Below are 42,135 nucleotides of genomic sequence, written 5' to 3'. Positions count from 1 at the left end.
ATCGTTCGCTCAATCCGCGCCGCTCGGTCGGAGCCTCGATCGTCGAGGGCCCGTGCAATTTCGGCATGGCCGCGGACGAGGCGCTGACCCGGGCGCGCGACCTGATGAAACTCGTCGGCCTGTCGCCCGATGCGCTCGACCGCTATCCGCACCAGTTTTCCGGCGGCCAGCGCCAGCGCATCTGCATCGCGCGCGCGCTCGCCATGGAGCCGGAGGTGCTGATCGCCGACGAAGCGGTGTCGGCGCTCGACGTTTCCGTGCAGGCGCAGGTGCTCGACCTGCTCGACGACGTCAGAAAGAAATTCGACCTCGCCGTGCTGTTCATCACCCACGACCTGCGCGTCGCCGCCCAGATCTGCGACCGCATCGCGGTCATGAAGAACGGCGTGGTGGTCGAGCACGGCAAGACCACCGACATCTTCGCCGCTCCGGCCCATCCCTATACCAAGTCGCTGTTCGAAGCCGCGCCCGGCCGGAATTTCGAGTTCGCCCGGGTCGCCCAGATCTACAACAAAGGGAAACACGTCAATGCCTGATATCACCGGCCTTTCTGCTTTCCCGATCACCCCGGCTGATCCCAGCGGCCGGGTGAATACAACCGACCTTCAGCGTCTGGTGTCTCGCCTCGTTGCCGCGGGCGTGGACTCGATCGGCCTGCTGGGCAGCACGGGAACCTACGCTTATCTCACGCGGGAAGAGCGCCGCCGGGCTCTGCAGGCGGCGCTCAGCGTCACCGGGTCGAAGACGCCGGTCGTGGTGGGTGTCGGCGCCTTGCGGACCGACGATGCCGTGAAGCTGGCTCAGGACGCCAAGGCTGCCGGCGCGGCGGCGGGGCTTCTGGCTCCCGTATCCTACACGCCGTTGAACGACGACGAGGTGTTCGAGCACTTCGCGACGGTGGCGCGCGAGAGTGGCCTTCCGCTCTGCATCTACGACAATCCCGGCACGACGCACTTCCGCTTCAGTCCGTCGCTCGTCGGCCGCCTGAGCCGGGTTGACGGCGTGATCGCCGTCAAGTCGCCGTCGACGGACGCTTCCGCGGCGCCAGCCAACCTCGCTGAAATGCGCGCCGCTTGTCAGGAGGGATTTTCGGTAGGCTATAGCGGCGACTGGAATTGCACGGAGGCGCTCATCGCCGGCGCTGACGCCTGGTACAGTGTGCTGGGCGGTATCATGCCGGACGTATGCCTGGCGATCGTCAGGGCCACGCAGGCTGGCAACGCGACCGAAGCCCGCCGGCTCAACGCGACGCTGGAGCCGATCTGGTCTCTCTTCAAAGAGTTCTCCAGCCTTCGCGTGGTCTACGCGATCGCGCAATTGCAGGGGCTCACACGCGCCGACCTGCCGCGCCCGATCCTGCCTCTTCCGGAAGCGGCCCAGAGCCGGGTCAGAGAAGTGGTTTCGACGGTCGCTCACACAGGCTGAGACATTCGCCGGCGTCGGAGGCAGGTCCTTCGCCGGCGAAGAGTGATCTCCCTTGTCTGCGAGGACGAACATCATGGGCGGCTTTAACACCTGGGCCGGTGTCATCACCGGAACACTGACCCCCTTTGTGCCCGGTGGCGGCATCGATTGGGCATCGCTGGAAGGCCATATGGAGCGCCTGCGCCATACCGGCATTTCGGCGCTCCTTGCCAATGCGATGATGGCGGAGGGCCCCCATCTGACCGTCGCCGAACGGTCGGAGGTGGTCCGTTTCATGGTTGCCAGGGCCCATGGTGCCCAGCCGATCATCGCCACCATTTTCGGCGTGAACACCGAGGACGCCGCCGAGCAGGCTCTGCAAGCCGCCAGAGCGGGGGCTCAGGCCCTCCTGGTGTTTCCTCACCCCGCCTTTGCCGGTACTCCGCTCGATCCCGCGATCCCCGCCGCCTACTTCCGCGCGATATGGCAGCGCTCGTCGCTCCCCATGATCGTTTTTCGTCTGCCAGGGGCGACGGCCCCCAGCCTCGACCTGGAGGCGCTGATGCGGCTCGCGGAGACGCCCGGTGTCGCGGCGGTCAAGGATACGGTTGCCGATCTCAGCTTCTACGACGGAGCCGGACGGCAGTTTCTGCGGCCCGATTCTCCGCTGAAGGTCCTTGTCGACAACGACGCTTCCATTCTCGACTTCCTGCGCAAAGGCGCCCACGGCGTCACGTCGATCTGCGCCACGGTCCAGCCGGAACCTTATGTGCGGCTGTTTGAACATGCCGGCGAGCCGGGAGCCGACGAGATCGAACGGAGCCTGAGGATTTTCTCCGACCGGGTCTTCGATGCGCCCCGACGCAATTTCCGCGCCCGCCTGAAGCACGCGCTCGTCCTCGACGGCGTGCTTGCCCATGACGGCGTTCGCGCGCCCCTGCCGCGCCTCACCGAGGCCGAAAAGGCTGCCGTCAGCGCCGCTCTCCGCGACAGCAGGGCCCAACTTGCACGGTCCAACGGCCTCCCGGAGGCAGCTCTGCCGGCCGCCTGGTGGCCCACGTCTGTTGGTCCGGCAACGACATAACCAGAAGGGACGAGGTCATGGTCAAGTTCGACACATCGCGACGCGCGCTCATCGCCGGAGCTGCCGCCACCGCCGGAAGTCTGTTCGCTCCGCGGGTCTCCATGGCCAATGGCGCGCAGGATACCCTTCGGATCGTCATGCAGTCTGATCTGCGCATCGTCGATCCCATCTGGGCGGCCGCCTATATCGTCCGCGACCATGGACACATGATCTACGAGACCCTGTTCGCGACCGACGCGAACGGCCAGGTCCACCCCCAGATGGTCGATACCTACGACGTAAGCGCGGATCAGCTGACCTATAGCTTCCAGCTTCGTGAAGGCCTCCTCTGGCACGATAACCAGCCGGTCACGACCGCCGACGTCATTCCCTCGATCAGGCGCTGGGCGGCGCGCGACGGTTTCGGCCAGATGGTCATGACCTTTGTGGAAAGCATGGAGTCGCGGGACGCGCGAACCTTCGTGATCAAGCTGAAGGAGCCTACCGCCCTCCTGATTCCGGCGCTCGGCAAGCCGTCGTCAAACGTGCCCTTCATCATGCCCAGGCGGGTTGCCATGACGGATCCGAATATCCAGATCTCGGAATTTGTCGGTTCCGGTCCCTTCATGTTCGTCCGTGAGGAATGGCGGCCGGGAGACAAGGCCGTCTATGTGAAATTTGACGGCTACAAGCCGCGATCCGAGGCTCCGTCAGGCCATGCCGGCGGCAAGATCGCCAGGGTTCGCCGAGTCGAATGGCGTGTCCTTGCGGACCAGCAGCAGGCCGTGAACGCGCTTCTCGCGGGCGAAGTCGACATCATCACCCAGCCGAGCCACGATCTTCTGCCGCTCCTGAAGGCGGACCCTTCGGCCAAGCTCGTCAACTGGAACAAGACGGGGTACCAGTATTTCTTCCGTTTCAACCATGCAGTGAAGCCCTTCGATAACCCGAAGGTGCGGCAGGCGGCATTATACGCTTTCAATCAGGAGGACTTCCTGAAGGCGGCTGTTGGCGATCCGGATTACTATCGCACTTGCAAAGCCATCTTCGTGTGCAACACGCCCCTCGCCACGCTGGCGGGCATGGAAGACAAGCTGGAATCCAACTTTGCGAAGTCGCGTCAGCTTCTGAAGGAGGCCGGCTATGATGGCGAACCGCTGGTTCTGCTGAGCTCCACCGATGTTCAGCAACTCGTGAATCTGGGGCCGGTCGCCAAGGCTTTGCTCGAGCGGGGCGGCTTCAAGGTCGATATGCAGACGATGGACTGGCAGACGCTCGTCGCACGGCGGGTCCGGAAGGATCCCGCGTCTCGCGGGGGTTGGAACGCCTACATGTCGTCGCTGGTGGCCGCGGATGTGGTCAACCCCATCGTCACCTCGTTCCTGAACGCCTCGGGCGATCAGGCGGCGGTCGGCTGGCCCAATGATCCCGAGATGGAGGCTCTGCGCGCCAGGTTTGCCCGCGCGACCACGATCGATCAGCAAAAGGCGATCGCCGAACAAATCCAGCGCCGGGCCTCGGAAAACCCGACGCATATCGTGCTTGGAGAACTTCTGCTGCCGGCGGCGGTTCGTTCGAACATCCATGGTTGGGTGCCGGCCGACACACCGGTGTTCTGGAACATCGAAAAGCGGGGCTAGGGCAATCTGGGACGGCCTCCCGCTCGGAACCCAAGGCCGCCCGCCGCCTCTGGCCGGTCCGCTCGCGGATATCGCGCGGGCGGGCCGGCGGTCGCCGCTCCTCTCCACATAAGGTTTGCCGGAAATGACAATGAACGGGGCCGAAAGCCTGGTACGGACGCTGGTCAACTGCGATGTGACGGTGTCGTTCGCCAACCCTGGCACCTCGGAAATGCATTTCGTCTCGGCGCTCGACCGGGTCGACGGCATGCGATGCGTGCCTTGCCTGTTTGAAGGCGTCGCGACGGGAGCGGCGGATGGCTATGGGCGCATGCTGGACCGTCCTGCATCAACGCTGCTGCATCTGGGGCCCGGCCTCGCGAACGGGATCGCCAATCTCCACAATGCACGACGGGCTCGCTCGCCGATCCTGAACATTGTCGGCGAGCACGCGACCTATCATCGCGGATACGATTCACCGCTGACGTCCGATATCGAGAGCCTGGCCCGGACATTCTCGAGCTGGGTGCGAACCTCCGAGAACTCGGCCAACATTGCGTCCGACGGCGCCGCCGCAGTCGTCGCGGCCCATCAGCCGCCAGGCGGTATCGCGACGCTCATCCTGCCCGCGGACACCGCTTGGCGCCCCGGCGGCCAGGTTGTCCCGGGATTTCAGAACCCTGCGCGCCGCTCTGTCGAGGCTGCTCGGGTGGACGATATCGCGCGAAGGCTCAGGAAGGCCGGCAACCCCGTTCTCTATGTCGGCGATCGATGCCTGCGCGGCAAGGGCGCCGCGCTGGCCAAGGTGATCGCCAGCAGCGTCGATGGACGCGTCCTGGCGCCTTATGCAAGTGCCCGGCTCGAGCGCGGCGGCGGCATTCCTTACATCGAGCGCATCCCCTATCCGGTGGAAGCCGCCGTCAAGGCCCTCGACGGTGTGGACCTCATCGTTCTCGTCGGGACCACACAGCCGGTTGCGTTCTTTGCGTATCCGGACAAACCGAGCCTGCCGCATCATCCCGAATGCGAACTGATTGAACTCGCTTCCGCCGCCGAGGATCAGCTGCGGGCGCTGGAGAGCCTCGCCGAGGCTTTGAACGCCAAACCGCCGTCAAACTTGGCGGAAGGCATGGAGCGCCCTTCGGTGCCGACGGGCGCTCTCAATCCTGCGTCTATCGGCACCATTCTTGGCGCCCATCTGCCCGAAGGTGCGATAGTCTGCGATGAATCGATCTCCACCGGCCGCAACTTTTTCGCCGCGACCCGGGGGGCTCCTCGGCACGATTGGCTACAAATGACAGGCGGTTCGATTGGCATCGGAATGCCGCTTGCGACGGGGGCCGCGGTTGCCTGCCCCGATCGGAAGGTCATTACGCTACAGGCCGACGGTAGCGGACTTTATACTTCGCAGGCCCTGTGGACACAGGCTCGCGAAAACCTGGATGTCCTGACACTCGTATGGGCGAACCGATCCTATGCGACGCTCCACAACGAGCTTGCGAATGTCGGTGCGGTGGCAGGCCCCAAAGCGCGTGACATGCTGACGCTGGACCGACCAGCCATCGACTGGACGAGCCTGGCCAAAGGCTATGGCGTCGAGTCGGTTCGCGCCTCGACCACCGAACAGCTTTCCGACCTGCTGGCTTCGGCTTTGAGGCGGAAGGGGCCTTTTCTCGTGGAGGTATTGTTCTAGGACACGACCTGAATTGGCGAAGAGCTGCTGGGAGCTCAGAACGGCAAAGACGGGGCTGACGCCACACGTCGATCCCGACTAGCGCTCGTGATCATCCCCATCGGGCGCTGCCGCGCCATCCCCGTCCTCGTCGTCATCCTCGCTTGCCGGAATCACGTAGCTGCCGCTCAGCCAGCGGTGCAGGTCGACTTCGGCGCAGCGCTTCGAGCAGAACGGCTTGAACCGGACGAGCGCCGGCTTGCCGCAGATCGGGCAGGCGCGCGGCGGGTCGACGGGCTGGTCGTTGTCGTTCACCGGGTTCACGCTCGCGTCCCTCAAGCCTGGTTGATCCAGCCGAACGTGACGGGATAGCCGGTGCCGGCGATCAGGCCGACGGCTTCCGTCAGCGGCAGGCCGACGACATTGGTATAGGAGCCGATCAGCGACACCACGAAGGCGCCGGCAATGCCCTGGATGGCATAGCCGCCGGCCTTGCCGCGCCACTCGCCGGAAGCGAGATAGGCGTCGATCTCCTCGCGGCCGAGCCGCTTGAAGCGCACGCGGGTCTCGACCAGCCGCGCGCGGATGCGTTCGTGCTGGTCGACCAGGCAAAGGCCGGTATAGACGCGGTGCGACCGGCCAGAGAGCAGGCGGATGCAGCCGGCGGCCTCGTCGACCGTTTCGGCCTTGGGCAGGATGCGCCGGCCGACACAGACCACCGTATCGGCGGACAGCAGCACGGCGCCTTTCCAGGCATCGTCGTCCCGGATGCGCCTGACCGCCTCCGAGGCCTTCTCGCGCGCCAGCCTGAGCGCCAGCTTGCGCGGGCTCTCGCGCGGGATCGGCGTCTCGTCGATTTCGGCGGGGATCAGGGTGTCGGGTTCGATGCCGGCCTGCTGCAGCAAGGCCAGCCTGCGCGGCGAGCCGGAGGCCAGGATCAGTTTCGGCCGGCCGGGGATGGAGGTCGCAGCCATGGGCACCTTTTCTGGCATCGGCCGATCGGATGAGCCCGACGCGTTGTCGCGCTGCGGCGACGGCGGCGCGATCATTACCTAAGCCCCGCGGGTTTGTGAACATGGAGATGGCCGGCCGCTGCCGGATCACCCGCCTTTCGTCCGGTTGGATTTCGCGGCGCAGCACGGCATAACCGGGGAAGCTGTGGGGAACCAGTCATGCCGAAGACCAATCCGGGCCGCTTTTTCGAAGATTTCCGTCTGGGCGACAAGCTGCGCCATGCCACGCCACGCACCGTGACGACGGGCGACGTCGCCCTCTACACCGCGCTTTATGGCTCCCGTTTCGCCGTCCAGTCATCAGACACTTTCGCGCGCGAGATCGGCTATCCCAGGAGCCCGCTCGACGATTTCCTGGTTTTCCACGTGGTGTTCGGCAAGACCGTGCCGGATGTCTCGCTGAACGCGGTGGCCAATCTTGGTTATGCCGGCTGCCGGTTCCTCAGCCCGGTCTATCCCGGCGACACCTTGTCGACCGTCTCCGAGGTCATCGGCCTGAAGGAGAATTCCAACCGCAAGACCGGCGTCGTCTATGTCCGCTCCATCGGCGTCAACCAGCATGGGGTCGAGGTGCTCGACTATGTCCGCTGGGTGATGGTGCGCAAGCGTGCCGAGGACGCCCCGTCGCCGCCCGAGCTGATCCCGGCGCTGCCAAAGGCGCTGGATCCGGACGCCATTGGCGATGCCTGCCCGATCATCGACCCGGAGGCCTATGACACCGGCCTCGCCGGCCAGCGCCATCGCTTCCGCGACTATGCCATCGGCGAAAAGATCGACCATGCCGACGGCATGACGGTCGAGGAAGCCGAGCACATGATGGCGACCCGGCTCTACCAGAACACCGCCAAGGTCCATTTCAACCAGTTCACCGAGGGCCAGGGCCGGTTCGGCCGCCGGTTGATCTATGGCGGCCACGTCATTTCGATCGCCCGCGCCCTGTCCTTCAACGGCCTGGCCAATGCCTTCCATGTCGCGGCGATCAATGGCGGGCGCCATGTCGCGCCGCTGTTCGCCGGCCATACCGTCTTCGCCTGGTCGGAGATCCTGGACGTGCAGGAGCTGCCCGGTCGCGACGATGTCGGGGCGCTGCGCATCCGCACCATCGCCACCAAGGACCAGCCCTGCGCCGCCTATCCGCTCCGGGCCGGCGAGGACTATGATCCCTCGGTGATCCTCGATCTCGACTATTGGGCGCTGATTCCGGTCTGAGCGGGTATTCCATCCGGTCCCGCGCGGGCCTCCTTGCAGGGCGCGCGGTTGACCTCGCCTCCCGTTCGGTCATGTTACGCGTGGCCTTCGCTGATCGGCACGGATAGATTCTTCAACATGGCCTTTGAACCTTTTCATTCCTCGCCGCGACTGATCATGCGAGCCCACCGGCTCGGGACCGATGATGCAGTCTGACAGCGACCAGGACCTCATAAGCCGGGTCGCCAAGGGCGATCGTCTCGCCTTCAGGGCCCTCTACGCCCGCCACCATGTCCGTGTGTTCCGGTTCATCCTCCGGTTCATCAAGGACGAGGGGCTTGCCGAGGACCTCATTGGCGAAGTGTTTCTCGACGTGTGGCGGCAGGCTGACAGGTTCGAGGGGCGTTCCAGCGTCTCGACCTGGATCCTCGGAATGGCGCGCTTCAAGGCTTTGTCGAGTTTGCGACGGCCGAAAGAGGCAGCCCTCGACGAGGAACAGGCCGGCGCCATCGCCGACGACGCGGATACGCCCGAAACGGTGGCTCAGAAAGTGGACAAGGCGCAGGCGATCCGTCGCTGCATCGAGGCCCTTTCCAACGAGCACCGGGAGATCGTCGATCTCGTCTACTACCAGGAGAAATCCATCTCCGAAGTGGCCGAGATCGTCGGGATACCGGAAAACACCGTCAAGACGCGCATGTTCTATGCGCGTAAAAGACTCCAGGAGCTGATGCAAAGCGCCGGAGTCGATCGAGGTTGGCCATGACGACGCGCGATCCTTCCGTGAATGCATCCGAACGGCGAGCCCTTTCCGAGCTGCTGCCCTGGTACGTTTCAGGCAAGCTCGAGGCCGCCGACAAGGCGCGCGTCGAGGCGGCTCTCGCGACCGATCCGTCGCTGCGCGACGAATTGGAGATCGTCCGGGAAGACCAGGACGCGACGCTGGCGCTGGTCGACCGGATGCCGATGCCGTCGCCCCGGGTGCTCGACGCGCTGATGAAGCGCGTCGAGGCGGAGCCCGCCAAGGCGGCCCATGTCGCCGCCCGCGCCAAAGCCGGCCTCGTCGACTGGCTCGGCGCCAAGCTTGCCCTGCTGTCGCCCCGCACGCTGGCCTATGCCGCGGGTGCCGCCGCCATTGCCCTGGTGGTCCAGGCCGGCGTGATCGGCTCGGGCCTGATCGACGGCGGTGCGATCTTCCAGACCGCGTCCTATTCCACCGGCGCGCAGGTTCGCACCGACGGCACCTTCGTCCTGATCGGCTTCACCGCCCAGGCGAGCGCCGCCGACATGACCGAGCTTCTCGAGCAGGTTCGTGCTAGCATTGTCGACGGCCCGCGTCCGGGTGGCTTCTACCGTGTCCGGGTCGGCGCGCGCGGCATGCCGCAAGCTGAGGTCGACCAGGTTCTGTCGACCCTCAAGGCGCGGACCAACGTGGTGCGCTTTGCCGGCCCGTCGACCTGATCGTCCGTGTGACAATCGGTCGCTCGCCGCCGCATCGCATCGGAAACATCTGCGCATTCAAACAGAAACATTCGCGGCCTACTGCCTCGGTCCGAATGTTGGTTGAGAGGACGCAGCCATGACGGTCCAAGGCTCCGATCGGACAAGAGCGACGCAGCGCGGCGGCAAGGCTCTCGCCGGGCTCGTCGCCCTGTTCCTGGGCACGACCAGCCTCGTCGTCGCCGACACGCGTCCGGCGGCGGCCCAGTTCGGCATCGGCCTCGGCGGTCTCAGCATTCCCGGCGTCGGCAATCTCAATCGCCGGCCGAGCATCGCCAGGCCTGGCCGGGTGCCCAATGTGAACATGCCCAACCGCATGCCGAACATGCGCGGCATGACGCAGGGCCAGCGGATGCCCGGAGGCATGGAGCGCTTCGGCCGCAATCCCGACATGGCGATCGGCCGGGACGGGCGCATTCCCGGCCAGGGCCGGATGACCGAATTTCCCGGCCGGGGCGGCCGGATGAGCGAGCTTCCCGGCCGTGGCGGCCGCGTCGGCGAGTTTCCAGGCCGCGGTGGCCGCGTCGGTGAAATCCCGGGTCGTGGCGGTCATGTCGGCGAGATTCCCGGCCGCGGCGGTCGCGTCACCGAAATCCCCGGACGGCCCGGCGGCCGTATCGATGTCCCCGGCCGCGTTCCCGGCCGCGGCCCGAACATCAGCGTCGGCGGCCGCACCGGCGGTCCCCTGCCGCCCGGCGGCGGTGGCGGCGGAGGTGGTGGCGGTCTGCCGCCGGGTGGTGGTGGTTTCGGCGGCGGTGGCGGCGCCGGTTTCGCGGCGGCCGCGGCCGCGGCGGTGATCGTGCCGGCGGCGGTCGCCTTGATCCAGGCCGCGCGCGCTGGCGACCGTGCGGTGGTGGACGACAGCCCGCCCGGCCTGCCGCCGCCGACCGAGCGGCGCTACATGGCCGGCGAGGTGCTGTTCGTCATGCGCCCGAATGCGCCCGAGGCCGATATCCAGCGTGTGGTCCGGCGCTTCAATCTGCGGCTGATCAGCGAGGAGCGTTCCGAACTCATCGGCACGTCGGTGCATCGCTACCGGGTGCCGAACGGCCAGGATGTACCGGCCGCCATCCGCGCCATGACGCGCGACGCTCGCGTCGCCTATGTCCAGCCGAACTACCTGTTCGAGCGGCCGAACTATGTCTACCGGCTGCAGAGTTCGACGACCACGGCTGCCGGCGGTGCCGCGCTGCAATATGTGGTGGATACGCTGCGCCTGCCGGAGGCCCATCTGCTGTCCAACGGGGCACACATCCCCATCGCGGTGATCGATTCCGGTATCGACGCCAATCATCCCGAGATCGTCGGCCGGATCACCAAGCGTTTCGACGCGGTCGGCGGGCCGTTCCAGGCCCATGAGCACGGCACCGGCATGGCCGGCGCGATCATTGCCCATGCCCAGCTGATCGGCGTGTCGCCGAGGGCCGATATCCTCGCCGCGCGCGCCTTCGCGCCGGGCCAGGCCGCAGGCGCCTCCGGCACCAGTTTCCATATTCTCAAGGCGATGGACTGGTCGATCCGCGAGGGCGCCCGCGTCATCAATATGAGCTTCGCCGGGCCACGCGACCCGATGATGACCCGCGCCATCCAGGTGGCGGCCGAACGGCGCATCGCGATGATCGCGGCCATGGGCAATGAGGGGCCGAATGCGCCGATCTCGTTCCCGGCCGCCGATCCCAACGTGATCGCCGTCACCGCGGTCGACCAGGGCGGCCGCATCTTCGACCAGGCGACACGCGGCGATCACGTGGCGGTCGCCGCCCCCGGCGTCGAGGTGCTGCTGCCGGCGCCGCAGGGCGGTTATCAGATTTCGTCGGGAACCTCGGTTGCCGCGGCCCATGTCAGCGGCATCGCCGCGCTGATCCTCGAGCGTTCGCCCAATCTCGATCCGGCGGCGCTGCGCCAGATCCTGCGCGAGACCGCGCGGCGCACCGCCACGCCGGATCCGCAACTGGGCGCCGGTCTTGCTGACCCGGTGCCGGCGATCAATGCCGCGCAGAACCCGCCGCAGCCCGAGGCCCCCGCGCCGATGGCGGTCGCGCCTGCCCCTGTGCCCGAAACGGCGGCCGCGGCTCCGCCGCAGGCGGCCGCGCCGCGCCAAGCCACGGTGGATCCGAAGCCCGGCAAGGAGTGAGCCGCGGGCCTCGGTCCGGTTCGCCCTTCGGGCCCGTGCGAAGAAATGTCGCGCGGGTTCGAACCTTTTCCGGTCCCGGCGCGACCCATGGCCATCAGGGCGAACGAGCCGCCCGGCAGCCTCCTGGAGACCCGCCATGACCCGCCTCAAGACCTTCGCTCTTGCCGCCGCCGCTGCCGCCGCCCTTTTGCTTGCGGCGGCCCCGAAGGCGGAGGCCCGCTACTTCCCCTGGGGGGCGGTTGCCGCCGGAGCGATCGTCGGCGGTGCTGCGCTGGCCATTGCCGGTTCGCAGGCCCGCGCCGCGCCGGCCTACGACTATGGCGACTGCTTCACGGTTCGCCGCTGGGTCGACACCCCCTATGGGCCGGCGCTGCGCCGGATTCGCGTCTGCGAATAAGCGCGACCGATTGCCATCCTCTGTCCTGACAGGCCTGGAACCCTGGTTTGCGCCGGGGTTTTCGGGCGTCAGGACACGTCCTGCCGCCAGGCGCCGGCGCCGACGATCCCGCGATATTCTTCCAGGAACAGTTCGGCCGGCCGCGACAGCGCCCGCCCGGGCATGCGCAGGATGCGCGAACGGAACGACAGGGGAGCACTGAGCGGCCGGACCGTCAGGTGCTCGCGCGAGCGGGCATTCAAGGCCGCCTCTTCGATCAGGCCGACGCCGACGCCGGCTTCGACCGCTTCGATCAGGGTCGGCGAGGCGGTGATCTCGACATCCACCTTGATGTCGGTGCCGGCCCGGGTGAAGGCGGCGCTGAGCCAGCGTCCGAACGTCGTATTGGGGCCGTAGGAGACGAATGTCTCGCCGGTGAAGTCGTCGCGGCCGATCGAGGCCAGAGCCGCGAAACGATGGCCGCGGGGCGCGATGCACAGCACCCGCTGCTCGCCGAGATCCTCGGTCTTCAGCTCGGGCGTGACGGCGATCGAATGAACGAGGCCGAAATCCGCGCGCCCCGAGGTGACCGCGTCGATGATCGGCTGATTGGCGACCACATCGAGCTTGATCCGGATGTCGGGATGCGCGGCGCGCAGGGCCTTGATGGCCGGAACGGCGAAGCGCGTCGCCTGCGTCGGGATGGCCGCGATCGCAATCGTCAGGCCGGTCTCGCCGCGCAACGAGGCGGCGAGCCGCTGGATCGAGTCATAGGTGCCGAACAGCCTTTCCACCTCCCATTGCAGGAGCTCGGCCTCGCGCGTCACCGTGACGCGGTTGCCGTCGCGCTGCAGCAGCGCCAGGCCGAGACTGCGCTCGACCTGCCGCAGCAGCTTGCTGACCGCCGGTTGCGAGACGTTCAGGAGCCGGGCCGCCTCGCTGACGCCTCGCGTCGAGACGACCGCGCGCAGGGCGTCGAGCTGCGCCAGGGTCAGCCGGTGATTGATCGGGGCGTCATCGGGCTCTGTCATAATCAAAGGATATCGCTATTGCATCAAATCGACAAAAGGTTATCGTGATGAAAATTCATGCATGCGAGCCAGGTGATGGACGACACGAGTTTTCTCCGCGATGCGATTGAATCGGCCCTGGATCGTACCGCGAACCGGCCGTTGCAGCGACGCCAGCTTCTCGGCCTGCTCGCCGCGATGGGCCTGGCGGGCGCCGCACCGGCGGCCGCGCAAACCCGCCGCCTGGTCGTCTGCAACTGGGGTGGCGATGCGCTTCGCCACCAGCCGACCGCCTGGGGCATTCCGTTCGAACGCCAGACGGGGATCAAGGTCGAATTCGATGGCGGCGGCCCGAGCTTCGGCAAGATCCGCACCATGGTCGAGAGCCGCAACGTCGTCTGGGACGTCTGCGACGCCAATCTGGCCGCGGCCCTCAATCTCGGCCGGCGGGGTTATCTCGAACCGATCGACTGGTCGCGTGTCGACAAGGCCAAGGTCCGGCCCGGCTTCTACAACGAATGGGGCGTGTCGCACTTCCTGTACAGCTTCGTGCTGACCTATGACCGGCGCCGCTACGGCGACAATCCGCCCAAGACCTGGGCCGATTTCTGGAACATCAAGGATTTCCCGGGCACGCGGACCTTGCCGGATCGCATCCTGGGCGCGCTCGAAGGCGCACTGATGGCCGACGGGGTCGCCGCCGACCGGGCCAGCATCTATCCGATCGACGAACGCCGGGCGCTCGAGAAGATCCGCGAGATCAAGGCCAATACGGTGTTCTGGAAATCGGGCGCCGAGAGCCAGCAGTTGATGCGCCAGGGCGAGGCGTCGATGGGCATGATCTGGCATACCCGCTCGGTCGTGCTGCGCCGCGAACGCAACAGCCGCATCGATTTCACCTGGAACCAGGGCCTGCTGATCCCGGCGGGCTGGCTGGTGCCCAAAGGCAATCCGGCCGGCAAGGCGGCGTTCGATTTCATCGCGGCGACCCAGTCGCCGGAATCGCAGGTCGAGCTGTTGCGCCTGATGGGCAACGGCCCGGCCAACCCGGCCGCCGCGGCTCTCGTCCCGGCCGATCTGAAACCCGACAATCCGACCGACGACGCCAACATGGCGGTGCAGATCCTCGCCGATGCCGACTGGCACGCCGAGAACCAGGATCGCGTCTACAACGACTATATCAAGGTCATCACCGGCTGATGGCGCACTCCGTCGATCTCGTCCTGCACGGCGGGCGCATCGCGACTTTCGACGATGCCCGTCCGTTCGCCCAGGCGATCGCCATGGGCGGCGGTCGCATCCTGGCCGTCGGCTCCGATGCCGAACTTGCTCCCTATGCCGCGCGGGCCCGGCAGGTTGCCGATCTCGCGGGCCGTTTCGCCCTGCCGGGCCTCGTCGACAGCCATTGCCACCCGGACGGTGAGGCGGCGAAGCGCGGCCGCTGGCAGAACCTCGCCGATCTCAGCGGCGATCTCGATACGCTGCTCGGCGAGGTCAGGCGCTTCGACCGGAGCGCTCCGCGCGGCCGCTGGTTCCTCGGCTATCGCTACGACGAAAGCGCGCTCGGCGGCAGCCATCCGAGCCGGGCCATGCTCGACGCGGCGGCGCCCGGCCGCCCGGTCTTCCTGCTCCGGCGCGACGCCCATGTCGGCGTGGCCGGCACGGCCGCCTTCGCCGCGGCCGGTATCGATCCGGTTTCCGGTCATGACGGCTCCGATCAGGTTGATACCGATGCCACGGGCCGGGCGACCGGCGTGGTGCGCGGCCGGACGACCCAGCATTTCGTCCGGATCGCCAACGCCGACCAGGGCGTGGACGATTTCCTCGCCGGCTTCCCGGCCGTCATGGCCGACATTGCCGCGAACGGCATCACCGGCGTCCACAATGCCTTGACCGCCGGCGACGCCATCACGGCCTATCGCCGGCTGCATGCCGAGGGCGCCCTGCCGCTGCGGGTCGCCATCATGGCCGATGGCCGCGACGAACAGCTCCTGGACCGTCTGCTGGCATCCGGCGAGCGCTTCGGTTCGGGCGACGACCACTTGCGTCTGCTCGGCGTCGAATTCGGCTTCGACGGCAGCACCGGCGGCCGGACGGCCGCCTATCACCAGCCCTATCGGCCGCTCGCCGGCGAGACCGGCGAGATCAGCGGCTTCGTCAATTACACCGCCGCCGACATCGCCGACCGGGCACGTGCCGTGCGCGCCGCCGGCCTGCAATTCTGCCTCACCGGCAATGGCGACCGCGGCATCGACCTGGCGCTCGACGCCATCGACGCGAGCGACGCGGCCGGTGCCGATGGGCCGCCCGCGCGGATCGAACATTGCTGCTGCATGCCGCCGGCGACCCAGGACCGCTTTGCCCGCAGCGGGACGATCGTCTCTTCGGCGGCGGCCTTCCTGCACGACCTCGGCGACAGCTATCTGCGCCAGCGGCCGGCAAGCGACGTCGCCTGGCTCTGGCCGCACCGTTCGATGATGGCGCGCGGCGCGCTGGTCTGCGCCCATAGCGATGCGCCGGTCTGCGGCCGCAATCCCTTCACCACCCTGGCGGCGCTGGTGACGCGCCGGACCGCCTCCGGCGCGATCATCGCCGCCGACCAGGCCCTTGGCCGGGTCGACGCGCTGCGCACCTACACCGTCAATCCCGCCATTGCCGCCGGGCTCGGCGATGTCCTCGGCACGCTCGCGCCGGGCCGGCTGGCCGATGTGACCGTCGTCGACACCGACCTCCTGTCCTGCCCGGACGAGGCCATCGGCACGGCGCGCGCCGAGATGACCATTGTCGCCGGCCGGATCGTGTTCGACCGCCAGGGCCGCGCGCGCGAAGCGGCTTCGGTGTCCCATGGGTGAAAACCGTTTCGCCACCTCATGGGCACTGGTCCTGCCGGCGCTGATCGCCATTGCCCTGTGCTTCGCCCTGCCGGTCGCGAATGTGCTGCGGCTGTCCTTCGTCGAACCCGTCCCGGGTTTCGGCAATTATGTCGAACTGGTCACCGAGCCGCTGTTCCGGTCGATCGCCGCCACCACCTTGCGCATGGCGGCGACCACGACACTGATCAGCATCCTGCTCGGCTATCTCGTTGCCTATGTCATTGCCCATTCGCCGCCGAAGCTCCGCAAATGGCTGCTCCTGGCGGTGCTGATGCCGTTCTGGCTGTCGGTGCTGGTCCGCGCCTTCGCCTGGGTCGTGCTGCTGCAGCGCGAGGGCATGGTCAATTCGGCCCTGATGGCGCTCGGACTGATCGACCGGCCGCTGGCGCTGCTGCGCAACGAGATCGGCGTGCTCATCGGCATGGTGCACTACATGGTGCCCTATGCGGTGCTGCCGATGCTTTCGACCATGCTCGGCATCGACGGCCGGCTCGGCCCGGCCGCGCGTGCCTGCGGCGCCGGACCGGTCCGCACCTTCCTGCGCGTTTTCCTGCCGCTGTCGGTGCCCGGCATCATCGGCGCGACCATCCTGGTCTTCATCCTCTCGCTCGGCTTCCTGGTGACGCCGGCCCTGCTCGGCGGCGGCAAGGTGGTGATGGTCGCGCAATATATCGAGTTCGGCATCAGCGAGACGCTGAACTGGGGCATCGCGACGGCGCTCGCCACCAGCCTTCTGGTCCTGGTGATCCTGTCGCTCGCCATCGTCTCGCGGCTGGTGCCGGCCGAAAAGCTGTTCGGTGTGAAATGACCGTTTCACCCTCCGTCTGGTTCCAGCTGAGCCGCATCCTCGCCATTGGCGTGCTGGCCTTCCTGGTGCTGCCGGCCCTGATCGTCGTGCCGGTGTCGCTGACCGACACCACCTGGCTGGCGCTGCCGCAGGAGCGCCTGTCCTTCGATCACTGGCGGACGCTGTTCAGTGAACCGGTCTGGCGCGACAGCATGCTGCGCAGCCTCGCCGTCGCCATCGCCTCGACGGCCTGTTCGGTGGTGATCGGAACACTTGCCGCCATCGGCTGCCGAAACCTGCTGCCCGGGATCGCCGGCCGCCTGCGGCTGCTGCTTCTGCTGCCGATGATCGTGCCGGGCGTGGTCGCCGGCCTTGCCTGGTACCGGGTGTTCATTCCGCTCGGGCTGATCGACACCTATGCCGGCGTCATCCTGGCCCATGGCGTCAGCGGCATCCCGCTGGTCTTCGTCACCGTCTCGTCGGCGCTGGCCGCTTTCGACGCCAGGCTCGAACAGGCGGCACGTTCGCTCGGCGCCGGCACCGGCATGGTGCTGCGCCGCGTCCTGTTCCCCGCCGCCTTGCCCGGCGTGCTGTCCGGCGCGGTCTTCGCCTTCATCGCGTCCTGGGACGAGGTGGTGGTGCTTCTCTTCATTACCCGCCGGAACGTCTATCTGCTGCCGCGCGCCATCTGGGACGGCATCAACGAGAACGTCGATCCGGCCATTGCTGCCGCGGCGACGCTGATGATCGTCGTGACCGTCGCCGGATTGCTGTTCGTCCAGCTGTTCGGCCGTGACGGCGAAAAGGGCTGAACCCATGTCTGACCGGGATGATCTCGATATTGTCGACCTCAGCAAGCGCTACGGTCCGGTGGTAGCCCTCGACAAGGTCGGCTTCAAGCTGGCCGCGGGCGAATTCCTGACGCTGCTCGGTCCGTCCGGCTCGGGCAAGACCACCACCTTGATGGCCATCGCCGGGTTCGTCCGGGCCGATTCCGGCGCCATTCGCATGGGCGGCGTCGATATTGCCGGGCAGCCGCCGGAGCGGCGCGGTTTCGGCGTCGTGTTTCAGGGCTACGCGCTGTTTCCGCATATGAGCGTCGCCGAGAATGTCGCCTTTCCCCTGGAGGCGCGCGGCATCGGGCGGGCCGAGCGCGACGAGAGGGTCAAGGCTGCGCTCGATCGCGTGCAGCTGCTGCCCTATGCCGATCGCAAGCCGCGCGCGCTTTCCGGCGGGCAGCAGCAGCGTGTCGCCCTTGCCCGCGCCCTCGTCTACAAGCCGAAGGTGCTTTTGCTCGACGAGCCGCTGAGCGCGCTCGACCGCAAGCTTCGCTCCGAGCTGCAATGGGAGCTGCGCCGGCTGCATCGCGACCTCGGCGTGTCGTTTCTCTATGTGACGCATGACCAGGAAGAGGCGCTGACCATGTCGGACAGCGTCGCGATCTTCGAGCGCGGGCGCATCGTCCAGCACGGCACGCCGGAAACGCTGTTCGAGAGCCCGGTGAGCCACTTCGTCGCCGACTTCTTCGGCCGCAGCAATTTCTTCCCCGGCATGGCGGGAGCGGTCGACGCCGGGACGGTCAAAGTGACCTGGGAGGGTGGCGAGGACGGGGTACGCGCCACCGCCGCCATCGCCTCCGGCCAGGCCGTCCACGTCGCGATCCGGCCGCACCATATCCGCCTGGCGGATCCTGGATCGGCGAAATTGTCCGGCAGCGTGATCGAGCGATCCTATGTCGGCAACCTGTTGCATTGCCTGGTGCGGACAGCGCGCGGGACGGTCGTCCTGGTCGAGCTTCCCGCCGTCAGCGGCTTCGGCGGCGCGCCCGACGTCGGCGCGCTGGTCGGCCTTGCCTTCGACGCCCAGGCCGCGGTCGCGGTCCCGCGTGACGACCGCGCCGGCAATGCCGGCGGCGCCAAGGCCCGCGACCTTCTGGCCCTCGCAGGACAACACCCATGAAAATCGTCGCCGCGGTCATCGCCCACGAAACCAATACGTTTTCGCCGTTGCCCACCGGGTTGAAACATTTCGGCCCGCAAGGCCCGCGCTTCGGCGACGAGGCCTATCGATGGGTCAAGGCCGGGCGCCGCTCGATGACCGGCATGCTCGCCGTCGCCGAACAGGCCGGCGCCGAGGTGGTCATGGCGGTGACCGGCAATGCGCAGCCCTCCCGGGCGGTCGATGCCGAAGCCTTCGAGGTCATGGCGGATGCGCTCTGCGACGCCGTCCGGCAAGGCTGCGACGCGGTGTTCCTGGAACTGCACGGCGCCATGGTCACCAGCCATCTCGGCGACGGCGAGGGAGAATTGCTGGCGCGTGTGCGGGCCATCGCGCCCGGCGTGCCGATCGCGGTCGCGCTGGACCTGCACGGCAATATCTCGGCCCGCACGATCGAGAATTGCACGACCCTGGTCGGCTACAAGACCTACCCGCATGTCGACATCGTCGAAACCGGCCGCCGGGCGGCCGAGACGCTGTTCGCGGCGATGCGCGGCGAGATCCGTCCGACGCTTGCCTATGCGCATTGCCGGATGATGCCGAACATGCTGCGCATGGCGACCGATGACGGCGCCATGGCCGAGCTGATGGCGATCGCCAGGCAGGCCGAGCAGGCCGGCGCGCTGGCGGTCAGCGTGTTCGGCGGATTTCCGCTGGCCGATTGCCCGGATACAGGCATGTCGGTGATCGCCATGACCGACGGCGACATGGCCCTGGCGCAGGCGATCTGCGAGCGGATCCGTGCGGTGGCCTGGGCGCGCCGGGATGATTTCCAGGTCACCTTCGAGCCGCTGCCGGCGACGATCGCCCGGGCCGCCGCGATCGCGCAAGGTCCGGTCCTGCTCGTCGACCATGCCGACAACTGCAATTCCGGCGGCACGCAGGACGGCATGGATGTCATTGCCGAGGCGCTCGCCCAGGGGCTCGACGGCATCGCCGCCGGCCCGATCGCCGATCCCGAGGCCGTGGCCGCGATGATCGCCGCCGGCGTCGGCGCCACCGTCGAGCTGGCCGTGGGCGGCAAGACCGATTTCTCGGCCATTGGCGGCTCCTCCGGACCCCTGCTGCTCAAGGGCATCGTGCGCATCGTCTCGGACGGCCAGTTCACGGTGCGCGGCCCGGTCTTCACCGGCTCGGTGATCAATCTCGGACGGACGGTGGTGCTCGATACCGGCCGGATGAAGCTCGTCGTCAGCGAGGGGCGCTGCGAGCCGCTCGACCTGGCCATGTTCCGTTTCGTCGGCATCGAACCGACCGCCGAGCGCTACCTGATCATCAAATCGAAGATTCAGTACCGGCCGACCTTCGGTGCGATCGCCAAGGCGGTGCTCGAATGCAACGGCAGCGGCTTTGCCAGCCTCGACTACGGCAAGTTCGATTTTCGACGGGTCACCCGTCCGATCCACCCGCTCGATGCCATGTGAACGGTGCGGCGGCAACCGAAGGAGCCAGGAATGAAGCGAAGGGACCTTCTTGTGGGCGCGGCCGCCGGCGGCGCCCTGTCGCTCATGTCGCGGCCGGCGCTGGTGCAGCCGGCCGCGGCCCGCACCCTGCGCTTCGTGCCGCAGGCCAACCTCGCCCACCCGGATCCCGTGTGGAGCACGGCGACCATGGCGACGATCAACGGCTTCATGATCTGGGACACGCTTTATGGCGTCGACAAGACCCTGACGCCGCGTCCGCAGATGTGCGCCGGCAGCGAACTGTCCAGCGACGAGCTGACCTGGACCTTCACCTTGCGCGACGGCTTGAAGTTCCACGACAACACGCCGGTGCGGGCCGCCGACTGCGTGATGTCGATCAAGCGCTGGGCCGAACGCAATCCGTTCGGGCAGTTGCTGTGGGCGCGGCTCGACGACATCAGCGCGCTGGACGACCGTCGTTTTCAATTGCGGCTGAAGCGTCCGTTCCCGCCGCTGCTCTATGCGCTCGCCGGTACCTCGGCCTGCTTCATGATGCCCGAGCGCATGGCGGCGACCCCCTCGAACCGGGCGATCACGGAATTCGTCGGCAGCGGCCCCTATCGGTTCCTGCCGGATCAATGGGTCTCGGGCGTGAAGGCGGAATATGCCCGCTTCGAGGGATATAATCCCCGCCAGGAAGCGCCCGATTGTTATGCCGGCGGCAAGGTTGCCCATTTCGACCGTGTGCTCTGGTCGATCCAGCCGGACCCGGCCACCGCCGCCGCGGCGCTCCGGACCGGCGAGGTCGATTGGGTCGAGCAGCCGCTGCTCGACCTGGTTCCGTCGCTGAAACGGGCGCGCGGCGTCAAGGTCGACAATTTCGATCCGATGGGCACGGTCTATATGCTGATCTTCAATCAGCTGCAGGCGCCCTTCAACAATGAGAAGCTGCGCCGGGCCCTGCTGCCGGCGGTCGACCAAGCCGATTTCGTCCAGGCCATCGTCGGTGACCAGAAGGAGCTCGGCCGCAGCGGCGTCGGCTATTTCCCGCTCGGCTCGCCTTCGGCGACGACGGCGGGAATGGAGGCCTTGACCGGTCCGCGCGATCTCGCGCGTGCCAGGCAGCTGGTCAGCGAGTCCGGTTATGCCGGCGAGCCGGTGGTCGTGATGGAGCCGAGCGATGTCGCGCCGTTGAGCGCGATTTCGCAGCTTGCGGCGGACCTGTTCAAGCGGGTCGGGCTCAACGTGCGCGCCGAGACCATGGATCTCGCCACGATGATCGCCCGGCGCAACAAGCAGGAGCCGGTGGGGCAGGGCGGCTGGAGCTGCTTTCCGGTCCAGTGGAGCGGCCTGCCGGTGGCCACGCCGCTCAGCAATCCCCTGTCGGCCAACGGCCGCGCCGGCTGGATCGGCTGGCCGACGTCGACGGATCGCGAGGCCCTGCGCGGGCGCTGGCTGGAGGCCCGTTCGGAGGCCGAGCGCCGGGAGATCAGCGACGCGATCCAGCGCGAAGCCTTCAGCTCCGTGCCCTTCATTCCCGCCTGTCAATATTATCAGCCGGCGGCCTATCGGGAGGATCTGACCGACTTCGTCCGGTCGCCGTTCTCGGTGTTCTGGGGCGTCCGGCGGGTCTAGAAAACGAACGAGCGGCGGGTCGCCCCGCCGCTCGCGATCCTGGGCCGGATGGATCGATGTTAGCGCCGGCCGCGCTCGCAGATCGCACCCCAATAGGGATGGTAATAGACGACGCAGCCTTCGGCGGTCGCGGCCGTCTGCCCGCTGGCGCCGCGCGAGCCACGGCCCGGCGGGATGACGACTTCGCTGGTCGTCGGGTTCGGCGCGACGAAGCCGGCATTGCCGTCGCCGCCACCGCCACCGCCACCTCCGCCGCCACGGGCTTCGGCGAGGCCTGAGAAGGACGCGGCGAGCCCGAGAGCGAGCGCAGCGGCGAGAGCAAGAGACGTCGAGCGTGATTTCAGCATATTGGCAACTCCTTGGGAGGGGCGGTCACCGCCGCGGGGTCGCGGACCGGTCCGATAGCCATGGGTCGCGGGGCGCGCGGGAATGGTTCAATGGCGGTCGCTGGACCTGGTCGCAGAGGCATCGCGGCGGCTTGCAGGTGGGACACGGAGAAAGGCGATCGCAAAAGGAAGAGGCGGCGAGTGTCCTCGCCGCCCCTGAAATGTCCGGCTTGGTCCGGTCAACGACGTCCGACGCGCTCGCAGCGATAGGCGACGCCATGGACATTGTAGTGGCAGGCCATTTCGGTCGCCGCCGGAGCGGCGGCCCCGCCGCGGCCGCGCTGAGGCTGGTTCGGCGCCGGCGTGGCGGTTTCGACGGCGAAGCCGGCATTGCCGTCGCCGCCGCCACCGCCACCGGCTCCGCCGCCCCCGCCATTCTGCGCCTGGGCAAGGCCGGACAGCGCGATACTGAAGCCGACGGCGAGGATGCCCACCAGCGCGCGTGACGAGACATGAGATTTCGACATGATGCGTTCCCTTCCTGGTTGAGGCGACGTCCGGCATGGATCGCCGGAGAGAGCCATGATCTTTCGTCGCCTTGGACCCGGGATGGGTTCATCGCCGCAAAGGATGAGGCGGCCGGGCATGCCGAGACGCCCTTCGCGGCCGTCGTGATGGCGAAAAGCAAAATCTTCGACGAGAGGTCGAACCTTTTTCCAGCCAGCGGCAACCCATGGATAACCGGGGCGGTTGAGCGCTCCGCAACCTCTCAAGGAGACCGATCCATGACCCGCTTCAAGATCCTCGCCCTCGCCGCCGTCGCCGCCGCCACCCTCTCGGTCGCCACCGCACCCAAGGCCGAGGCCCGCTACTTCCCCTGGGGCGCGGTCGCCGCCGGCGCCGTGGTCGGAGGCGCCGCTCTCGCCATCGCCGGATCCCGCGCCTATGCCGAGCCGGCCTACGGTTATGGCGACTGCTACACGGCCCGCCGCTGGGTCGACACGCCCTACGGCCCGGCTCTGCGCCGCGTCCGCGTCTGCGAGTGATCGCCTGCCCAGCTCCGGATAGACCTTGGACCCCGGCAGGCGCCGGGGTTCTCGGCGTCAGGGGGGCGGCATCTGGCACCGGCCGACAAAAAAGCCCCGGTCCGAGGACCGGGGCTTTTGCCGTCGGGCTGGTATCAGCCGTCACATGTGAATGGCGCGCTTGTCGACGGCGAGCGCCGCTTCCTTGATCGCTTCCGACATGGTCGGGTGGGCATGGGTGGACCGGGCGAGGTCTTCCGACGAGCCGCCGAATTCCATCAGGACAACCGCTTCGTGGATCATCTCGCCGGCACCGGCGCCGACGATATGCACGCCCAGCACCTTGTCGGTCGCGGCATCGGCCAGCACCTTGACGAAACCGTCGGTCGAGCGGTTCGCCCGCGCGCGGCCATTGGCGGTGAACGGGAACTTGCCGACATTGTAGGCGATGCCCGCGGCCTTCAGGTCCTCTTCGGACTTGCCGACGGTCGCGACCTCCGGCCACGTATAGACCACGCCGGGGATGGCGTCGTAATTCACGTGACCGGCCTTGCCGGCGAGGATCTCGGCCACCGCGATGCCCTCGTCCTCGGCCTTGTGCGCCAGCATCGGACCGCGCACGACATCGCCGATGGCGTAGATGCCGGGCACATTGGTGGCGAAATGGTTGTCGATGACCACCCGGCCACGCTCGAGCGCGACGCCGACGGCCTCCAGGCCGAGATTTTCGGTGAACGGCCGCCGGCCGATCGCCACCAGCACGATATCGGCCTCGATGGTCTGGGCCTCGCCGCCGGCCGCCGGCTCGACGGTGAGCGTGACGCCCTTTTTCGTCGCCTTGGCGCCCGTGACCTTCGAGGACAGCTGGAAGGTGATGCCCTGCTTGCCCATGATGCGCTGGAACTGCTTGGCGACCTCGGCATCGGTGCCGGGCAGGACGCGGTCGAGATATTCGACGACATGGACCTCGGCACCGAGACGGCGCCAGACCGAGCCGAGCTCGAGGCCGATGACGCCGGCGCCGATCACCACCAGCTTGCCCGGCACCTTGTCGAGCTCGAGCGCACCCTCCGACGAGACGATCTGCTTTTCGTCAATGGCGACGCCCGGCAGCGGGGTGACCTCGGAGCCGGTGGCGATGACGATGTTCCTGGTCTCCAGCACCTGGGTCGTGCCATCGGCGGCCGCGACCTGCACCTTGCCGGCGCCGAGGATGGTACCGGTGCCGGTGAAGCTCTCGATCTTGTTCTTCTTGAACAGGAAAGCGACGCCGTTGACGTTCGAATCGACCGTCTCCTGCTTGTGCGCCATCATCTGCTTCAGGTTCAGCTTGGGCTGCGGCACCTCGATGCCGAAGGCCGCGAAACCATGGCCGGCCTCATTGAACAGTTCGGAGGCATGCAGCAGGGCCTTCGAGGGAATGCAGCCGATGTTCAGGCAGGTGCCGCCATGGGTCTTGCGCTTCTCGACCACCGCGACCTTGAAGCCGAGCTGGGCGGCCCGGATGGCGCAGACATAGCCGCCGGGGCCGGTGCCGATGACGACGAGATCGTAGGACATGAAGTTCAGTCTCCGGTTGAGGGTGAGGCGGCGCGTCAGCGGCCGCCCGACACCGTGATGATGGTTCCGGTGATGTAGGAGGCCTCCTCCGACATGAGCCAGAGCACGGCCTGGGCGACCTCGTCGGCCGTGCCGCCGCGCTTCATCGGAATGACGTCCTGAAACCGGGCGACCCGGTCGGGCACGCCGGCGCTGGCATGGATTTCGGTATCGATCATGCCCGGCCGTACGGCATTGACCCGAATGCCTTCGGTCGCGACTTCCTTGGCCAGCCCGACGGTGAAGCTGTCGATCGCGCCCTTGGAGGCGGCGTAGTCGGCAAATTCGTTGGGCGAGCCGAGCACCGCGGCGACCGAGCTCATATTGACGATGCCGCCGCCCTGGCCGCCATGGGCCGTCGACATCCGGCGCACCGCCTCGCGAGCGCACAGGATCGAGCCGACCACATTGATCGCCATCATGCGGGTCAGCCGCTCGAAGGAGAACTGGTCGACCCGCGATTTCAGGTCGACGACGCCGGCATTGTTGATCAGGCCCACGAGGCGGCCGAGCCGGTCGGCGGCGGCGAAGATCGCCAGCACGTCCGGCTCGCGCGCGACATCGCCCTTGACCGCCACGGCCTTGCCACCGGTCGCTGCGATCGCCGCGACCACCTCGTCGGCTGCTGCTTGGTTCGCCGTGTAATTGACCACGACGGCATGGCCGCGCGCGGCCGCCATCAGCGCGCAGGCGCGGCCGATGCCGCGGCTCGCTCCGGTGACGACGACAACTCCCTGGGACATCGGCTGTTCGCTTTCGGACATGGGGACGACGGGGCGGGCGGGCCTAGCCGCGCACCGAGATCGGTGGGTGAACCGGCTCGGTGGTACGGCAGTCGCGGGTGACGCGCGGGTTCGGGTAGTTGCGGGCCAGCGCGCAATAGTAGCCCTCGTGGATCCGCCTGACCGTGATCAGCCGGTGCCGGCCCGACACCTCCAGGATCTCGATATCGTCGGGACCGCGCTGGCCGACCGTCAGGCGCTGGGCGCCCGGCAGCCAGGACAGCTCGAACTGGCTGCAATTGCGGTCGAACATGAAGCCCGAGGAGGCGACCACCAGGCAGGCTCCCGGACCGCCGCGGAAATCGTCGTAAGGCGGGATCGCGCAGGCCGAAAGCGCCAGGGCCGCGCCGGCGACGGCGAGACCGGCCCGCGACAATCCAACTGCGTGTCCGATCGGTGACCTGGCCATGTTCCAACCTTCGCTTTGCCGCCTCATCGCTGCGTGAGGCGCCGTCTGATCTCAGCTTGCGGTGTGATGTAGCGAAATTGCAGGTAGCGCGTCAGCCAGTCGCCCACCGCCGCGCAATAGGCGCTGAGGGCTGCCGGTTCAGTGATGCCGGGTCTGACCTTGTCGAGCGAGAAGCGCGCCAGCAAGGCGGTCACATGACCCACGGAAAGGCCCTGCTCCAGCAGCAGCTTGCGGGTTTCGGCGATATCGAGCTCCCAGCCGCGGCGCAGGAGGCCCTGGGCCTCGGCTGCATCGGGGCCGGTGGCCGGACAGGCGGCGAAGGCGCCGCGCTCCAGCGCGGCGGTTCGCAGGACATCCTCGGCCATGCCGCCGAGCTGGGCGTCCCGGTTGTTTTGCGCGGCGGCCGGAGCCGCCGCGACAAGGGCGATGCAGGCAAGAGCTGGAACCAGACGCCGCATCGCCAATCTCCCGGGATCAGCTCGACCGCATCAGAGGTCCATCACCAAGCGGGCCGGATCTTCCAGGCTTTCCTTGATCCGGACCAGGAAGGTCACCGCTTCCTTGCCGTCGACGATACGGTGGTCATAGGACACCGCCAGATACATCATCGGCCGGATCTCGATCTTGCCGGCGACGACCACCGGCCGCTCCTGGATCTTGTGCATGCCGAGAATGCCGGACTGCGGTGCGTTGAGGATCGGCGTCGACATCAGCGAGCCATAGACGCCGCCATTCGAGATGGTGAAGGTGCCGCCCTGCATCTCGTCGATCTTCAGCTGGCCGTCGCGGGCGCGGCGGCCGAAATCGGCAATGGTCTTCTCGATCTGAGCGATGCCCATCTGGTCGGCGTCGCGGACCACCGGAACCACCAGGCCCTTGTCGGTGCCCACGGCAACACCGATGTGGCAGAAGTTCTTGTAGATGATGTCGGTGCCGTCGATCTCGGCATTGACCGCCGGGACGTCCTTCAGCGCCTGCACGCAGGCCCGCACGAAGAAGCCCATGAAGCCGAGCTTGGTGCCGTGCTTCTTCTCGAACAGGTCCTTGTACTGGCTGCGCAGCGCCATCAGCTGCGACATGTCGACCTCGTTGAACGTGGTCAGCATGGCGGCGTTGTTCTGCGCCTCCTTCAGGCGGCGCGCGATGGTCTGGCGCAGCTTGGTCATGCGCACCCGCTCTTCGCGCGGGGCGTCGGCGGCGGGCGAAGCCGGGCGCGCGGCGGCGGGCGCCGCTGCGGCCGGAGCCGGAACCGCGATGCCCGCGGCGATCGCGGCCAGCATGTCGCCCTTGGTCACCCGCCCGTCCTTGCCGGTGGCGGCGGCCGCCGCCGGGCTGACGCCGCTTTCGGCGGCCAGGCGTGCGACCGCCGGGCCGTTGTCGACGCTGCGCGCCGGCTGGGGCGCAGCGGCGGGAGCGGGAGCGGGGGCAGGAGCCGGGGCCGGAGCCGCGGCTTTCGGTGCCGCTGCCGGTGCGGCGGCACCTTCGGCGATCTGGCCGAGCAGGGCCTGGACGCCGACGGTCGTGCCGGAATCGGCGACGATTTCGGTGAGCGTGCCGGAGGCCGGCGCGTTCACCTCGAGGGTCACCTTGTCGGTTTCCAGCTCGACGAGCGGTTCATCCTGCTTCACGGCTTCGCCGGGCTTCTTGAACCACTTGGCGACGGTCGCCTCGGTGACCGATTCGCCGAGCGTCGGAACGCGGATTTCGGTGGCCATGGAATATCGTCCTCAACGAGAATGTTCAGACCCGGCCCGATGGCCGGGCGGGATCAGGAAAAGGCTTCGTCCAGGAAGGCCTGGAGCTGGGCGGCATGCCGGGACATCAGGCCGGTGGCGGTGGCCGCCGAGGCCGGGCGACCGACATAACGGGCGCGCTTGGATTTGGAGCCGGCGGTGCCGAGGACCCATTCCAGATAGGGCTCGACGAAGGTCCAGGAGCCCATGTTCTTGGGCTCCTCCTGGCACCAGATCACATCCGCGTTCTTGAAGCGGCCGATCTCGTGAGCCAGCGCCTTCAAGGGGAACGGATAGAGCTGTTCGACGCGCATCAGATAGACGTCGTCGATGCCGCGCTTGATGCGGTCTTCGTAGAGATCGTAATAGACCTTGCCCGAGCACAGCACGACGCGCCGGATCTTCTTGTCCTCGACGAGCTTGATCTCCTGGTTCGGCAGGACCTCCGCATCGTCCCACAAGACGCGGTGGAACGACGTGCCGGCCTCGAATTCGGAGAGCTTCGACACCGCGCGCTTGTGGCGCAGCAGCGATTTCGGCGTCATCAGGATCAGCGGCTTGCGGATGTCGCGCTTCAGCTGCCGGCGCAGGATGTGGAAATAGTTCGCCGGCGTCGAACAGTTGGCCACCTGCATATTGTCTTCCGCGCACATCTGCAGGAAGCGCTCGAGGCGGGCCGAGGAGTGCTCGGGTCCCTGGCCCTCATAGCCATGCGGCAGCAGGCAGACGAGGCCGGAGAGCCTCAGCCACTTGCGTTCGGCCGATGAGATGAACTGGTCGAAGACGACCTGGGCGCCATTGGCGAAATCGCCGAACTGGCCTTCCCAGGCGACCAGGGCATTCGGCTCGGCCAGCGTATAGCCGTATTCGTAGCCGAGCACGGCCTCTTCCGAGAGCATCGAGTTGATGACCTCGTATTTGGCCTGGCCGCCGCCGATATTGTTGAGCGGCGTGTAGCGGGCCTCGGTCTCCTGGTCGATCAGCACCGAATGGCGCTGCGAGAAGGTGCCGCGCTCGCTGTCCTGGCCGGACAGGCGCACGCGATGGCCGTCGGCCACCAGGGTGCCGAAGGCGAGCGCCTCGCCGGTCGCCCAGTCGATGCCTTCGCCGGTCTCGATCATCTTGCGGCGGTTGTCCATGAACCGGTGGATGGTCTTGTGCGCGGTGAACTTCTCCGGAATCTTGGTGATCGCCTTGCCGATCTCGACCAGGCGGGCGTGCTCGACGCCGCTCGCGCCGCGGCGCGGGTCGTCGTCGGTCGAGCCCGGTGCCTTCAGGCCCTGCCAGCGGCCGTCCAGCCAGTCGGCCTTGTTCGGCTTGTAGGACTGGCCGGCTTCGTATTCACCGTCGAGCCGGGTGCGCCAGTCGGCCTTCATGCCGTCGAATTCGGCCGCGGTCACCACGCCTTCGCTGACCAGCTTGGCGCCGTAGAGGTCGAGCGAGGATTTCAGGCCCCTGATCTTCTTGTACATCAAGGGCTGGGTGAAGGCCGGCTCGTCGCCTTCGTTATGACCGAAGCGGCGGTAGCACCACATGTCGATGACGACGGGCTTCTGGAACTTCTGCCGGAATTCGGTCGCGACCTTGGCGGCGAAGACCACCGCTTCCGGGTCGTCGCCGTTGACGTGGAAGATCGGCGCTTCGACCATCTTCGCGACGTCGGACGGATAGGGCGAGGACCGGCTGTAGCGGGGATAGGTGGTGAAGCCGATCTGGTTGTTGATGATGAAATGGATCGAGCCGCCGGTGCGGTGACCCTTCAGGCCGGACAGGCCGAAACATTCCGCCACGACGCCCTGGCCGGCAAAGGCGGCATCGCCATGGATGAGCAGAGGCAGCACCGCGGAACGGTCTTCCGGCGGGCAGCCGTGCTGGTCCTGCTTGGCGCGGACCTTGCCGAGCACCACCGGATTGACGATTTCCAGATGCGACGGGTTGGGGGTGAGCGACAGGTGCACCTTGTTGCCGTCGAACTCGCGGTCCGACGAGGCGCCGAGGTGATATTTCACGTCGCCCGAGCCCTCCACGTCGTCGGGGGCATAGGAGCCGCCCTTGAATTCGTGGAACAGTGCGCGGTGCGGCTTGGCCATCACCTGGGTCAGCGTGTTCAGGCGGCCGCGATGGGCCATGCCCAGCACGATTTCCTTCACGCCGAGATTGCCGCCGCGCTTGATGATCTGCTCGAGCGCGGGGATCATCGATTCGCCGCCGTCGAGGCCGAAGCGCTTGGTGCCGGTGTAGCGCAGGTCGAGGAATTTCTCGAAGCCCTCGGCTTCGACCAGCTTCTGCAGGATGGCGCGCTTGCCCTCCTTGGTGAAGGCGATTTCCTTGTCCGGACCTTCGATGCGCTCCTGGATCCAGGCCTTCTGGGCCGGATCGGTGATGTGCATGAACTCGACGCCGAGCGTCTGGCAATAGGTGCGCTCGAGAATGCCGACCATTTCGCGCAAGGTGGCGAATTCCAGGCCGAGCACCTTGTCGATGAAGATCTTGCGGTCGAAATCGGCCTCGGTGAAGCCATAGGAGCGCGGATCGAGTTCCTCATGGGTCTTGGGCGGATCCAGGCCGAGCGGATCGAGATTGGCGTGCAGGTGGCCGCGCGCCCGATAGGCGCGGATCAGCATCAGCGCGCGAACCGAATCGCGCGTCGCCTGCTGGATGTCGGTCTCGGCGACCGGCGCGCTCGCCGGCTGGGCCTTGTCGGCGGCTTTGGCCTTCAGCTTGTCGCCGATGACCTTCTCGATCGCCGCCCAATTGCCGTCGAGCGCCGAGATCAGCTCGCCATTGGCCTCGATCGGCCAGTTCGGCTTGGCCCAGGACGGCCCCTCGGCGTTCTTGGCGACGTCGGCGGCATCGTCGCCGAGCGTCTTGAAGAAGGCCTGCCACTCCGCGTCGACCGAAGCCGGATTGGCTTCGTAGCGGGCGTAGAGGTCCTCGATATAGGCGGCATTGCCGCCATAGAGGAAAGAGGTGAGCGCGATGGTCTCGTCTTGGCGTGCCATGATCGGTTCCTGCAGCGTTCTGGATCGCGGGCGGCGTGGGTTGTCCGCACTTCAATCGAACGCCTTATGGCGTCTTCTTCGGTGGTGGAAATCGGCCAGAAGCTGGCCGATTTCTTGTTCTTGCGAAGCGGCTCAGCGCTTCTTCTTCAAAAGTTCGACAAGTGTCGTGCCGAGCCGGGCCGGCGACGGCGACACGCGGATGCCCGCGGCCTCCATCGCGGCGATCTTGTCGTCGGCGCCGCCCTTGCCGCCCGAGATGATCGCGCCGGCATGGCCCATGCGGCGGCCGGGAGGGGCGGTGCGTCCGGCGATGAAGCCGACCATCGGCTTCTTGCGACCGCGCTTGGCCTCGTCGCGAATGAACTGGGCCGCATCCTCCTCGGCCGAACCGCCGATCTCGCCGATCATGATGATCGACTCGGTCTTGGCATCGGCCAGGAACATTTCCAGCATGTCGATGAATTCGGTGCCCTTGACCGGATCGCCGCCGATGCCGACGGCCGTCGTCTGGCCGAGGCCGGCCTGGGTGGTCTGGAACACCGCTTCATAGGTCAGCGTGCCCGAGCGCGACACGATGCCGACATTGCCCTTGCGGAAGATGTTGGCCGGCATGATGCCGATCTTCGACTCGCCGGCGGTCACGACCCCCGGGCAGTTCGGCCCGATGAGACGCGACTTGGAGCCTTCGAGCGCCCGCTTCACCTTGATCATGTCCTGCACCGGAATGCCCTCGGTGATGCAGATGATCAGCGGGATCTCGGCATCGACGGCCTCCAGGATCGCGTCGGCCGCACCCGGCGGCGGCACGTAGACGACGGAAGCGTCGGCGCCGGTCTTGTCGCGGGCTTCCGCCACCGTGTCGAACACCGGCAGGTTCAGGTGGGTCTGGCCGCCTTTGCCGGGCGCCACGCCACCGACCATCTTGGTGCCATAGGCGATCGCCTGCTCGGAATGGAAGGTGCCATTCTTGCCGGTGAAGCCCTGGGTGATGACCTTCGTCTTCTTAGTGATGAGAATCGACATCGAAGGTCCTCACTTCTTGCTTTTGGACTTCGCAGCGGCCGACTTCTTCGGCGATGCGCTGCCCGACTTGGTGGATGCGGTCTTGGTCGCGGCGGCGGCTTTCGCCGCGCCCTTGGCAGGGGCTGCGCCCTTGGCCGCCTGGGCCGCCGACTTGGTCGGCGAGGCGGGAACGGCGACCTTGGGGACGACGACCGAGGCTTTGGCGACGCCCTTCGCTGCGGCCTTGGCTGGTGCCTTGGCCGCGCTCTTGGCATCCGCCGGCTTGCCGGCCGAAGCTTTCGCTGCCGGAACCTTCTCGGCAGCGCCGTCCTTCTTGGCGGCGGCGGCTTTCGCCGGAGCAGCCTTGGCCGGAGCGGCCTTGGCGGTCGCCTTTGCCGGGGCGGGCTTGGCTGCCGCCTTCGCCGGAGCTGCCTTGGCCGGAGCGGCTTTTTTGGTCGGAGCCTTGGCGGCCTTGGCCGGAGCCTTGGCGCTCTGGCGCACGGCGGCGACGATCTTCTGGGCGGCGTCGTCGAGGTCGTCGGCCGGGATGACGTTCAGCCCGGAGCCGCGGATGATCGCCTTGCCCTCTTCGACATTGGTGCCTTCGAGACGCACGACCAGCGGCACTTCGAGGCCGACCGTCTTGACCGCGGCGATCACGCCGCGGGCGATGACGTCGCATTTCATGATGCCGCCGAAGATGTTGACCAGGATGCCCTTCACCTGCGGATCGGCGGTGATGATCTTGAAGGCCGCGGTGACCTTCTCTTCGCTGGCGCCGCCGCCGACATCCAGGAAGTTCGCCGGCTCCTCGCCGTAGAGCTTGATGATGTCGAGGGTGGCCATGGCGAGGCCGGCGCCATTGACCATGCAGCCGATCGTGCCGTCCAGCGCGATATAGGCGAGGTCGTATTTCGACGCTTCGATCTCTTTGGCGTCCTCTTCCGTCTCGTCGCGCAGCGCCACCACGTCGGGGTGACGGTAGAGCGCGTTCGAATCGAACGACACCTTGGCATCAAGCACCTTCAGCTTGCTGTCCTTGGTGACGATCAGCGGGTTGATCTCCAGCATCGCCATGTCCTTGGCGACGAAGGCCTTGTAGAGGATGCCCGCGACCGCCTCGGCCTGCTTGGCGAGGTCGCCGGTCAGGCCGAGCGCCTTGGCGATGGTGCGGCCGTGATGGGGCATGAAGCCGGTGGCCGGATCGACCGAGAAGGTCTTGATCTTTTCAGGCGTCGCGTGCGCGACCTCTTCGATGTCCATGCCGCCTTCGGTGGAAACCACGAAGGCGGTGCGGCCGGTCTCGCGGTCCACCAGCATGGACAGGTAGAATTCCTTGGCGATGTCGGAACCGTCCTCGATATAGAGGCGGTTGACCTGCTTGCCGGCCGGGCCGGTCTGAATGGTGACGAGCGTCGAGCCGAGCATCTGCTTGGCGAACTCGGCCACCTCGTCGATCGACTTGGCGAGCCGGACGCCGCCTTTTTCACCGGCCGACTTTTCCTTGAACTTGCCCTTGCCGCGTCCGCCGGCATGGATCTGGGACTTCACCACCCAGAGCGGACCGCCGAGCTTCTTCGCCGCGTCCTTGGCTTCCGATGGCTTGAAGATCGCAATGCCGTTGGAGACGGGCGCCCCGAACTCCTTCAGAAGCGCTTTCGCCTGATATTCGTGGATGTTCATCGCATCTCTCGCTTGGCGGTCTGGCCGCTTCAGGTTTCGAGGGGCCGAAGGCGGCAGCCGTCAGGGGCTGTCGCCTTCGCGCGTTCTGGAAGGGGCCGACGAGCGGGCCGGGTTATTTCGCCAGGTCGGGGGCGATGGTCTTGCAGGCGTCGACGAGGCCCTTCACCGAGGCGACCGACTTGGCGAACATGTCCTGCTCGGACTTGTCGAGATCGAATTCGATGATCTTTTCCACGCCGGTCGAGCCGATCAGCACGGGCACGCCGACATACATGTCCTTCACGCCATACTGGCCGGTGAGATAGGCCGCCGCCGGCAGGACGCGCTTCTTGTCCTTCAGGTAGCTCTCGGCCATGGCGATGGCGGAAGCCGCCGGGGCGTAGAAGGCCGAGCCGTTGCCGAGCAGGGCGACGATCTCGCCGCCACCCTTGCGGGTGCGCTCGACGATGGCGTCCAGCTTGTCCTGGTTCAGCCAGCCGGACTTGACCACCTGGTTCAGCGGCACGCCGCCGACGGTGGAGTGGCGCACCATCGGCACCATGTCGTCGCCGTGGCCGCCGAGGGTCCAGGCGTGAATGTCTTCGATCGAGACGCCGGTGGCTTCCGCCAGGAACAGGGCGAAGCGCGAGGAATCGAGCACGCCGGCCATGCCGACCACCTTGTTCGCCGGCAGGCCGGAGAACTTCTGCAGCGCCCAGACCATGGCGTCGAGCGGGTTGGTGATGCAGACGACGAAGGCGTTCGGGGCATATTTCTTGATGCCGGCGCCGACCTGTTCCATCACCTTCAGGTTGATGCCGAGGAGATCGTCGCGGCTCATGCCCGGCTTGCGCGGCACGCCGGCGGTGACGATGCAGACATCGGCGCCCTCGATCGCCTCATAGGTACCGGTGCCGGACAGCTTGGCATCGAAGCCTTCGACGGCGGAAGCCTGCGCGATGTCGAGGGCCTTGCCCTTGGCGGTGCCCTCGGCAATGTCGAACATGACGATGTCGCCGAGTTCCTTGATGCCGGCGAGGAGTGCCAGGGTGCCGCCGATCTGGCCGGAGCCGATCAGTGCGATTTTCTTGCGCGCCATGGGGAGGTCTTTCGGTGGAGCTGGTTACCGGGGCGGGAGATCCCGCATAGCCGCTTCGATATCCACAATCGCGGCCCGGTTTCAAGCTGTGCTTCAGGATGATTTGACGGTGGCCGGAACGGCCGGGAAGGTCTGCGCGGCGAGCCGCGCCCGCGATCAGAAAGGCCAAACATGGCAATGATTTGATGACGCCGGCCGGGCCGTGGTTCGATTTGTCGTCTCGGGCGTGATTTAACCTCCCGGTAACCATTGTCGGGCCGCCGCCGGCCGTGCCGCGGGCGAATGAGAAGTTACAAATTTCAAATTTTGTAAATTGTCACAAATCGGACCATGGCGCTGAGCCGAAAGGGGGCGTCCTTGTCGACGCCCCGGGTCTTGGCGGCGGCCCCCAGGCCGCCGCCGGTATCCTGATCCCGCTCAGGCAAAGAACTCAACCTCGCCACTGTCCAGGTCATAACGCGCGCCGACGATCCTGATCTTGCCCGCCCTGGCCATGTCCGCGACGACCGGTCCCGCCGCCTGCAGCCGGGCGACCGTGCGCCGGACATTCTCGCGGACGGTATTGTCGACGAAATCGCCGTCGCGGCCGCGCGCGGCGATCGCCGCCGGCAGGATCGGCTCGATCATCGGGCCGATCGAGCCGGGGAAGGTGGCATTCTTGGTGACCACGTCGCAGGCCGCCATGACCGCGCCGCAGCGCTCATGGCCGAGCACCACGATCAGCGGCGATTTCAGCACCGCGGCGCCATATTCCAGCGTGCCCATGGCCACGGTATCGACCGTGTTGCCGGCATTGCGGATGACGAACAATTCGCCGAGGCTCAGGCCGCCGAACACCAGTTCCGGCGGCACGCGGCTGTCGGCGCAGCTGACCAGGGTCGCCCAGGGCGCCTGGCCGGCGGCCACGTCGTGGCGGCGCTTGGCCATGTCGGAGACGCAGGCCTGCGGATTGGCGACGAAGCGCCGGTTGCCGGCCTTGAGCTGCTCCAGCGCCTGGTCCGGGGTCAAGGCTGTCGCAGGGCCGTCGCTTGCCGCGGCGGGCCGAAGGCCGGCGAAGCCGGCCAGTGCGCCGGAGGCGGCGAGCGTCAGCGCCTGCCGGCGGCTCGGCTCGAAGGTCTTGCAGGTCTCACACATGGATTGTCCCCCCGATCGCCGGTCGCGGCCCCCGGCCCGACAGCAAGGCGATCAAGCAGGCTATGGCCGGCGAAAGGCCGGGCGACTAGTGGTGGTTTTGCTTAGATCTGGGCTCTGGCGGGCCTATCGAGGCTCAAACCGCGCTCCGGCGGGTGGTCGCGACGGCCCGCCGCTCAGACCCCGCCCGAGACCAGCGTCCGGATGACGATGCGTGCCATGACCGAGATCCGCGCCTCGACCTGGGTACGCGTCAGGTCGCGGGTCTCCATGACCAAAGCCGGATGGACAAAGCGCTGCATCGCGTCGCCGACGAAGGCGACCGCCTTTTCCTCGTCCTTGATGCGGAACGGGCCGGGCTCCAGCCCTTCGTCGACAATGGCCGAGAGAAACGAGCGCAACCGCGCCCGATGGGCGGTGATGCTGTCGCGCCGGCCCTCCCAGAAGGTCGCATAGGCGCCGTAGATCGCGGGGTCACGGTCCAGGCCGTCGCGCTGGGCCTTGGCCCAGGCGGTGAGGAACCGCTCCAGCTTGTCGTCGGCGGGGTCAGGGGCACTGGCGATATCGCCGAGCGCCATTTCGACGGAGCGGGTCCAGGCGACCACCACCGCCTCCACCAGCCCCGCCTTGGACGGGAAGAAGCGGTAGACATTGGCGTGGCTCATGCCGGCCTCGCGCGCCACCGCCACCACGGTCACGCGCTCGGGCCCGTAACGGCGAATATGCTCGGCGGCGATCGCCACCAGGCGTGCCTGGACACGGTCCTCCTGGGGCTGGGCGGCCGGCGGCCGATAGGTTTCAGCGCGTCGGGCCACGGCCTGCCTTCGGGTTCTGGATCGGTTCGGCCGGACCGGCAGGTTTCGCCGGCCGTGCGCCGCCTCGCGCGCCGCGGTTCATGGACCGTCTCGCTGTTCACCTTGCATCGGCAGACCTTATCCGAACCTGCGCCGGGCGATATGCCGTCGGTCAGGTTTCGACGATGTCCATCGTCAGGCTTCGATGATGTCCATCGTCACGTTTCGACGATGTCCATCGTCACGTTTCGACGATGCCGCCGGTATCGGCCGAAGGGGCGACACGGCGTTCATGCGGCGCGGCGAGATATTCGTCCGAGCGCATCTCGATCAACCGCGAGGCGGTCCGGTTGAACTCGAAGACCTCGAAGCCCTCGTCGGACAGGTAGAGCCCGGTCGGTTCGGCGCCGGCGCTCGCCACCAGCTTCACCTGGTTGTCATAGAGCGCGTCGATCAGGGTGATGAAGCGCTTGGCCTCGTTGCGCATGCCGAGGCCGCGCATCACCGGCACGCGGTCGATCAAAACGGTGTGATAGGAATGGGCGATCGCCAGGTAGTCGGAGGCTCCCAGCGGCTTTTCGCAGAGATCGGCGAAGCTGAAGCGGGCGACACCGCGCGCCTGCCTGGGCACCGGGACGTGGCGGCCCTTGACCACCAGGTCGCCGGGTTCGCCCCCCGCCCCGCCGGTCAGCCGCGCCCAGGCCTCGTCCATCGCCTGGTCGGCGCGGTCGTCGAGCGGCACGGTCCAGACCGGCTGGCCGGCGAGCTTCTCCAGGCGGAAGTCGGTGCGTGATTCGAGCTTCACCACCGCCATGCGTTCCTGCAGCAGCTTGATGAAGGGCAGGAACAGCGCGCGGTTGAGCCCGTCATTATAAAGCAGGTCCGGCACCACGTTGGAGGTGGCGACCACCACGACGCCTTCCTCGAACAGCTTGGCGAACAGCCGCCCCAGGATCATCGCGTCGGCGATGTCGGTGACCGCGAATTCGTCGAAACACAGGAGCCAGGCCTCTTCGGCCAGCTCCAGCGCCACCGGTCCGATCGGGTCGTCGCCCTTGACCTCGCCGGTTTTCAGCTTCTGGCGATAGTGATGGATGCGTTCGTGCACATCGGCCATGAATTCATGGAAATGGGCCCGGCGCTTGCGCTTCACCGGGCTCGCCGCCATGAACAGGTCCATCAGCATGGTCTTGCCGCGGCCGACCTCGCCCCAGATATAGAGGCCGGTCACCGGTGCGCGTTTCTCGCCGCGCGAAAACAGCCAGGCGAGCGCCGAGGATTTGCGCCGCGACAGGCGGTAGTCGGCGAGTTCCTCGTTCAGGCGGTTGAGCCGCTTCGCCACCGCGGCCTGCGCCGGGTCGAAGGAGATCTCACCGGCATCGACGAGCGCCTGGTAGCGGGACAGCGTATCGGCCATGGGCCCGAGGCATTAGCGGCCGGCGGAAATGCCCGCAAGTGATTGTGCCGCAGGGGCGCTTTGATTATTTAAGAATGGTTCTACCCCCTTTGTCGGACAAGGCCTCCGTTGCGCCGGGCCTCGCGGTTTCGTAAACAGGCGCGTGATTTCCGGCGGCCGATCCATTCCGGCCAGCCATGAGGACCTGCCGACAATGGCCGATGTGAAGCCGATGCCCGAGCGCCCGCTCTCCCCGCACCTGCAGATTTACCGGCCGATGCTGACGATGATGATGTCCATCGTCCATCGCATCACCGGCTGCGCGCTGTTTTTCGGCACGCTTCTCCTGGTCTGGTGGCTGGTGGCCGCCGCTTCGGGGCCGAGCGCCTATGCCACCTTCCAGTGGTTCGCCGGCTCGTTCATCGGCCGCCTCGTGCTGTTCGGCTATACCTGGGCCCTGTTCCACCACATGCTCGGCGGCATCAGGCATTTCATCTGGGACACCGGCCGCGGTTTCGGCCCGCAGGAGCGCGAATGGCTGGTTCGCGCCAATCTCATCGGCTCGGTGGCTTTGACGATCCTGACCTGGATCGTCGCTTATGCCGTGCGCGGCGGCGTCTGAGGACCAGGATCATGTCGGAATCGAAAGCCTCCATGCGCACCCCGCTCGGCCGTGTCCGCGGCCTTGGTTCGGCCAGGTCAGGCACCGAGCATTTCTGGCTGCAGCGGGTGACCGCGGTCGCCAATATCCCGCTGTCGCTGTTCGTCGTCGGCCTCATCATCTCGACCGCCGGCAGCAATTATTCGGCGGTGAAGGCGACGCTGGGCTCGCCGATCGTGGCGATCCCGCTGATCCTCTTCGTCATGTCGGCGGTCTATCACATGCGCCTCGGCATGCAGATGGTCATCGAGGACTATGTCCCGGCCGAGGGCGCCCGCATCGTCCTGCTGCTGCTCAACACCTTCTTTTCGGCGGTCGTGGCGCTCGCCTCGATCTTCGCGATCCTGAAATTGTCGTTCGGCGTCTGACGCCGCGCGTTCTCAATCGATATCCCGCGTCTTCGGGCCCGGGACAGCTGACTACCAGGAGCACCGTGCCATGGCTCAAGCCGCCGGACCCGCCGTCAATGGCCGCGCCTATGATATCACCGACCACACCTATGACGTCGTCATCGTCGGCGCCGGCGGTGCGGGCTTGCGCGCCGTCGTCGGCTGCGCCCAGGCCGGCCTGAAGACCGCCTGCATCTCCAAGGTGTTCCCGACCCGCTCGCACACGGTCGCCGCCCAGGGCGGCATTTCGGCCTCGCTCGGCAATATGGGCGAGGACGACTGGCGCTGGCACATGTACGACACGGTCAAGGGCTCCGACTGGCTCGGCGACCAGGACGCCATCGAATATCTGGTGCGCAACGCGCCGGCGGCGGTCTATGAGCTCGAGCACTGGGGCGTGCCGTTCTCGCGCACCGAGGCCGGCAAGATCTACCAGCGGCCGTTCGGCGGCATGACCACCCATTACGGCAAGGGCACCGCCCAGCGCACCTGCGCGGCGGCCGACCGCACCGGCCATGCCATTCTGCACACGCTTTACGGCCAGGCGCTGCGCAACAATGCCGAGTTCTTCATCGAATATTTCGCCATCGATCTGATGATGTCGGAGGACGGCCGCTGCCTCGGCGTGGTCGCGCTGAAGATGGACGACGGCACGCTGCATCGCTTCCGCGGCCGCCAGACCATCCTGGCCACCGGCGGTTATGGCCGCGCCTATTTCTCGGCCACCTCGGCTCACACCTGCACCGGCGACGGCAATGCCATGGTGCTGCGCGCCGGCCTGCCGCTGCAGGACATGGAATTCGTCCAGTTCCATCCGACCGGCATCTACGGCTCCGGCTGCCTGATCACCGAAGGGTCGCGCGGCGAGGGCGGTTATCTCACCAATTCCGAGGGTGAGCGCTTCATGGAGCGTTATGCGCCCTCGGCCAAGGATCTTGCCTCGCGCGACGTCGTCTCGCGCTCCATGACCATGGAGATCCGCGAGGGCAGGGGTGTCGGCAAGAACAAGGACCACATCTACCTGCACCTCGACCATCTCGATCCGAAGATCTTGCACGAACGCCTGCCGGGCATTTCCGAGAGCGCCAAGATCTTCGCCGGCGTCGATGTCACCAAGGAGCCGATCCCGGTCATTCCGACGGTGCACTACAATATGGGCGGCATCCCCACGAACTATCACGGCGAGGTCTATACCAAGAAGGGTGGCGACCCAGACGCCATCGTCCCCGGCCTGATGGCGATCGGCGAGGCGGCCTGCGTCTCCGTGCATGGCGCCAACCGGCTCGGCTCCAACTCGCTCATCGATCTCGTGGTGTTCGGCCGAGCCGCCGGCCTGCGCGCCGCCGAGACGGTGGTGGCCGGCGAGAAGCACGAGGACCTGCCGAAGGAAGCCTCCGAGCTCGCGCTGTCGCGGCTCGACAAGTTCCGCAACGCCTCCGGCGGCACCCCGACCGCCCAGCTGCGCGCCAAGATGCAGGGCATCATGCAGTCGAACTGCGCGGTGTTCCGCACCGGCGAAGTGCTGGAAGAGGGCCAGAAGCTGATCCACGAGGTCTGGCAGGGCTCGACCGACATCAAGACCACCGATCGCTCGCTGATCTGGAATTCCGACCTGATCGAAACGCTCGAGTTCGACAACCTGATCAGCCAGGCCGTGGTCACCATGGACTCGGCTTCGAACCGCCAGGAAAGCCGTGGCGCTCATGCCCGCGAGGATTTCGCCGACCGCAACGACAAGGACTGGATGAAGCACACGCTGGCCTTCGCCGACGACCACAAGAAGTCGGTGACCATCGATTATCGCCCGGTCCACACCTATACGATGACCAACGACATTCAGTATATCGAGCCGAAGGCCCGCGTGTATTGAGGCGGGCCCATTGACGGGATTGTCCTTCCGGCCCGGCGCGCCTGACGGTGCGCCGGGCCGGAATGTGGCCATGGCCGACGCCTTCGCCGTCGGGAAACGGATTGCCGCGTGATCATTCTAGGCTTCTACCAGTCGCATGATGCCTGCGCGGCGCTCTATGACGACTACAAGGTCATCGCCTCCGTTGCGCTGGAACGGGTCACCCGGATCAAGACCGACGGCTATCGTTTTCCAGCCGAAGCGGTGGCCGAGTGCCTGGCCCAGGCCGGCCTGACCGCAGATGCCATCGACGTCGTCTGCTATCCGCGCATGCGCTATCCGGCCGGCGAGGTACATCGGACCTTTCACCCGTTCGGCGGCTTGCTGCGCCAGCGCAAGGTCGATCCGATCGCGCCCCTGCGCGCCGGCAAGGCGGCGTCCCTCGCCGAGATCGTCGATGTCGACCGGTTCGGCCGCAACCACGGCCTGCCGGCGAAAGCCAGGCCGTTCTTCTACAACCATCACATGGCCCATGCGCTGGCCACCCTCAGCCACATGCCGGTGGACGAGGCGCTGATCTATTCGTCCGATGGCGGCGGCGACGACGTGTTCTATTCGGCGCGCCTGCTGAAGGACGGCAAGCTGACCGACCTGTTCGGCGGCGAGGCCGACACGCTGAAAAAGCCGGTGCCGCAGCGGCCCGGCGACAGCCTCGGCAAGCTCTACGCCTATGTCACCGAGGCGCTCGGCTTCAAGGCGCTGCGCCACGAGGGCAAGGTCCTGGGGCTCGCCGCCTATGGCAAGCCGGTGCACGCCGAGCGGCTGACCGCGCTCTATCAGGTTGCCGACGACGGCCAGATCCATTGCCGCCTGCCGCGCTGGCGCGTGCGCATGCTGGTCCGCTCACTCGCCGGCAAAGCCTCGCGCGAGGACATGGCGGCGAGCGTCCAGCAAACGCTCGAAACCGTCTGCCTCGATGCTCTCGCCAAGATGCTGAAGCGCCATCCGGTGCGCCATCTCGGGCTGTCGGGCGGCGTCTTCGCCAATGTGAAGCTGACCCAGCGCATCGCCGAACGCTTCGACCTCGACGAGATCTTCGTCTATCCGGCCATGTCCGACCAGGGCGAGGCCGATGGCGGCGTGCTCGAATATCTGCTCGCGCGCGACGGCCTGGAAACCTGGCTGAAACAGCGCCAGCGGCTCGCCACCGTCTATCGCGGCCGCGACTACGAGGCGGCCGTCGAAGCGAGCTTCACCGCCGGCGGCGCGGCCCGCCGGCCGGTCGCCGATCCGATCGAGGAGGCGGCATCCCTGATCGCCGCGGGCCAGATCGTCGGCACCTATCTCGGCCGGATGGAATATGGTCCGCGCGCGCTCGGCGCCCGTTCGATCATGGCGAGCCCGGTCGACCGCTCGATCAATGACTGGCTGAACAAGCGGCTCGACCGCACCGACTTCATGCCTTTCGCGCCGGTGGTCCGGGCGGAACGGGCGCGCGACCTGTTCCTCCTGCCGGAATCGCTGATCTACACCGCCAATTTCATGACGGTGACCTGCGACGTGAAGCCGGAATGGCGCGACCGCATCCCGGCCTGCGTCCA

General features: G+C 67.1%; 38 protein-coding genes and 1 pseudogene (1 of these 39 running past the window's edge). 22 read left to right on the top strand and 17 right to left on the bottom strand.

All coding sequences use genetic code 11. The features are described from left to right. From AC07WJ_RS24150 to AC07WJ_RS24130, 5 genes are all read left to right on the top strand, one after another. Window positions 1-536: ABC transporter ATP-binding protein (locus AC07WJ_RS24150; RefSeq protein WP_494937217.1), on the top strand; the 536-nt coding region annotated here is incomplete at its 5' end. Further along, on the top strand, window positions 529-1,425 hold the full coding sequence (locus AC07WJ_RS24145) for a dihydrodipicolinate synthase family protein (protein WP_494937216.1): 897 nt from the start codon (window positions 529-531) through the stop codon (window positions 1,423-1,425). The genes AC07WJ_RS24150 and AC07WJ_RS24145, both read left to right, overlap by 8 nt. Before the next feature lie 73 nt (window positions 1,426-1,498). Next, window positions 1,499-2,488 carry a dihydrodipicolinate synthase family protein gene (locus AC07WJ_RS24140; RefSeq protein ID WP_494937215.1) on the top strand — a complete coding sequence of 330 codons (990 nt, stop codon included), beginning with the start codon at window positions 1,499-1,501 and terminating at the stop codon, window positions 2,486-2,488. Window positions 2,489-2,505: 17 nt separating this feature from the next. Then, window positions 2,506-4,107, top strand: coding sequence for an ABC transporter substrate-binding protein (locus AC07WJ_RS24135; protein WP_494937214.1), 1,602 nt, complete (start codon window positions 2,506-2,508; stop codon window positions 4,105-4,107). A 130-nt stretch (window positions 4,108-4,237) separates the two neighbouring features. After that, window positions 4,238-5,779: an acetolactate synthase large subunit gene (locus AC07WJ_RS24130; RefSeq protein WP_494937213.1), complete on the top strand. Its 1,542-nt coding sequence runs from the start codon at window positions 4,238-4,240 to the stop codon at window positions 5,777-5,779. Window positions 5,780-5,857: 78 nt separating this feature from the next. On the opposite strand, the gene yacG is transcribed toward AC07WJ_RS24130, so the two are convergent. Next, the gene (gene yacG / locus AC07WJ_RS24125; RefSeq protein WP_494937212.1) at window positions 5,858-6,082 is read right to left on the bottom strand and encodes a DNA gyrase inhibitor YacG; all 225 of its coding nucleotides are present in this window, start codon (window positions 6,080-6,082) and stop codon (window positions 5,858-5,860) included. Window positions 6,083-6,093: 11 nt separating this feature from the next. Further along, window positions 6,094-6,717 (bottom strand): Maf-like protein, encoded by a 624-nt coding sequence (locus AC07WJ_RS24120; RefSeq protein WP_494937223.1) that lies wholly within the window; start codon window positions 6,715-6,717, stop codon window positions 6,094-6,096. A gap of 213 nt (window positions 6,718-6,930) precedes the next feature. Here AC07WJ_RS24120 and AC07WJ_RS24115 point away from each other — a divergent pair, with 213 nt between their 5' ends. From AC07WJ_RS24115 to AC07WJ_RS24095, 5 genes are all read left to right on the top strand, one after another. Next, window positions 6,931-7,980, top strand: a complete 1,050-nt coding sequence (locus AC07WJ_RS24115; protein ID WP_494937211.1) for a MaoC family dehydratase — start codon at window positions 6,931-6,933, stop codon at window positions 7,978-7,980. Window positions 7,981-8,161: 181 nt separating this feature from the next. After that, entirely contained in the window at window positions 8,162-8,725 is a 564-nt protein-coding gene (locus AC07WJ_RS24110; RefSeq protein ID WP_494937210.1) for a sigma-70 family RNA polymerase sigma factor, read from the top strand. 17 nt (window positions 8,726-8,742) lie between these two features. After that, complete coding sequence (locus tag AC07WJ_RS24105) at window positions 8,743-9,420, top strand: hypothetical protein (RefSeq protein WP_494937209.1); 678 nt, start codon at window positions 8,743-8,745, stop codon at window positions 9,418-9,420. A 118-nt stretch (window positions 9,421-9,538) separates the two neighbouring features. Further along, window positions 9,539-11,593, top strand: a complete 2,055-nt coding sequence (locus tag AC07WJ_RS24100) for a S8 family peptidase (protein WP_494937208.1) — start codon at window positions 9,539-9,541, stop codon at window positions 11,591-11,593. A gap of 136 nt (window positions 11,594-11,729) precedes the next feature. Next, complete coding sequence (locus AC07WJ_RS24095) at window positions 11,730-11,990, top strand: hypothetical protein (protein WP_494937207.1); 261 nt, start codon at window positions 11,730-11,732, stop codon at window positions 11,988-11,990. 68 nt (window positions 11,991-12,058) lie between these two features. Here AC07WJ_RS24095 and AC07WJ_RS24090 read toward each other — a convergent pair whose 3' ends face one another. Next, window positions 12,059-13,000: a LysR family transcriptional regulator gene (locus AC07WJ_RS24090; RefSeq protein WP_494937206.1), complete on the bottom strand. Its 942-nt coding sequence runs from the start codon at window positions 12,998-13,000 to the stop codon at window positions 12,059-12,061. 57 nt (window positions 13,001-13,057) lie between these two features. Between AC07WJ_RS24090 and AC07WJ_RS24085 the strand changes: the two genes are divergently transcribed. From AC07WJ_RS24085 to AC07WJ_RS24055, 7 genes are read left to right on the top strand one after another with little or no spacing between them, the layout of a single operon-like run. Continuing rightward, window positions 13,058-14,179 carry an ABC transporter substrate-binding protein gene (locus tag AC07WJ_RS24085; RefSeq protein ID WP_494937205.1) on the top strand — a complete coding sequence of 374 codons (1,122 nt, stop codon included), beginning with the start codon at window positions 13,058-13,060 and terminating at the stop codon, window positions 14,177-14,179. Continuing rightward, the gene (locus tag AC07WJ_RS24080) at window positions 14,179-15,831 is read left to right on the top strand and encodes an amidohydrolase (protein WP_494937204.1); all 1,653 of its coding nucleotides are present in this window, start codon (window positions 14,179-14,181) and stop codon (window positions 15,829-15,831) included. Before AC07WJ_RS24085 ends, AC07WJ_RS24080 begins: the two co-directional genes overlap by 1 nt. Beyond that, the gene (locus AC07WJ_RS24075; protein WP_494937203.1) at window positions 15,824-16,660 is read left to right on the top strand and encodes an ABC transporter permease; all 837 of its coding nucleotides are present in this window, start codon (window positions 15,824-15,826) and stop codon (window positions 16,658-16,660) included. The genes AC07WJ_RS24080 and AC07WJ_RS24075 overlap by 8 nt, the downstream gene beginning before the upstream one ends. Then, window positions 16,657-17,451 carry an ABC transporter permease gene (locus AC07WJ_RS24070; RefSeq protein WP_494937202.1) on the top strand — a complete coding sequence of 265 codons (795 nt, stop codon included), beginning with the start codon at window positions 16,657-16,659 and terminating at the stop codon, window positions 17,449-17,451. Before AC07WJ_RS24075 ends, AC07WJ_RS24070 begins: the two co-directional genes overlap by 4 nt. A gap of 4 nt (window positions 17,452-17,455) precedes the next feature. Beyond that, window positions 17,456-18,598 (top strand): ABC transporter ATP-binding protein, encoded by a 1,143-nt coding sequence (locus AC07WJ_RS24065; RefSeq protein ID WP_494937201.1) that lies wholly within the window; start codon window positions 17,456-17,458, stop codon window positions 18,596-18,598. After that, the gene (locus AC07WJ_RS24060; RefSeq protein WP_494937200.1) at window positions 18,595-20,061 is read left to right on the top strand and encodes a M81 family metallopeptidase; all 1,467 of its coding nucleotides are present in this window, start codon (window positions 18,595-18,597) and stop codon (window positions 20,059-20,061) included. The genes AC07WJ_RS24065 and AC07WJ_RS24060 overlap by 4 nt, the downstream gene beginning before the upstream one ends. A gap of 30 nt (window positions 20,062-20,091) precedes the next feature. After that, window positions 20,092-21,675, top strand: a complete 1,584-nt coding sequence (locus AC07WJ_RS24055; RefSeq protein ID WP_494937199.1) for an ABC transporter substrate-binding protein — start codon at window positions 20,092-20,094, stop codon at window positions 21,673-21,675. 59 nt (window positions 21,676-21,734) lie between these two features. On the opposite strand, the gene AC07WJ_RS24050 is transcribed toward AC07WJ_RS24055, so the two are convergent. Continuing rightward, the gene (locus AC07WJ_RS24050; RefSeq protein ID WP_494937198.1) at window positions 21,735-22,022 is read right to left on the bottom strand and encodes a hypothetical protein; all 288 of its coding nucleotides are present in this window, start codon (window positions 22,020-22,022) and stop codon (window positions 21,735-21,737) included. Window positions 22,023-22,240: 218 nt separating this feature from the next. Continuing rightward, window positions 22,241-22,528: a hypothetical protein gene (locus AC07WJ_RS24045; RefSeq protein ID WP_494937197.1), complete on the bottom strand. Its 288-nt coding sequence runs from the start codon at window positions 22,526-22,528 to the stop codon at window positions 22,241-22,243. Window positions 22,529-22,786: 258 nt separating this feature from the next. Here AC07WJ_RS24045 and AC07WJ_RS24040 point away from each other — a divergent pair, with 258 nt between their 5' ends. Next, complete coding sequence (locus AC07WJ_RS24040; protein ID WP_494937196.1) at window positions 22,787-23,047, top strand: hypothetical protein; 261 nt, start codon at window positions 22,787-22,789, stop codon at window positions 23,045-23,047. A 141-nt stretch (window positions 23,048-23,188) separates the two neighbouring features. Here the strand turns inward: AC07WJ_RS24040 and lpdA are convergent, their stop codons facing one another. The 12 genes and pseudogenes from lpdA to zapE form a co-directional block, all read right to left on the bottom strand. Then, complete coding sequence (lpdA, locus tag AC07WJ_RS24035) at window positions 23,189-24,586, bottom strand: dihydrolipoyl dehydrogenase (RefSeq protein ID WP_494937195.1); 1,398 nt, start codon at window positions 24,584-24,586, stop codon at window positions 23,189-23,191. A 35-nt stretch (window positions 24,587-24,621) separates the two neighbouring features. Continuing rightward, complete coding sequence (locus tag AC07WJ_RS24030) at window positions 24,622-25,368, bottom strand: SDR family oxidoreductase (protein ID WP_494937194.1); 747 nt, start codon at window positions 25,366-25,368, stop codon at window positions 24,622-24,624. Between the two features lie 43 nt (window positions 25,369-25,411). Continuing rightward, a complete protein-coding gene (locus tag AC07WJ_RS24025) occupies window positions 25,412-25,816 on the bottom strand; it encodes a hypothetical protein (protein WP_494937193.1) in 405 nt (134 codons plus the stop codon). Between the two features lie 23 nt (window positions 25,817-25,839). Beyond that, entirely contained in the window at window positions 25,840-26,274 is a 435-nt protein-coding gene (locus tag AC07WJ_RS24020; protein WP_494937192.1) for a hypothetical protein, read from the bottom strand. Between the two features lie 30 nt (window positions 26,275-26,304). After that, on the bottom strand, window positions 26,305-27,531 hold the full coding sequence (gene odhB, locus AC07WJ_RS24015; protein ID WP_494937191.1) for a 2-oxoglutarate dehydrogenase complex dihydrolipoyllysine-residue succinyltransferase: 1,227 nt from the start codon (window positions 27,529-27,531) through the stop codon (window positions 26,305-26,307). 53 nt (window positions 27,532-27,584) lie between these two features. Beyond that, complete coding sequence (locus AC07WJ_RS24010; protein WP_494937190.1) at window positions 27,585-30,551, bottom strand: 2-oxoglutarate dehydrogenase E1 component; 2,967 nt, start codon at window positions 30,549-30,551, stop codon at window positions 27,585-27,587. Between the two features lie 132 nt (window positions 30,552-30,683). Further along, window positions 30,684-31,574, bottom strand: a complete 891-nt coding sequence (gene sucD / locus AC07WJ_RS24005; protein ID WP_494937189.1) for a succinate--CoA ligase subunit alpha — start codon at window positions 31,572-31,574, stop codon at window positions 30,684-30,686. 474 nt (window positions 31,575-32,048) lie between these two features. Further along, window positions 32,049-33,236: pseudogene (gene sucC / locus AC07WJ_RS24000) on the bottom strand (ADP-forming succinate--CoA ligase subunit beta); the annotation flags it as partial. Window positions 33,237-33,348: 112 nt separating this feature from the next. Beyond that, entirely contained in the window at window positions 33,349-34,314 is a 966-nt protein-coding gene (gene mdh, locus AC07WJ_RS23995) for a malate dehydrogenase (protein ID WP_494937188.1), read from the bottom strand. Between the two features lie 417 nt (window positions 34,315-34,731). Next, window positions 34,732-35,448: a carbonic anhydrase gene (locus AC07WJ_RS23990; RefSeq protein WP_494937187.1), complete on the bottom strand. Its 717-nt coding sequence runs from the start codon at window positions 35,446-35,448 to the stop codon at window positions 34,732-34,734. Window positions 35,449-35,621: 173 nt separating this feature from the next. Then, the gene (locus AC07WJ_RS23985) at window positions 35,622-36,260 is read right to left on the bottom strand and encodes a TetR/AcrR family transcriptional regulator (RefSeq protein ID WP_494937186.1); all 639 of its coding nucleotides are present in this window, start codon (window positions 36,258-36,260) and stop codon (window positions 35,622-35,624) included. A gap of 220 nt (window positions 36,261-36,480) precedes the next feature. Continuing rightward, window positions 36,481-37,656, bottom strand: coding sequence for a cell division protein ZapE (zapE, locus tag AC07WJ_RS23980; protein ID WP_494937185.1), 1,176 nt, complete (start codon window positions 37,654-37,656; stop codon window positions 36,481-36,483). Between the two features lie 193 nt (window positions 37,657-37,849). On the opposite strand from zapE, the gene sdhC reads away from it, so the two are divergent. The 4 genes from sdhC to AC07WJ_RS23960 all read left to right on the top strand — a co-directional run. Next, complete coding sequence (sdhC, locus tag AC07WJ_RS23975) at window positions 37,850-38,257, top strand: succinate dehydrogenase, cytochrome b556 subunit (protein ID WP_494937184.1); 408 nt, start codon at window positions 37,850-37,852, stop codon at window positions 38,255-38,257. An 11-nt stretch (window positions 38,258-38,268) separates the two neighbouring features. Then, a complete protein-coding gene (sdhD, locus tag AC07WJ_RS23970) occupies window positions 38,269-38,664 on the top strand; it encodes a succinate dehydrogenase, hydrophobic membrane anchor protein (protein WP_494937183.1) in 396 nt (131 codons plus the stop codon). A 70-nt stretch (window positions 38,665-38,734) separates the two neighbouring features. Then, entirely contained in the window at window positions 38,735-40,555 is a 1,821-nt protein-coding gene (gene sdhA, locus AC07WJ_RS23965; protein ID WP_494937182.1) for a succinate dehydrogenase flavoprotein subunit, read from the top strand. Window positions 40,556-40,663: 108 nt separating this feature from the next. Beyond that, a protein-coding gene (locus AC07WJ_RS23960) for a carbamoyltransferase C-terminal domain-containing protein (protein ID WP_494937181.1) crosses the window boundary here: on the top strand, window positions 40,664-42,135 show its 5' portion. It continues 229 nt past the right edge of the window; 1,472 of the gene's 1,701 nt are visible here — the first part of the coding sequence; it begins with the start codon at window positions 40,664-40,666; its stop codon lies off the right edge, out of view.

The sequence above is a fragment of the Phreatobacter sp. GW821-FHT04C01 genome (assembly GCF_059420385.1).
The sequence above is the reverse complement of the archived record's forward strand: the minus strand, read 5'-3'. Positions and strand labels throughout refer to the sequence as shown.

Coding starts and splice junctions, on each gene's coding strand:
- AC07WJ_RS24145 (WP_494937216.1), top strand. CDS start 529: ATGCCTGATATCACCGGCCTTTCTGCTTTCCCGATCACCCCGGCTGAT.
- AC07WJ_RS24140 (WP_494937215.1), top strand. CDS start 1,499: ATGGGCGGCTTTAACACCTGGGCCGGTGTCATCACCGGAACACTGACC.
- AC07WJ_RS24135 (WP_494937214.1), top strand. CDS start 2,506: ATGGTCAAGTTCGACACATCGCGACGCGCGCTCATCGCCGGAGCTGCC.
- AC07WJ_RS24130 (WP_494937213.1), top strand. CDS start 4,238: ATGAACGGGGCCGAAAGCCTGGTACGGACGCTGGTCAACTGCGATGTG.
- AC07WJ_RS24115 (WP_494937211.1), top strand. CDS start 6,931: ATGCCGAAGACCAATCCGGGCCGCTTTTTCGAAGATTTCCGTCTGGGC.
- AC07WJ_RS24110 (WP_494937210.1), top strand. CDS start 8,162: ATGATGCAGTCTGACAGCGACCAGGACCTCATAAGCCGGGTCGCCAAG.
- AC07WJ_RS24100 (WP_494937208.1), top strand. CDS start 9,539: ATGACGGTCCAAGGCTCCGATCGGACAAGAGCGACGCAGCGCGGCGGC.
- AC07WJ_RS24095 (WP_494937207.1), top strand. CDS start 11,730: ATGACCCGCCTCAAGACCTTCGCTCTTGCCGCCGCCGCTGCCGCCGCC.
- AC07WJ_RS24090 (WP_494937206.1), bottom strand. CDS start 13,000: ATGACAGAGCCCGATGACGCCCCGATCAATCACCGGCTGACCCTGGCG.
- AC07WJ_RS24085 (WP_494937205.1), top strand. CDS start 13,058: ATGCATGCGAGCCAGGTGATGGACGACACGAGTTTTCTCCGCGATGCG.
- AC07WJ_RS24080 (WP_494937204.1), top strand. CDS start 14,179: ATGGCGCACTCCGTCGATCTCGTCCTGCACGGCGGGCGCATCGCGACT.
- AC07WJ_RS24075 (WP_494937203.1), top strand. CDS start 15,824: ATGGGTGAAAACCGTTTCGCCACCTCATGGGCACTGGTCCTGCCGGCG.
- AC07WJ_RS24070 (WP_494937202.1), top strand. CDS start 16,657: ATGACCGTTTCACCCTCCGTCTGGTTCCAGCTGAGCCGCATCCTCGCC.
- AC07WJ_RS24065 (WP_494937201.1), top strand. CDS start 17,456: ATGTCTGACCGGGATGATCTCGATATTGTCGACCTCAGCAAGCGCTAC.
- AC07WJ_RS24060 (WP_494937200.1), top strand. CDS start 18,595: ATGAAAATCGTCGCCGCGGTCATCGCCCACGAAACCAATACGTTTTCG.
- AC07WJ_RS24055 (WP_494937199.1), top strand. CDS start 20,092: ATGAAGCGAAGGGACCTTCTTGTGGGCGCGGCCGCCGGCGGCGCCCTG.
- AC07WJ_RS24050 (WP_494937198.1), bottom strand. CDS start 22,022: ATGCTGAAATCACGCTCGACGTCTCTTGCTCTCGCCGCTGCGCTCGCT.
- AC07WJ_RS24045 (WP_494937197.1), bottom strand. CDS start 22,528: ATGTCGAAATCTCATGTCTCGTCACGCGCGCTGGTGGGCATCCTCGCC.
- AC07WJ_RS24040 (WP_494937196.1), top strand. CDS start 22,787: ATGACCCGCTTCAAGATCCTCGCCCTCGCCGCCGTCGCCGCCGCCACC.
- lpdA (WP_494937195.1), bottom strand. CDS start 24,586: ATGTCCTACGATCTCGTCGTCATCGGCACCGGCCCCGGCGGCTATGTC.
- AC07WJ_RS24030 (WP_494937194.1), bottom strand. CDS start 25,368: ATGTCCCAGGGAGTTGTCGTCGTCACCGGAGCGAGCCGCGGCATCGGC.
- AC07WJ_RS24025 (WP_494937193.1), bottom strand. CDS start 25,816: ATGGCCAGGTCACCGATCGGACACGCAGTTGGATTGTCGCGGGCCGGT.
- AC07WJ_RS24020 (WP_494937192.1), bottom strand. CDS start 26,274: ATGCGGCGTCTGGTTCCAGCTCTTGCCTGCATCGCCCTTGTCGCGGCG.
- odhB (WP_494937191.1), bottom strand. CDS start 27,531: ATGGCCACCGAAATCCGCGTTCCGACGCTCGGCGAATCGGTCACCGAG.
- AC07WJ_RS24010 (WP_494937190.1), bottom strand. CDS start 30,551: ATGGCACGCCAAGACGAGACCATCGCGCTCACCTCTTTCCTCTATGGC.
- sucD (WP_494937189.1), bottom strand. CDS start 31,574: ATGTCGATTCTCATCACTAAGAAGACGAAGGTCATCACCCAGGGCTTC.
- mdh (WP_494937188.1), bottom strand. CDS start 34,314: ATGGCGCGCAAGAAAATCGCACTGATCGGCTCCGGCCAGATCGGCGGC.
- AC07WJ_RS23990 (WP_494937187.1), bottom strand. CDS start 35,448: ATGTGTGAGACCTGCAAGACCTTCGAGCCGAGCCGCCGGCAGGCGCTG.
- zapE (WP_494937185.1), bottom strand. CDS start 37,656: ATGGCCGATACGCTGTCCCGCTACCAGGCGCTCGTCGATGCCGGTGAG.
- sdhC (WP_494937184.1), top strand. CDS start 37,850: ATGGCCGATGTGAAGCCGATGCCCGAGCGCCCGCTCTCCCCGCACCTG.
- sdhD (WP_494937183.1), top strand. CDS start 38,269: ATGTCGGAATCGAAAGCCTCCATGCGCACCCCGCTCGGCCGTGTCCGC.
- sdhA (WP_494937182.1), top strand. CDS start 38,735: ATGGCTCAAGCCGCCGGACCCGCCGTCAATGGCCGCGCCTATGATATC.